This is a genomic window from Streptomyces sp. NPDC055013 (assembly GCF_053608645.1).
Genome location: NZ_JBSGVW010000007.1, coordinates 56719 through 113523 on the forward strand (window position 1 = coordinate 56719; position 56805 = coordinate 113523).

The following is a 56805-nucleotide window of genomic DNA, read 5'->3' on the forward strand; positions in this document are numbered from 1 at the left end:
CGACGGAGCCGGAGCAGTTGCTGAGCGAGACGGTGCCCGCGAAGTTGACGGCCTGGGCCTTGGGGTTCAGGACCTGGTCGAGGCTCTCCGTGGTGGACGTGACGGTGTCCCGGACCAGGGAGGTGACCGCGTCGGTGTCCGCACTCTTACCGAAGGACTCGGCCGAGTTCACGGGAGCCGCAGCCGCGGGTACGGCGCCGGCCCCGGCTATCGCCAGGGCGAGGAGGGCGGCGCCGAGAGGTTTTCTCATGTGGGGGTCCCCTCATACGGAGAAGGTGACCGGAAAATCTCCGGTCACCCATGCGTTTGTCATGCGCATTGTCACGCACGAGGGGGGTGCGGACAAGGAGTTGGTTACCCGTGAGTTCAACCCGTAGGGGATTCCCTATCACGGTGAATGGGTGGTGCGGAGAGGGCGGCGCAGGACGTTCACGGGAGGGCGATGAGATCGCCACACGCGACGGCGACCGGTCGCCCGTCGCCTGCTTCGGGCCCTTGGTGTTGCCCTGTCCACGGCGCCGGTTCCGCCCGAGTCGCCCGGAGCGACGGTGCCCGCCGTGGCGGTCGGGGTGACACCCCGTCCTGGCGGAGGGCGCCGCCGTGGGCTTCTCCTCGGCGTCGGCGGCACCATCGGACGCGGACGGGCTCGCCAAAGTGCCGGGGGTGTCCGTGCGCGAGGGGCGGGCGCGACCGTACGAGCCCGAGCTCGGGGGAGCCGGCGGAGCCGGCCGACTCCGTCGTGCCCGTCGAACCCGTCGCACCGAGGACCACCGAGCCACCGAGACCGCGTCGGCCGCGACCAGGATCCGCGCGCGCGCCTTGCGCAGCGAGCCGCGCCCGGAGCCCGGTGGCGGCGTGACTCTCCCCCGCCCGGGGCGGGCTCCTCGCTCACCGAGGGCAACTCGGCCGTCGCGTCGTACGCGTTCTGCCGGCCGTGCGCGGCCGCGGGCGGTACACGTTCGGCGGCGTCGACGGGGTCCCGTTCTCGTTCGCCGGCGGCCTGTACCTGACCGCGAATTCCAGGGACGTGAGGGGCCGCCGGGACAGCTATCGCCGATAACAGCCCAAACCCCCGCGTCTCACGTGTCGGAAAACACGACCCGGGGGCCGTTACCGGGCCGTAAGCTCCTTGACATGCAGGTGATCCAGTCGACCAAGCTCGCCAACGTCTGTTACGAGATCCGGGGCCCGGTGCTCGAGGAGGCGATGCGGCTCGAGTCGGCGGGGCATCGGATCCTCAAGCTGAACACCGGCAACCCGGCGGCGTTCGGCTTCGAGTGTCCGCCCGAGATCCTGGAGGACATCCTCCGCAACGTGTCGTCGGCCCATGGATACGGCGACGCGAAGGGGCTGCTCGCGGCACGGCGGGCCGTCGTCATGCACAACCAGACCCTCGGCGTCGAGACCGACGTCGAGCACGTCTTCATCGGCAACGGCGTCTCCGAGCTGATCGTCATGGCGATGCAGGGGCTCCTCGACGACGGGGACGAGGTGCTCGTCCCGGCTCCCGACTATCCGCTGTGGACCGCCGCCGTATCACTGTCCGGCGGTACCGCCGTGCACTACCGGTGCGACGAGCAGTCCGACTGGATGCCGGACCTCGCGGACATCGAGCGCAGGGTCACCGACCGGACCAAGGCCATCGTCATCATCAACCCCAACAATCCGACGGGGGCCGTGTACGACGAGGCCATGCTCCGGGGGCTGACGGACATCGCCCGGCGGCACAACCTGCTCGTCTGCTCCGACGAGATCTACGACAAGATCCTCTACGACGACGCCACGCACACCCCCACCGCCGCCGTCGCCCCCGACCTGCTCACCCTCACCTTCAACGGCATGTCGAAGGCGTACCGCGTCGCCGGGTACCGGGTGGGCTGGATGTCGATCTCGGGCCCGCGCGCCCACGCCGACTCCTACATCGAGGGCCTCACCATCCTCGCGAACATGCGGCTGTGCGCGAACATGCCCGGCCAGCACGGGGTCGTGGCCGCGCTCAGCGGGCGGCAGACCATCAACGACCTGGTGCTGCCCGGGGGGCGGCTCAAGGAGCAGATGGATGTCGCGTACGAGCTGCTGACGCAGATCCCCGGCGTGACATGCGTACGGCCGAAGGGGGCGCTGTATCTCTTCCCGCGCCTCGACCCCAAGGTCTTCAAGATCAAGGATGACCGGCAGATGGTCCTGGACCTGCTGCGGAGCGAGAAGATCATGGTCGTCCAGGGCACGGGCTTCAACTGGCCCGAGTCGGATCACTTCCGGGTGGTGACTCTGCCGACGGTCGCGGACCTGCGGGACGCGATGGGACGGATCGGGCGGTTCCTCGACGGGTACGGCCAGCCGTGACCCTGCGTGTGCAGATGGTCCACTTTCGTGAATGACTCAACTTTAGACAGAATCTAAGCTAGGATGGCTTCCTGTCAGAGCACAGGAGGCCATCCCCATGTACGAACCGATCCGCACCAAGTCGGTCCACAGCACGATGGCCGGCATCACCTCCGACTACCCCCACCGGTCGCGCGAGGAGGAGCTGGACATCCAGCTCGCGGGCCATCTCGCGGCGCTGCTCGCCGTCACGGACGAGCTGCGTGCGCAGGCCCCGTCCACCGACCTCGACGAGGCCGCCGAGCGGCTCGCCGAGCAGGTGGCCCGGCTGCGGGACGGACGTGCGCCGGCCCGCGCGGCTGCCTCCGGCGGCGACGCGAGGATCGCGGCACTGCATCACCGGGCGCATGCCCTGGCGGGGCGGGCGCTGGTCGTCGCGGCATCCCGCGCGGACACCGCGGCGGCGATCCTGGCCGCCGAGCGGATGGACGCGCACGCCGCCGCGCAGCCCGAGTCGCAGGAGCTGACCGGCGTCGGCTGACACCCCCCTCGAACGGCCCCGGTCCGCGTGCACCCGCAGCGACGCGCGGACCGGGTGCCACGATTTCCGTACTCTGAAGACATGGAGTACGCGAAGATGCGCGCGATCGCCGAAGAACTCGGAGCCCATGCCGAGCGGCTCGAAGGGACTTGGTCCGTCGAGATCGGCCCGTCCGGCCCGATCCTGGCCATGATGTGCCCCTCGAAGCGTCACGAGGGCACCGTTCGCCGCATCTGCAAGCAGTTGGACGCACAGCTCCTCGCCACACACCCGGGTCACGGCTGCGTCCCCGGCCCCGAGATCGAGCACCCCTCCGTCGGCCGCATGCGCCGACCGGACGCGGTCGTCATCCCCGAGGATGCCCTCGACGAGGAGGGCCTCGCCGTCGACGCGACACAGGTACTCGCGGTCATTGAGATCGTCTCCCCGTCGAACCCCGGCAACGACTACGGCGAGAAGCTCACCGAGTACGCCGCCATGGGCATCACCGACTACCTGATCGTCGACCCGCGCACCGGCACCATCGAGGTCCACTCGGACCCGTGCAAGGAGCGCTACAGCCACAAGGAGCCGTATATCTACGGCGACTCGGTGCCGTTCGGCCCCTGGACGGTGGAGACTTCGGCGTTCCGCCGTTACGGCAAGATGGGCGACGACACGGACTGACCGCAAGCCGCTCCCGTGGCATACCGGGACCGGTAATACACCCCCCGTTCACCCCCCGCGGCGGGGAACGTTGGATTCCGCGAGCACTCTCCCCGGCGTGAGACGAATTGCAGGAATCGTCCTCGCGGTGTTGCTGATCGGTGGCGTGGTGGCCGCCGTCGTCGCGGGCCGCAGTGATGGGGACACGAGCACGGCAACGAAGACCGTGCGCGCGGTGATCGGATCGGAGAAGGCGGAGTTCTTCGCCGATCCCGACGTGGTGCGGGCCCTCGCCGCCAAGGGCTACACCGTGCAGGCCGAGACCTCCGGGTCCTGGGCCATGGAGGGACTCGACCTCGCGGGGTACGACCTCGCGCTGCCGTCGAGCCAGGCGCCGGCCGCCGCACTCGCCACGAAGTACAAGGTGACGGGGACTCTCCCCCGCCCCTTCTACTCGCCCCTCGTCGTCGTGGCGCACAGGAGCGCCGCCGAGGTGCTCGCGGCGAACAAGCTCGCCACCCTGGACACCGCACACCGCGGCACCTTCGACATGGCCGCCTACCTGGACGCCGCCCGCTCCGACCGCACCTGGCAGCAGCTCAAGGGCGCCGGGAAGTACGGGGAGTTGACGGGCACGCTCTACCTTTCCAGCACCGACCCCGAGACCTCCAACTCCGGCGCCCTCTACCTCGCCGCAGCCTCCTACGTCGCGAACGGCGGCAAGGTCGTCGCCTCCGGCGCCGAGGTGGACCGCGCCTCGCCGCTGCTGCACAAGCTGGTCAGTGTGCAGGGCGCCCAGCAGTCCAGCAGCGACGCCGCCTTCCGGGACTTCGTCAGCGGGGCCGGCAATCCGCTCGTCGTCGTCTACGAGTCCCAGGTGGCCTCGATGCTGACGGACGGGCAGCAGCCCGACGACCTGGTCGTCCTCTACCCCGACACCACGGTCAACAGCGACCACACCGTCGTACCGCTCACCGAGAACGGCAAGGCGGTCGCCGAACTCCTCGCCACCGACCCGAAGTTGCGGGCGCTGGAGGTCAGGCACGGGTTCCGCCCGCAGGGCGAGGTCACCGAGTTCGCCTCGGACACGACGTATCTCAAGCAGGAACTGACCGGCGTCCGCCAGGCGCCCGTGCCCACCGCCAAGGTGCTGCACGAGCTGGCGCGACGGGCGCGCGGATAAGGGGGGCACCACCTCATGAACAACAACGACGACACGTTCGTCCTCACTCCGCCCGAGCCCGTGGCCACCGTGCCGCGCGAGAAGGCCGGCGGACTCGTCCCGGTCGACGAGGGCGTCCGTGCGGACATGGCCCAGAAGGCCTCCGCGTACGTGGAGGGGCTCGCGGCGCTCGACGCCCGCTCCCCCGAGTTCGCCGGCAAGGTCGGTGAGATCACCGGCCTCGGCGCCGGCGAGATGCGGACCGCAGCCGCGCAGTCCAACCGCATGCTGGAACGGACCATCCGCAGCCTGCCGGACCAGGGCGGGGACGCCCAATCGCAGGTCGCGGGCTCGCTCGTGGAGCTGCGGCGGGTCGTTCAGGACCTGGACCCGCGGGATCTGCCCGCCGCCAAGGGGCGCAAGTTCCTCTCCCGGCTTCCCGGCGGCAACAAGCTGCGCGACCACGTCGCCAAGTACGCCTCCGCCCAGGGAACCCTCAACAAAATCGTGGGGTCGCTGCGGGGCGGGCAGGACGAGCTCCGCCGCGACAACGCCGCCCTGCAGACCGAGCGGGTGCGACTGTGGGAGACCATGGGCAAGCTCCAGGAGTACGTCGTCCTGGCGGAGGCCCTGGACACGGCCGTCGGGCAGCACATCACCGGTGTGGAGGCACAGGACCCCGCACAGGCGGACAACCTCCGGGCGGACATCCTCTTCCCCGTCCGGCAGAAGCACCAGGACCTGCTCACCCAGCTCGCGGTGTGCGCGCAGGGATACCTCGCCATGGACGTCGTACGGCGCAACAACGAGGAGCTGATCAAGGGCGTCGACCGGGCCGCGACCACGACCGTCTCGGCGCTGCGCATCTCCGTGATGCTGGCCTCCGCCCTCGACAACCAGAAGAAGGTCATCGAGCAGGTCAACGCGCTGCGCGGAACGACCGAGGACCTCATCCGGGGCAACGCCGAGATGCTCGCCACGCAGAGCGGCGAGATCCAGCGCATCGCCGCCGACCCGGCCGTCGGCGCCGAGACCCTGCGCTCGGCCTTCCAGCAGATCTACCGCACCCTCGACGCCATCGACACCTACAAGGTCCAGGCGACCGAGGCGATGGCGACGACGGTGGAGAACCTGACCGCAGAACTGCAGCACGCGAGCGCCTACTTGGACCGCAGTCGCTCGCAGGCCGCGCTGGAGGGTGGCCTCGGATGAGACACCCCCGACACACTCCACGCCCCCGGCGCCTGCTCGCCGTCGCCCTCGCGGCGGTGGCGCTGCTCACGGCGTGCACCTCGGAACAGGGCACCGACGACCCGAACCCGAACGCCCCGCAGCCCGGCACCCTGCGCGTCCTCGCGTCCAGCGAGCTCAGTGACATGACCCCGGTCCTCGACCGGATCGCCGACGACACCGGCGTCAAGGTCCGGCCCACGTACATGGGCACCCTCGACGCCGTCGAGATGCTGGCGACGGGCAAGGTGGACGGGCGGTACGACGCCCTGTGGCTGTCCTCCAACGACTATCTGCGGCTGCGCCCCGACGCGGCGAAGAAGGTCGTGTCTCAGACGCCGGTGATGTCGAGCCCGGTCGCCCTCGGGGTCAGGAGCACGGCCCTCGGCCGGCTCGGCTGGAAGCCGGATGCCGTCACGTGGTCGCAGATCGAGCAGGCCGTCCAGGACGGCAGGCTGACGTACGGCATGACCGACCCGGCCCGCTCCAACTCCGGCTTCGCCACGCTGATCTCCGTCGCCTCGGCCCTCTCCGGCGCCCAGTCCGCGCTCACCGACGCCGACGTCACCAAGGCCACGCCCCGCCTGAAGGAGTTCTTCAAGGGGCAGAAGCTGACGTCGGGGTCGTCGGGCTGGCTGGCGGCGGCGTACGAGCGGCGCGGGAACGTCGACGCGCTGCTCAACTACGAGTCCGTCCTCAAGGGCATCCCGGGCCTGACCGTGATCCGCCCCGAGGACGGCGTCGTCACCGCCGACTACCCGCTCTCCTCGCTCGCGTCCACCGACGCCGCGACCCGCGAGGACGTCCGCCGTGTCACCGAGGCCCTGCGCACCGACGGCATCCAGCGGCTGATCACCGAGCGCACCCACCGCCGCCCGGTCGTCGCCTCCGTCCGGCCGGGGCCCGGCCTGGAGACCGGCAGGCGGCGCGAACTGCCCTTCCCGGGCAGCCGTTCCGTGGCCGACGGACTGCTCGACTCGTACGAGAACGACCTGCGCCGCCCGTCCAGGACGGTCTACGTCCTCGACACCTCGGGCTCGATGGAGGGCGACCGCCTGGAGCAGCTGAAGCAGGCGCTCGCCGACCTCACCGGCGACTTCCGCGAGCGCGAGGAGGTCACGCTGATGCCCTTCGGGTCGGACGTGAAGAGCGTGGCCACGCATGTCGTCGACCCGGCCGACCCGAAGGCCGGGCTCGCCGGGATCCGCGAGGAGACCGACGCGCTGACCGCCGAGGGCGACACGGCGATCTACACCTCGCTGGAGAAGGCGTACGAGCATCTGGGCGCCGGCGGGTCCCAGGACACCTTCACGTCGGTCGTGCTGATGACGGACGGCGAGAACACCACCGGTGCCGAGGCGGCCGACTTCGACGCCTTCTACGCCGGGCTCGACCGCGGCCGACGGGAGACGCCCGTCTTCCCCATCCTCTTCGGCGACTCCGACCGCTCCGAGCTGGAGCACATCGCCGAGCTGACCGGCGGCCGCCTCTTCGACGCCCAGGAGGGCTCGCTGGACGGCGCCTTCGAGGAGATCCGTGGCTACCAGTAAGGCGTTCGCGTACCTGGAGTCCCGCAAGAACATCGCCGGGAGCGGATGCGGGCTGGTCGGCCTGGTGCTGACCTTCACGGGGGTGGCCGGCCCGTACTGGCCCGTCGTCGTCGCCGGTCTCTACGGCGCGGGCGCGCTGATCGCCCCGCCGGAGCGGCCCGCGCTGCCCGACTTCCCGGACCCGTCGGCCCAGCTCGACGAGTTGCGGGGCGACTTCGAGAAGCTGCGCGGCTATCTGACGGACATCGACCTGTCGGTCACGGCAGCCGCCCGGCTGCGTGAACTCACCGAGCTGCTCACCGCGTTGCTCGACCGCGGCTGGGTCGCCGAGCTGCTCACACACGACCCGGAGGGCGTGCACATGCTCTCCCGGATCGTGCGGCGCGACCTCCCCGAGGCCGTCGACAGCTTCGTACGGACACGCTGGTGGACGCGGATGACACCCGGAACCGACTCCCCCGAACTGCATCTGGAGCGCCAGCTCGGCCTGCTGAGGAAGGATGCCGAGCGCCTGGCGGCGGGCCTGCGCGAGGTGGAGGCCCGCCGCCAGGAGACCCACACCCGGTATCTGGAGGACCGGGGCGGGACGCTGTGAACCGGGTGACCCGGCCGGCTACCGCGTGACGAACACCGTCGCCGAGGCGGTGGACGCGCTGTGCAGGTCGTCGCCGGGCCAGCTGACCGTGTAGGTCACGTTGCGCCGGGCGCGCGGGATGTCGTTGATCGTGAAGGTGCCGTCCGCGGCGACGGTCACCGACGACAGGGTGCCGGTGCCGAGCCGGTCGGTCCGCGCGACCTTGAGGACGGCCCGGTCCGGCAGCGCCTTGCCCTGTGCGGTGAAGGCGCCGGTGATCTCGATGCCCGAGCTCATCGACGCCTCCTCGGGCGCGGTGAGCGCGATCGAGGTGGGCGCCTTGCCGACGGACACGGTGGCGGTGACGTCCTCGGCGGGGCGGTGGGTCAGGTCGCCGAGGAAGGAGACCCGGTAGGTGGCGTCGCCGACGAGGCCGGGTTCGTCGAGGACGGTGAAACTGCCGTCCGCCTTGACGGTGAAGGTGCCGAGTTCGTGCGTGCCGTTCGCGTCGGTCCGGGTCGCCTTGACCTTCAGGGGCTCGGCGGGTGCCGGGCCGTCCTGCTCCAGCTTGCCGCGCACGGCGAGTGCCTCGCCGGCGACGGCCTGGGCGGGGCTGTGGGTGAGGCCGCCGGTGAAGCGGGCGTCGTACTGGACGGCCGGGGGCTGGATGATGTGCAGCCAGTACTGGTTGCCGGCCGTGTTCGTGGTGACCGCGAACAGCCGGGAGCCGTCCGCCGACCACTCCATCCCGCGGGGGACGACCTTGTCCCCGTCGAGGCTGCCCTCGAAGGCGAACTCCAGCGGGGCCGTCGAGTCCGCCGGGTCGGCTGGCTGCACCAGCAGGTCGGGGGTCGACCCGGTGGCCGAAGCACCGCGCGCGATGTACTTGCCGTCGCCGCTGAACGCGACCGAGCTGGCGGTGGCGCCGGACGGGAGCGCCGGGTAGCCGGTGGCCGCGTCCGACAGGTCGTCGGCGTTGAGCAGCCGGGTGCCGGCGGTGGCGTCGGCCAGGGCGACCTTGGTGCCGTCGGCGGAGAACGCCAGGTCCTTGAGGTCCAGGGCGCCCTTGCCGTCGGCGTCGGCGAAGCGCCGGGCGGCGCCTCGGACGAGGGAGCCGTTGCCGGTGTCGTACACGGTGACGAACGGGTTGGCGGCCTTCGCGTTGAGCGGCTGGCCCATGAGCATCCGGTCGCCGGCACCGGCCTCCAGCAGCAGGTCGCCGTAGTCGAGCCAGCCGGTGGTCGTGGGCACGCCGTTCACCACGCCCTCCAGGCGGGTCTCGGCGGTGGCGCACTGGGAGGGGCTCGACGAGTTCGGTGTCGTGAAGTAGATCTGGCCGCTGGACTGGGCCAGTTCACGGCCGCAGTGGTCGGTGCCGGCGGAGGCGAGGGTGGTCCGCTGGTAGGTGGTGGTGTCGTAGGCCTCGATCCGGTCGCGCAGACCGGCGTACAGCTTGCTGCCGTCGGCGCTGACCGCCAGGCCGGAGACATGGGCCTGGTTGGTGATGATCGTCGTGAGGCGCTCGCCGTCGAAGTTGTAGACGGCGATGGTGCCGGAGTTGAGGTAGTAGCCGACATTGCTGTCGGCGACGAAGACACGCTGGTGGACGTTGTCGACGGCCAGCGCGGAGTACGACGAGAACGGCAGCTTGACCACGGCGTCCGACGCGGCCGCGTGCGCCGCCGGGGCCGCGGCGACGGTCAGGCCGGCCCCGGCGAGTGCGGCGGCGAGCAGCGTGGCCGCGAGGCGTCTGGGACGGTGTGCAGTATTCAACTGTGCCCCCCACAGGCTGAGTTGAGCGCCCACTGGGATCAGTGACGCTCCTGTGAGGCATATGAAACAGCCGTGAAGATCGTGCGTTCAAGGCGGCACGACCGCAGAACGGGCCCGGTAGGCAAAACGGGCCCGGTAACAGGCGAGGGCCCGTCGTCGCGTTCCTCCCGTCGGGGCGGACGGAGTGTGCGACGACAGGCCCACAGCCCCGCACGCCGTTGTACGGAACCTCGCCGGTCTGTGGTGCTGTCACCGCGGCCGGCCGTGACGATATTGCTGGTCAGGGCACAATCGGAGCCGGCCGCGGCGTCTTTGGGGGCTGGTTCAGCCCAGGCGCTGCACCAGAGCGCGGTACTCGTCCCACAGCTCCTTCGGCGTGTGGTCGCCGAAGGTGTTCAGGTGGTCGGGGACGAGCGCGGCCTCCTCGCGCCAGACCTCCTTGTCGACGGTGAGGAGGAAGTCCAGGTCGGAGTCGGCCAGTTCCAGGCCGTTCGTGTCCAGCGCGCCCTTGGCCGGCAGGATGCCGATGGGGGTCTCGACGCCCTCGGCCTTGCCGTCGAGGCGCTCGACGATCCACTTCAGGACGCGGCTGTTCTCGCCGAAGCCGGGCCAGACGAACTTGCCCTCGTCGTTCTTGCGGAACCAGTTGACGTAGTAGATCTTCGGGAGCTTCGCCTGGTCCTTGCCCTTGGCGACGTCGACCCAGTGACCCATGTAGTCACCCATGTTGTAGCCGCAGAACGGCAGCATCGCGAACGGGTCGCGGCGCAGCTCGCCGACCTTGCCCTCGGCCGCGGCGGTCTTCTCGCTGGCCACGTTGGCGCCGAGGAAGACGCCGTGGTTCCAGTCGAAGGACTCCGTGACCAGGGGGACGGCCGTCGCACGGCGGCCACCGAACAGGATCGCCGAGATCGGCACGCCCTTGGGGTCCTCCCACTCCGGCGCGATGATCGGGCACTGGGAGGCGGGGACGGTGAAGCGGGCGTTGGGGTGGGCGGCCGGCGTCTCGGAGGACGGCGTCCAGTCGTTGCCCTTCCAGTCCGTCAGGTGGGCCGGGGTCTCCTCCGTCATGCCCTCCCACCAGATGTCGTTGTCGTCGGTGAGGGCGACGTTGGTGAAGACGGAGTTGCCCCACAGGGTCTTCATCGCGTTGGCGTTGGTGTGCTCACCGGTGCCGGGCGCGACGCCGAAGAAACCGGCCTCGGGGTTGATCGCGTACAGCCGGCCGTCCTCGCCGAAGCGCATCCAGGCGATGTCGTCGCCGATCGTCTCGACGGTCCAGCCGGAGATGGTGGGCTCCAGCATGGCGAGGTTGGTCTTGCCGCAGGCGCTCGGGAAGGCTGCGGCGACGTACTTGGCCTCGCCCTGCGGCGGGGTGAGCTTGAGGACCAGCATGTGCTCGGCCAGCCAGCCCTCGTCGCGGGCCATCACGGAGGCGATGCGCAGGGCGTAGCACTTCTTGCCGAGCAGGGCGTTGCCGCCGTAGCCGGAGCCGTAGGACCAGATCTCGCGGGCCTCGGGGAAGTGGGAGATGTACTTGGTGCTGTTGCACGGCCAGGGCACGTCCCGCTCGCCCGCCTCCAGCGGTGCGCCGAGCGTGTGCACGGCCTTCACGAAGAAGCCGTCCTCACCGAGTTCGTCGAGGACGGGCTGACCCATGCGGGTCATGGTGCGCATGGAGACCGCTACGTAGGCGGAGTCGGTGATCTCGACGCCGATCGCGGACAGGTCGGAGCCGAGGGGGCCCATGCAGAACGGGACGACGTACATCGTGCGGCCGCGCATCGAGCCGCGGAAGACGCCCTTCTCGCCGGCGAAGATCTCCCGCATCTCGGCGGGGTCCTTCCAGTGGTTCGTCGGGCCTGCGTCCTCCTCCTTCTCGGAGCAGATGAAGGTCCGGTCCTCGACGCGGGCGACGTCGGTCGGGTCGGAGGCCGCGTAGTACGAGTTGGGGCGCTTGATCGGGTCGAGCTTCTTGAAGGTGCCCTTCGCGACGAGCTCCTCGGACAGACGCTCGTACTCGGCCTCGGATCCGTCACACCAGACCACGCTGTCCGGCTGCGTCAGTTCAGCGATCTCGTTCACCCACGAGACCAGCTCCCGGTGGGTGGTGGGGACGACGGGGGGAGCCGCGATGTCGCGCGCCACGGTTGCTCCTAAATGAGGGGTTCTTGTCCTGAATATGCCCTTGTATGCCCCGTGGGGGCCGCGACCCGGATGCTGCGCGGGCTGGATCTGCTGTGGATCTTTCGCGCTCATCCGGTGCCGACCGCACTCATTTGATCATCCGACGCGACTGCGCATATGTCCAGAGGGCGTCACAGGTGAGCGGCGTGAGCATCGCCACTCATCCGGATGTTTTCGATGCGTCACCATGACTTCACCCCGGGTGCGCCCCCGACTGGCACCTCATGAGATGATGGCCACTTCTGGGTGCCCATCTCGCCGCCCTGATACGTAACTTACGGTTCCGTAGGTACGATGCAGGGCATGACTGCGCCCGTCCCCGACGCATCCTCGGACACGCCGGCCGCCGGCGGCGGCTCCGGCGCGCCCTCCCTGCCGCACCAGATCGCGCACCACGCCCAGCAGCTCTCGGACGAGATCAAGCCCAGGCTCCGCGGCTGGCTGCACCTCGGAATGTTCCCGGCGGCGCTCGTCGCGGGTCTGGCGCTCACCGCCCTCGCGGACTCACCCCGGGGCCGTCTCGCCTGCGGGATCTACGCCCTCACGGCCTGCCTGCTGTTCGGCGTGAGCGCGCTGTACCACCGGGGCAACTGGAGCCCGCGCATGGACGGCGTCCTGCGCCGGCTCGATCACGCCAACATCTTCCTGATCATCGCGGGCACGTACACGCCGCTGACGATGCTGCTGCTGCCGGGCGCCAAGGGGCAGTGGCTGCTGTGGGGCATCTGGGGCGCGGCCGCGGCGGGCATCATCTTCCGGGTGTTCTGGGTCGGCGCCCCGCGCTGGCTGTACACGCCCTGCTACATCGCGATGGGCTGGGCGGCCGTCTTCTTCCTGCCGGACTTCATGCGCACCGGCGGCATCGCGGTACTGGTCCTGGTGATCGTCGGCGGCCTCCTCTACAGCGCGGGCGGCGTGATCTACGGCATCAAGCGCCCGAACCCGTCACCGCGCTGGTTCGGCTTCCACGAGGTCTTCCACTCCTTCACGCTGGCGGCGTTCGTCGTGCACTACGTGGGGATCTCACTGGTCGCGTACCAGCACGCGTAGCCCACCGCACCGCCCTTCAGGGCCACGGCTTCCAGGCCGTGGCCCTTTTTCGCGGCCCAAAAATATTGACAGTCGCAGGATATTGACGGTTTTACTCTTTTGAGAGTTACTCTCATTTCATGGCTACTGTCACTACAGATGCTCGCCGCTGGTGGGCGCTCGGCGCCCTCGTCGCGAGCATGCTCACGCTCGGCTTCGACATGACGATCCTCAATGTGGCGCTGCCGACGATGGCCGCCGACCTGGGCGCCACCACGGGCCAGCAGCAATGGATGGCGGACGCGTACGTCGTCGTCTTCGCCGCGCTGATGCTCCCCGCGGGCCTGCTCGGCGACCGGTTCGGGCGGCGGCGGATGCTGATCACCGGGCTCGGGATCTTCCTCGTCGGCTCGCTGGTCGGCTCACTCGCCGGCGACGTCACCGCGGTGATCGCCGCGCGAGCCGTGATGGGCGTCGGCGCGGCCCTGGTCACCCCGCTCTCGCTGTCCGTGCTGCCCACGCTGTTCGGCCCCGAGGAGCGCACCAAGGCCGTCGGCATCACCTCCGCCGCCTCCGCGCTCGGCCTGCCGCTCGGCCCGATCATCGGCGGCTGGCTGCTGAACCACTTCTGGTGGGGCTCGGTCTTCCTGATCAACGTCCCGATGGCCGCGATCGGCATCGCCGCCTGCCTCTTCCTGCTCCCCGAGACGAAGGATCCCGCCTCCCCCAAGGTCGACACCGTCTCGACAGCACTCGCCGCGTCCGGGCTCGGCGCCCTCGTCTACGGCATCATCGAGGCACCCACCCGGGGCTGGGGCGACCCACTGGTGGTGGCCATGCTCGGAGCCGCCGCTCTCCTGATCGCCGCGCTGGTGCTGCGCGAACGCCGGGTCGAGCGCCCCATGCTCGACATGACCCTGCTCGCCCACCGCGGCTTCCTGTTCAACACCGTCGCCGCCACCCTGGTGACGTTCATCCTGACCGGCCTGCTGTTCGTGCTGCCGCCCTACCTCCAGGCCGTCCTCGGCCACGACGCCCTGGGCACCGGCGTGCGCCTGCTGCCGATGATGGGCGGCCTGCTGGTCGCCTCCCGCCTCGCGCCGAAGGTCGTCGCCCGCTTCGGTGCACGGGCCGCGGTGAGCGCGGGCCTGGTGGTACTGGCCTTCGCCGGGCTTCTCGGCAGCCGTACGACGGTGCACTCCGGCTACGGATTCGTCGCGCTGTGGCTCACCGTCACCGGACTCGGCTTCGGCCTCTCGCTCATCCCCGCCATGAACGGCGGCCTGAGCGCCCTGCCCCGCGACCGCGCCGGCAGCGGATCCGGGCTGCTGATGACTTTGCGTCAGGTCGGCGGCGCGATCGGCATCGCGCTGCTCGGCAGCCTGCTCGCGGCCGCCTTCCGGGACCGGCTCGACGTCACCGGGCTGCCCGCGCGGGCCGCCGACACCGCCGCAGAGTCCGTGGTCGCGGCGCACCTCGTCGCCGAGCGGGCCGGCTCGACGGAGCTGGCGGCCTCCGCGAACAGCGCGTACGTCCTCGGCATGGGCGTCGTGCTCCTGGTGTGCGGCGTCGCGGCCCTCGTCTCCGCCCTGCTGGCGGCGGCGTTCCTGCCGGGCACGCCCGATGCGCGTGAGCCCGAGAACCCGGACATGGCCGCCGCGGGGGCCGATGCCCGACAATGAGCCCCATGACCCCCGCGCACTCCTCTCCTCTGACCGACCGTCCCCAGCTGGGGCTTCGTGAGCGGAAGAAGATCAAGACCCGGACGGCGATCCGCGACGCGACGTACGCGCTGATCAAGGAGCAGGGCTACGACGCCACCACGATCGAGCAGATCGCCGAGCGTGCCGAGGTGTCGCCGTCCACGGTCTTCCGCTACTTCCCGACGAAGGAGGACATCGTCCTCACGGACGAGTACGACCCGATCCTGCTGGCCGAACTGCGCAAGCGGCCGGCGGACGAGCCGTGGATGGAGTCCCTGCGGTACGTCATGCGGCTCGCCATCGCCGCCGCGACGCAGGAGGATCCCGAGGCCGTCCGACTGCGCTCCCACCTGCTCGTCCAGGTGCCCGCAGTGCGCTCACGGATGCTGGAGAGCATGTCGGTCACCGGCCGGATGCTCGCGGAGGCCGTCGCCGAGCGCACCGGTCTGCCCCAGGACAGCCTGGAGGCACGGGTCTACACGATGTCCCTCATGGGCGGCCTCGCGGAGATCTCCGTGTACTGGGCGGAGCACGACTTCCAGGACGACCTGCACGACCTCCTCGACCGCACCCTGGACGTCATCGAGCACGGCCTCCCCGCGAAAAACACCTGAGGCGGGGGCCAGGGGCCGTGTCATCCTGGCCGGGTGAACGGTCCCGAGATCCACGTCGAGTTCGCCCCCGAGCTGCGCCTGTTCCTTCCCAACGGACGGCGCCAGGACGGTGCCGCCCAGGTCACCGCGGACGGCGTCTCGACCCTCGGCCATGTCGTGGAGTCCCTCGGCGTCCCGCTGACCGAGGTCGGCACGCTGGTCGCGGACGGCCACGAGGTACCGGTCTCGCACATCCCGGCGGCCGGCCAGTCCGTTGCCGTACGGCCCGTCGAGCGCCCCCAGCGGGTGCCCGGCGCCCCGCTGCGCTTCCTGCTCGACGTCCACCTCGGCACCCTCGCCCGCCGTCTGCGCCTGCTCGGTGTGGACACGGCGTACGAGTCGACGGACATCGGCGACCCGGCGCTGGCCGCGCTGTCGGCCGCCGAGCAGCGGGTCCTGCTCAGCCGGGACCGGGGCCTGCTGCGGCGCCGTGAGCTGTGGGCCGGGGCGTACGTCTACAGCACCCGCCCCGAGGACCAACTCCGCGACATCCTGGACCGGTTCCGCCCCGAACTGCGGCCCTGGACCCGCTGCACCGCCTGCAACGGCCTGCTCAAGAAGGCCACCAAGGAGGAGGTGGCGGACCAGCTGGAGGGCGGCACGCAGCGGTCGTACGACGTCTTCGCGCAGTGCACCGAGTGCAGGCGCGCGTACTGGAAGGGCGCGCACCACGAACAGCTGGTGGCCATCGTGGAGCGCGCCCTCGCCGACTACGCCGGCTAACGCCGGGTCACATCACCCTTTCCGCATGCGATTCCGTCCCTGTTCCTGTCCAGCCGCAGCGGGTCGTCCTTGCCGTTGACCTTGAGGCGGCCGTAGTCGTTCTTCTTCAGCCAGTCGCAGCGGGCCTTCGTCGTCGCCTTCACGGTCGGCGGGAAGTCGGTCGGAACGCAGACGTTGGCGGAGCCGTAGTGCCGGTCGCAGCCGGAGACGGTCGGGCTGACCTTCTGCGAGGTGCGCTTCTTGCCGGGGCCCGTGACCTTGCCCTTGAGGTTGTCGGCGAAGTCGTGGACGTGCGCCGAGGAATCCGTGGCGCTCAGGGCCTGCGGGCCCTGGAGGTGCACCCACTTGGCCACCGACGGCACTCCGTTGGCGTCGACCGCGAAGAGCATGTACCAGCCGGGCGGGGCCAGGTTGGGGTTGCTCGTCACGTTCAGGTCGATGTTGTTGCCGTCGACCGACAGAGGCAGATCCACGAAGCGCTGGTTCGGGTCCGAGGAGTGCGTCACCGCGGCCGGGCGGATCAGCTCGGCCTTGGCGATGGGCCGGTCGACGGTGATCCGCTGGGTGTCGCCGTACGTCCACTCGGTGTCGATGACCGAAGTGATCGTCGGGCGTTCGCCCTTGAGGAGATAGGGCGGGGTGTAGATCGACACGTCGTGGTTCCAGGAGCCGTTGCCCGGGTTGTCGCCGGTGGCCATCACGCGGCCGTCGGGCAGCAGGAACGCCGAGGAGTGGTAGCCGCGCTCCTCCGGGTCGGCCGCCACCGGGTCGAAGGTGTTGGTCGCCGGGTCGTACAGCGACGACTCGTACACCGGGTCGGCCCGGTTGTGCAGCGCGCCGCCGGTCTCCAGGACCTTGCCGTCGGGCAGCAGTACGGCCGAGACGTACATCTTGCCCTGGTTGCCGGTCTGCGGGACCTTGCCGGCCCCGAGGTCGACGGTGCCCTGCGGCAGCGGCGGCCCGGCGACGTAGGACGGGTTGGGCTGCTTGAGGTCGATGACGTCGGTGAGGCGGTTCGCGTCCGGGTTGGAGTCGATGTTGCCGCCGCCGATGGTGAGGACCTTCTGGTCCTGTGCCGGGGGCAGCAGCACGCTCGCGGACTGGTCGCGCTCGTCCTTGCGCTGCAGTCCGGGGACCTGGGTGACCGTGTTGGCGCCGTAGTCGTAGATCGCCGATCCGGTGCCCGGGATGTTGTTGCCGAAGACATGGCTGCCGGAGTAGAAGAGGCGGCCGTCCTGCATCAGGATCATCGACGGGTACAGACCCCAGTACGACCAGGTCTGGTTGACCTTCCAGAGCTCCAGCCACTTCTGCTCGGCGTCCGACCACAGTTCGGCGGTCACCGAACCGGTCGAGTCCTCCTTCAGCCCGCCGAAGGAGATCACGTCACCGTTGCCGAGGATGGTGGCCGACGGGTACCAGTGGCCATCGTTCATGTCGTTGGTCTTGCTGTACGTCTCGCTGACCGGGTCGAAGATGTACGAGTCCTTGTAGCCCTGGTAGCCGATCGTGCCGTCCGCCGACGGATAGCCCTTGTTGCCGCTCATCACGAGCACACGCCCGTCGTCGAGCTGGACGTGACCGGCGCAGAACATGTCCTTCGGCGTCGGGATCTGCTTGTACGTGCCGTTCTGCGGGTCGTAGACCGCGCTGGTGAACGTGCCCGCCTGGAACATCGTCGGGTCGTTGCCGGAGCCCGCGATCAGCAGCACCTTGCCGTTGTTCAGGACGACGGAATGCATGGAGCGGACCGGGTTCTTGGTGGGCAGCACGTCCCAGCGGCCGTCCGCGCACTCCTGGGCCGTCCCCGTGCACACCGGGTCAGGTACCGGTTCGGCGACCTGGTCCATCGTGTAGTCGTCGGTGGTGACGGAGCCGGTGCCGTAGACGGAGACGCCCCAGGCGATCCGGTCGGTGCCGGCGGGCACCTCGGGCGTACGGACCGTCGCCTCGGTCCAACCGGCCGCCATCTCCAGCGTCTTGAGGTCGGTCCAGTACTGCCAGCCCGCCGTCGCGTCGTGCCGGAAGAGAGTGACCGAGGTGTCGGGGGTGGTCGACTTGTACCAGAGCCCCAGGTCGTACTGCTTGCCCGGCGTGACGACCGGCGCGCACTCGGCGGACTCGGTGATCAGCGCTTTGCGGTCGCCCTCGACACGGCGGGTCAGCGACACCTTCATCGCCTTGGAGCCGCTGTGGGCGTCCGTCGTCGTCTCGAAGGTGAAGTCGTTGTCGCCCCAGCCGGACTTCTTCCAGCAGTAGGGCATGTCGTCGGTGCCGGCGGTCTCGAAACCGGGGTTCTTGATGAGGTTGGCGGCGGAAGCGGACTCGGGCGAGGTGAGAAGGAGGCCTCCGGTGAGGCCCATGACGGCCAGCAGGGCCGTTCTCCTCCCGGATCTCTTGCGGCTGGTTCTCATGCGGAACTCCTTGCTGTGCGGCTCCCGCGCCCGGTGCCCTTCCCGCTCCGGCGCGGCAGATAGACCAGCGCTTCGGTACCGACGAAACGCAGGACGAAGGTGATGACCAGGGCCAGCGCGGTGGCCGGCAGCACGGCCAGCCCGAACTGCCCGACGAGCAGCGCGATCAGCGGGATGCGCAGCACCAGGTCGGCGTTGGCGAGCAGCGCGAACCGTGCGGTGCGGTCGGCCCAGTGGCGGTGGACGCGGCGGTCGCGGAACAGCAGCTTCTCGATGAGCAGGAAGTTCCAGGCCACGCCGAACTGGTTGGCGACTATCTCCGCCGGGAGATAGTGCAGGCCCGCCTGGGTCAGCGCCCACAGCGCGGCCAGGTTCGGCACGAAGCCCGTCAGCCCGATCAGCCCGAACACCACCATCCGGGACAGCGGGTCGGCCGTACGCAGCCCGGCGAGGTGGCGCAGGAAACGCCGGCCCTCCGCCGCCGTGGACTTGGACTCCCCCGCGAACCGGTCCTGGAACACGAACGGCACCTCGGTGACCGTGCGCGGGCGGCTGCGGACCGCCAGCTCCAGCAGGATCTTGTAGCCGAGCGGCTTCAGCGCCTCCGCGGTGATGTCGCTGCGTCTGATCGCGAAGAAGCCGCTCATCGGGTCGCTGATGCCGTGCAGCCGGCGCGGGAAGAGGGACTTGGTCAGCCAGGTCGCGCCGCGCGACACGGCCACCCGGTAGCTGCCGGCGAGCCCGGCCCGGCTGCCGCCCTTGATGTACCGGGAGGCGACCACGAGCCCGGCGTTCGCGCGTTCGCCGGTGGCGACCAGGTCCGGGACCAGGGACGGCGGGTGCTGGCAGTCGCCGTCCATGACGACGATCCAGTCCGAGCCGGCCGCCTTCATCCCCTCGACGACCGCGCCGCCGAGCCCGCCGACGGGCTCGTCCCGGTGGATGACGGTGACCGGGAACGGGCAGTCCTGCGCCGCCTCCTTGATGACCTGCGGGGTGTCGTCGCTGGAGTCGTCCACGAAGACGACCTCGCAGGGCAGCCGGGACGGCACCGACTCGGTGATCTGGTGCAGCAACTGCCGGACGTTCGCCGACTCGTTGTAGGTCGGTACGACGATGGTGACGGCGCCCGGCTCGGGCACCTCGGCAGCATCGACCGACGGTTCGCCCAGCTCTCCGGGGGCGGTGTACTCGTGCGTCATCGAACCCCTCCGGATGCTGTCTGGATCTGCCGGATCTCGATCCGGTCCGCACCGGTGCCGAACACGGCGACCGGCTTCGAGTGCTCCATGGCCGCCTTGACGTTGGGCAGATCGACCGCGTCCCGCCGCACCGTCGGCGAGGCGACGACGTAGTCGAGGTCCTTCCAGCCGCGCGGCATCGTCTTCGTCACGGCCGGGTCGAGGTCGGCCTTGTAGAACCAGATGGCACCCAGCCCGGGCTCGTACCCGGCGTGCACCAGGTCCAGCCACAGCGCGTCGTCCACGAGCACCCGGGTGTCCTTCGGGTCCTCCACCTCCGTGGCCAGCCACTTCGAGGCGGCCTGGTAGGGCGCGTTGGCGTCGGCGGTGACGGCGGTGTGGGCGCCGTCGTACCAGCGGGGTACGACATAGGCGCCGGCCGCGATCGCGAGGACGGCCGCGAGGGCGTACCGCCCGCCGGTGACATACCGGTTCTCGGCCTCGGAACGCCGTCGCCGCAGGACGGCGTGGGCCACGGAGGCCGTGCCGCCGGCGAGGACGAGGGCGAGGAACGGCAGCGCCTGGATGACGTACATCGCGGGCAGGTAGCCGGTGGGGCGCATGGCCACCAGGGCGAGGATCACCACCGCGAAGGAGGGACCGGCGAGCGCGCGTGCCGTGACCGACCAGCGCCAGGTGACCAGGAGCAGCAGGCCGCCCGCGAGGCCGCCGACGATGAGGACGCGGTCGTAGTAGAGCCACGACTGCAGGACGCCCCAGGAACCGGAGCCCTGGTCGAGGATGAAGCCCGAACCGGGCCTGGTCATCTGGTACTTGATGCCGTCCCAGAGCGAGACGTGTCCGCTGCCCGGGAACAGCTCGCCCTTCAGCAGGGCGAACAGCGGATACGACAGGCCGATCAGCGCGCAGGCGGTGACGGCGCCGGTCAGGGCGAACTTGCGGGTGTCGCGGTGGCTGTGCCGCCACATGGTGACGAAGACCGCCGGGAGGACGAAGAGCATCGTCTCCTTGGTCAGCACGGCCGTGGCCGCCGCGATCCCCGCGCCGAAGTGGTGCCACAGATGGCGGCTCGGGGAGGCGGCGAGGGCGAACGCGAGGAGCGTCCACATCACCGCGAGGTTGTCGAGGAAGATCTCCCGCTGGAGGACGACCGACAGCGGCGAGAGCCCGAACAGGACCATGCCGAGCCCGGCAGCCCAGCGCGGCAGGGACAGTCGCCGCCCGAGCACGTAGACGAGGACCGCGCTGACCGCGCTGATGACCAGCATCGCGGCACGCATGGTGCCGACGGTCATCGACTCGGGGCTGAGCGCGGCCGGTATCCAGGTCAGCAGGGCGAGCTGGATCCAGCCGAGCGGCGGGTGGTCGTACCAGTACGTGTAGTGGGCGAGGCCGCGGCCCTCCTGGACGGCCCAGGCCTGGGCGAGGTAGGTGCCCTCGTCGTCGCTGAGGGTCGGGTAGTCGGCGATGTTCCAGCCCTGCACGACGAGGATCGCGACGAGGAGCACGCCGCACAGGATCAGGTCGGGACGGGACGAACGCAGTCGCGTCGGCGGGGTTGTTCGACTGGCCGAACGCGTCGTGGGCGCAGGCTGCCGCTGCGCGGGGACCTTGACCGTGGTCACCGCGGGAAGGGTGGAGGTCACGCAGGAACGTCCTCTCGGTTCACGTGCGCGAGATGTGCGCCGACGTGGCTGGTCAACTCCCAGTCGTTGCGGCCGCGTTGCTCACGCCATACGGCGCGGATCGCGGCGCCGGCGAGGAGCACCTGGTAGAAGGGGCCGCCCACGATGAGCTTCAGGTAGTGGACGAAGCGGACCCGAAGCCCGTACTGCTTGCCGAAGTCGTGCAGTCCGACGACCTCGAAGACGAACGTGACGAGCGCGGTCACAGCCGGCAGGAAGGTGATGAACGCGACGCTCACCGGCACGTCGAGGAAGAGCGCGATCGCCACGTTGAGCGGGATGATCAGCCCGGTGAAGGCCTGCAGGAACGGCGTGGTGAGCGTGTAGCGGGCCAGCAACCGCTGCCCGAACGTGGGCAGTTGCTTCCAGTCCTTCTTCCGGTAGACCTGAAGGAAGCCCTGGTTCCAGCGGGTGCGCTGCTTGAGCAGCGACATCAGGCTGCCGGGCGTCTCCTCCTTGGTCACCATGTCGGAGTCGTAGGCGACGACGACCTTCTTGCCGACACTGGACAGCCGTACGCCCAGATCGCAGTCCTCGGCGAGGCAGTTGGAGTCCCAGCCGTCGGCTTCCCGGAGTACGTCCGTCCGTACGAAGACGGTGTTGCCGCCGAGCGGGATGAACCCCTTCTGCGCGTGCAGGTGCAGCCGGGAGCGGAACCAGAAGAAGTACTCCAGGCAGTTGCGAAGGCTGTACCAGCTGGAGTGGAAGTTGATGAGCTGGACCCCGCCCTGGACGACATCCGCCCCGGTCGTGCGGAACGCGTGGTCCACGTGCGCGAGGAGCTCCGGATGGACCTGGTCCTCGGCGTCGAAGACCCCGACGACATCGCCGCGGCAGTGCGGCAGCGCCGTGTTCATGGCCTTCGGTTTGTTCTTCTTCTCGTGGGTGTCGACGACGACACGGACCCGCGGATCACGTCCCGCGGCCCGCTCGGCCACCTCGGTGGTCTCCGGGTCGTCGTGCCCGACGATGACGATGATCTCGAAGTCGGTGTGTGTGGACTCCAGCAGCCGCTGGATGGTGTGGTCCAGCACGGCTTGTTCATGCCGGGCCGGCAACAGCAGCGAGAACGACACGTGCTCGCCGCCGTCCGGTCTGCTGAACCGGGTGGAGGCGAGCACTTCGGGCGTACGCCACGCGTGCATCTGCCACCACAAGGTGAAAGCCGCCATCCAGAACAAGGCCAGCGAGACGACGGCTATGAAGACAGACGTCAGCAACAGATCCCCCCAGATCCCAATGCCCCCTGTCGCAACGGTGAGTTACAACCGTCGCGTCACTGTGGAGACATTAAGGGGGATCTGTGAAGTCCGCAGGCCGTTTTGATGAAGAGCGCATTTCCTCACAACGAGCCCCGAGAGTGAGTAATTCGAACACTGGCTGCGTAAGTGCTCCGATTTGGCTGCCGTTTCAACTGCTCAGCGCGGTACGCAAGCGGTCGGGATCGGTGGTCGGGGCATCGCAGGTGAAGTTGCGGCAGACGTACGCGGCGGGTTCACCCTGCTGCAGCGGCCGGTCAACAAGGAGCGGAAACTCGTCACTCTCCGGAGTGCCCACGGCCACGACCGCGCCCGGGGCCGTGCCCAGGAGTGCCGTACGGTGCAGCGTCCTTGTGCCCTCGTCGTACAGGGACGGGCCGACCACCGCGACTTCACGCGGACCGTCGAGGTTGGCCTCGGCGACGGCCAGCCCCCAGCCGATGAAGCGGGGGACGCGCGGGCCGAGGGCCTTGACGACGCCCAGCGCCTTCACGGCAGCGGCGCGATGCGGCTCCGCACCGGTCTGCGCGGCGTAGCTCAGCAGGGCACCGGCCGCCGCGCTCCAGCCGGACGGGGCGGCGTTGTCGGTGGGGTCCTGGGGTCGGCGGATCAGCTGCTCGGCATCGGCGGCGGTGTCGTAGAGGGCGCCGGACTCCGCGTCGGTGAAGCGCGCGAGCACGTGGTCGAGCAGGAACCCGGCGAAGTCCAGCCAGACGCCCTCGCCGGTGACCGAGGCGAGCGCGAGGAAGCCCTCGGCGACGTCGCCGTAGTCCTCCAGCACACCCGCGTTGGCGCCGGCCTTGCCGTCCTTGCTGGTGCGGGAGAGGCGGGCGTGGTCGTCCAGGTGCAGCCGTACGAGGAGGTCGGCGGCGCCGACGGCGGCCTCCACGAGGTCGGGGCGGTCGAAGTAGGCGCCGGTCTCGGCGAGGGCTGCCACGGCGAGACCGTTCCAGGCGGCGACGATCTTGTCGTCCCGGCCCGGGGCGGGACGCTCGGCCCGCACGGCGAGCAGCCGCTCCTTCACGGAGGCGACCTTCTCGGCGTCGAACACCCCGTCCTGCTGCGGAAGCTGCAGGACGGAGGAACCGTGCTCGAAGGTGCCCTCTTCCGTCACACCGAAGTACCGGACGGCGAGTTCGGCGTCGTCGTCCCCGAGGACGTCGCGCAGCTGCTGCGGCGTCCACACGTAGTACGCGCCCTCGACGTGCTTGCCGGTCCCGTCGTCGCTGTCGGCGTCGAGCGCGGAGGCGAACCCGCCCTCGTTGGTGCGCAGTTCACGCACCATGAAGTCGGCGGTTTCGAGGGCCACCCGGCGGGCGAGCTCGGAGCCGGTGGCGCGCCAGAGGTGGGCGTAGACGCGGCACAGCAGCGCGTTGTCGTACAGCATCTTCTCGAAGTGCGGCACCACCCAGTCCCGGTCGACGGAGTACCGTGCGAAGCCACCGCCGAGTTGGTCGTAGATCCCGCCCCGGGCCATCCGCTCGCAGGTGTCCTGGGCCATCTGCAGCGCGCCGTCGGCCCCCGTCCGCGCGTGGTGCCGCAGCAGGAACTCGACGACCATGGACGGCGGGAACTTGGGCGCGCCCCCGAATCCGCCGCGCTGCGGGTCGTACTCCCGGGTGAGCCCGAGCAGCGCCTGCGCCAGCTCCTGCTCGCCGGGTGCCTCGGTCCCGCCGTAGGAGATCTCCCGCTCGGCGAGATCCCGGGTGATCTTCCCCGCGACATCGGCGACCTCGTCCCGCCGGTCCGCCCAGGCACTGCGCACACCCTCCAGGACCTGCCGGAAGGACGGCATCCCCTGCCGGGGGGCGGGCGGGAAGTAGGTACCGAAGTAGAAGGGCTCGGCGTCGGGCGTGAGGAAGACCGTCATGGGCCAGCCGCCGTGGCCGGTGGCGGCCTGGACGGCCTCCATGTAGACGGCGTCGACGTCGGGGCGTTCTTCGCGGTCTACCTTGATGTTGACGTAGTGGGCATTGAGGTAGTCGGCGGTCTCCTGGTCCTCGAACGACTCGTGAGCCATCACGTGGCACCAGTGACAGCTGCTATAGCCGACGCTGAGCAGCACGGGCACATTCCGCTTCCGCGCCTCCTCGAAGGCCTCGCCGGACCAGGGCCACCAGTCGACGGGGTTGTCGGCGTGCTGAAGGAGGTACGGGGACGTCTCGTGCGCCAGTCGGTTCGGCATGAGGTCCATCCTGCCGCAGTACCCCTTCCGTCATGCGTCAGGCATCCACCAGACGTGACCTCGAGCTTTCCCGTCCCCTGAATAGGTGCGGCCGGCACGCGGAGCGGAACGTTGGCGTCGGTGTCGAGGCTCTCGGTGCACTCGGCGGCTGTAGGGGCGGCGTCGAAGGCGGACCGTATGACTGCACCGGACTGCGCCAATTCATCGACCCCACAGGATGATCGAAGTCCGCTCGCCCCCTCGCCCCGATGCTCGGTGGGCAGCACACTTGACCAAGAACGCCGTTGCCGCCGGAGGGGGACGTGACATGCGGGACGCCCATCGCACCGAGGCCGAGCGGCTGTTGGCTCGGGCCGTGGAGGAGGAGGTGCGGCGCTCGGGCGGGCGCGTCGAGGGGCAGGTGCTGTTGTCGCGGGCGCGTGGGGCGCTGGACGCCATGGCGCAGGTGGCGGCCGAGGAGTACGAGGCGTATACGCGCGCGCTGGACGAGGCGGAGGCCGGCCGGCTGACGTTCGGGCAGCGGTTCGCGCGGGAGGGCGGCGGTACGCCGCTGATGGTGGCCGGCGTGGCCGCGGTCGCGGCCGTGGTGTCCGACCTGGCCCTGGGCACCGGCACGGTGACGGCCGTCGGCGCGGGCGTCACCGTGGGCGTCGTCGGCGCCGCGGCGACGGTCGTGAAGGTGGCCGGCACGCATCTGCCCGCCGCACACCAGCGCGCGGGCGCCGTCGGCCAGCCAGGCGGCCCGGAACAGCTGCGGCTGCAGTGGCTGACGGCGCTGGAGGTACGGGGCATCCGCCCGTACCTCGACCAGCAGCGGGTGCTGAGCGCGTCCACCGGCCCGAAGAAGTCGGTGCCGCGGCTGAAGGGCACGGACAAGAGCGCGGCGGCCCGCGGCCGGAACGTGCTGGAGCAGTCGTTCGGTCAACTCCCCGAGCCGATGGGTCCGTTCGCGGGCCGCCGGCAGGAGATGGCCCGTATCCGGCAGTGGGTGCAGGCGGCGCGGGCGAGTACGGAGACGAAGCCGACGGTGGTCGTCCTGCACGGGGCGCCCGGCAGCGGCCGTACGGCACTGGCGATCCGCGCGGCCCACGATCTGAAGGACCAGTTCCGCGGGGCGTGCGTGGTGGATCTGCGTGGTGACACGACGGAGGAGGCGCCGCTGTCGACGCGAGACGCGCTGCTGCATCTGCTGAACCGTCTGGGCGCGCCACGCGAGCAGCTTCTCTTCCGTGAGCGGTCCTCGGCGGACCAGCAGGTCAAGCGGCTGAGCGAGCTCTACCACCAGCATCTGACCGGCCTCCCGGTCACCGTCGTGCTGGACGACGCCTCGGACCCGGAGCAGGTCCGCACCCTCGTCCCCGAGCGCTCCGACAGTCTGGTCCTGGTCACCGCGCGGGAGGCTCTCGACCTGCCCGCGGATCTCGCGGCGTGGGTGCACCAGCTGCCGGTGGAGTCGTTGGACGCGGCGGGCGCGGAGGAGCTGCTGTCCGCGGCGGCGCAGGATTCCTCGGGCCCCTACGACGCCGAATCCGCCGACCTGGTCCGGCAGTTGTGCGGCGGGCTGCCCCTCGCGCTGCGCATCGCCGGCTCGTCGCTGGGGCCGCGCTCACCGCGCACGCTGGCGACCGATCTGGGCGCGTACGGTCCGGTGGCGCCGATCGAGCGGGTGCTGTGGCTGCGCTACACCGACCAGGCGGAGCCGGCGAGACGGCTGCTGCGCAGGCTGGCGCTGGCGGGCCGGGCATCCCTGGGCGCGGCTGCGGCGGCATCGCTCCTGGCCACGGACGAGGCGGAGGCGACACGCCATCTGGTGGCCCTGTCCGAGTCGGGCCTGATCGACCACGTCCGCGGCAACCGCTACCGCCTGCACGACCTGGTCCGCGACTTCGCCCACGCCCGCCTTCTCGACGAGGAGGAGCCGTCGGAGCGTACGGCGGCGCAGGAGCGGCTGATCGTGAACTACGCCGACCTCGCGGAATCCGTTCTGCGCCTGGTCGACGGCAACATGTCGACCCGCTCGGACCGCTTCAGCCCGCACGGATTCACCTCGCTGGACGACGCGCTGCGCTGGCTGGACGACGAGTCGAGCTTCATCACGGCGGCCCTCAGGCACGCGGAGGACGCGAACCAGGCTGCCGTGCTCAATCTGCTGGGCGCCCTGTGCGACTACTGCCTGCTGCGGGGCGACCTCTACCGCCTCGGCGAGATCAGCGAGTTGGCGCAGGCCGTGGACCAGGGCCTGCTGGTCCGCTCGGTGCAGTGGCGTACGGGTATCGCGGCTCGTCAGCTCGGTGAGCTGGACAAGGCCCGCACGACGCTGACCTCGGTGGTCGACCTCTATATGCAGGCCCACCACGACGCGGGCGCGGCCCGCGCCCTGTGCTCCCTCGGTATCACCCTGCACCACCAGGGCCACCTCACCGAGGCGGCGGCCAAACTCCGCGAGGCCCTGGACCTGCAGTCGGCGCCCCAGCTGGCGACCGACCGTGCCTGGACGATGCACGCGCTGGCGGCGGTCGAACGGGACCGGGGGCGCGTGTCGGAGGCCCTGGACCTGCTCACCGATTCCCTGGTCCTGCACCGCGCCGGCGAGTCGGTGCACGGCGAGGCGTGGGCCCACTTCCAGCTCGGCCAGCTGGGCCTGCGCATGGGCGACGTACCGCGCGCGGAGTCCGAGCTGCGCCAGGCCCTCGATCTGTACGGCCGTACGCGCGACGCCCGTGGGGAGGCCTGGGCGCTGACCCAGCTGGCCCGCGCCCGTCTGGTCGCCGGGGATCCCTCCCAGGCGGTGGACGGACTGCGCCAGGCGGCGGCCCGGCATCGCGACAACGAGGACGCGCGAGGTGACGCGTGGTCCGTCTACTACCTGGGCCAGGCCTTGGAGGAGACGGGCAACCTGGATGTCGCGGTACGCGAGCTGGAGCGCTCCCGCACGATGTTCTCGCGCATGCAGGACGTCTACGGTCTCGCCTGCGCGCGGCACCATTCGGCCCGTGTGACCCGGGACCAGCGGGCCGCCCAGACCGGCTCGCTGAAGAACTCCGGCTTCGCCCGCCAGCTCCTGGTGGACGCCCGTGCCAACTTCCAGCGCATCGGGGTCGCCCACGGGGAGGCGTGGACCTGCCTGGAGCTGGCGGTGGTGGATGCCGGGAACACCCGTACGCAGCAGGCGCTGGCCCTGTGCGACGACGCGGTGGGCCTGTTCGCCTCGTACGGCGACCGGCGGGGCGAGGACTGGGCCCGTTTCCTGCGCTGCACGCTCCTGCCGTATGCGGCTCCGGGCGGTGTGGAGGTCGGCGCGGCGGTGGCGCAGGAGGAACTGGCCCGGCTGACCCGCGCCGGCCATCCCCTCCGGGACGCGAAGCTGGACGGCTACCTGGAGGCGTACCGGCTCCTGCTGGAGCGGGGCGTGGACCTGGAGGCGGGATGGCAGGCATGGCGGCTCGGCATGGTGCCGAACCGCCATGCCCGGGAGGTCATGGGGGTGGCGGTCGCAGCCCGGCAGTGACGCGGATGCCGCGGGTCCGCCGGCCCGGCGGCAGGGCCCTCAGGAGCCGGGCCCGCCGGCCCTGAAAGGCGTCAGCCCTGCCGCGGCTTGGCCGGGCCGGTGGCCTCGGCGTCCTCGGCGGAGCCCTCCGTCTTCGCGGCCGGGGACTCCGCGAAGTCGACCTTGCTCATGTGGCGGTTCATCGACTTCATCAGGGCCCACACCGCCAGTGCCATCACCGCGAAGACGATGAAGCCGAGGACGCCGGGGGTCACCTTGTCCTCGTCCACCTCCTTGGCGAGGGTGGCGAGCTGTGTCATTGCCAGGCTTGCGCTTGCGCTCATGTCAGGCATTGTCGCGGATGCCCGCAAAGAGGTCGTCCTCGGGGAGGGAGGTATCGACGAGGGACTTCGCCAGCTCGTACTCCTCGGTCGGCCAGACCTCCCTCTGGAGCTCCAGCGGGATCCGGAACCAGCCGCCGTCGGGGTCGATCTGGGTGGCGTGCGCGATCAGGGCCTTGTCGCGGATCTCATAGAAGTCGCCGCACGGGACGTGCGTGGTGAGCGTGCGCTGCTTCATGCCGAACTCGTCCCAGCGCTTGAGCCAGTCGCCGTAGGGGGACTCCAGGCCGCGGTCGAGCATGGCCTGGTGCAGCGCCTCGGTGCGGGGACGGTTGAAGCCCTGGTTGTAGTAGAGCTTCTGCGGCTGGTACGCCGGGCCGTACTCGCCCTCCGGGTACTTCTCGGTGTCCGCCGCGCCCTCGAAGGCCACCATCGAGATCTTGTGGGTCATGATGTGGTCGGGGTGCGGGTAGCCGCCGTTCTCGTCGTAGGTGGTGATCACCTGGGGACGGAAGGAGCGGATCTGCTTCACCAGCTCACCGGCCGCCTTGTCGACGTCCTCGAGGGCGAAGCAGCCGTCGGGGAGCGGGGGCAGCGGGTCGCCCTCGGGCAGACCGGAGTCGACGAAACCGAGCCATTCCTGCTTGACCCCGAGGATCTCGCGGGCCTCGTCCATCTCCTTCTTGCGTACCTCGTGGATGTGCTCCTCGATGTACTTGTCGCCCTGGAGCTTCGGATTGAGGATGGAGCCGCGCTCCCCGCCCGTGCAGGTCACGACCAGCACGTCCACCCCCTCGGACACGTACTTCGCCATGGTGGCCGCGCCCTTGCTCGACTCGTCGTCGGGGTGGGCGTGCACGGCCATCAGTCGCAACTGGTCAGTCAAGACTCAATCCTCATAAGTCGGCGCCCCGGGGTGAACCGGTGCGATCGGCGGCTTCTATAGTGACCGAATCGGGGGGCGGATAATTCCGGGGTACGGCCCTGAGAACCCCTTTCGGGACATCCGTCCCGCCCCGGCCGAGAGGACGATCATGAGTACGGCGAGCACGCGGCGGCCCGAGAGCCGCTACGGCCGCTCCTCGGACGAGCGCGCCGACCGCACGCTCAAGGTCGTCGGCGCCGCCCTCGGGGCGGTACTGCTGGCGGTGATCGGCTACTTCGGCTATCACCACGTCGGCCAGAACAAGATCAGCGCCGAGGTGATCGAGTTCGACGCCGGGAAGAACGGTGTGAAGGTGCATCTGGAGGTCCGCAAGGACGCCGGCGCCTCCGGCTACTGCACGCTGCGTTCCCAGGCGGAGAGTGGCGCCGAGGTGGGCCGGGCCGACTTCCGCTTCGACGGCGACGCGACCCGGATCGACAAGGTCGTCACGCTCCGTACGACGTCCCCGGGAACGACGGCCGAGCTGCTCGGCTGCCACGCTGACTGACCGGGCAGTCCGGAACCGACCGACCCTGGCCGACACCGACCGGCTTTGTCCGGAATACGTGTGCGCTGACCTGCGTTGACGTGATTCTGATGGCTTATGTCCTCCCCCTTCGGCCGTTGAATTGTTAGGCTCGTGGTTTCGCCCATCCATGAAGGAACATCCTTCTGGGTAGGGCGATGCTTTGTATTCCCAGTACCTACGAGGAGCACCTGTGACCCAGACCAGCGAGAACGTCACCTGGCTGACCCAGGAGGCGTACAACCAGCTCAAGGCCGAGCTGGAGCACCTGTCTGGTCCTGCGCGCACGGAGATCGCCGCCAAGATCGCGGCCGCGCGCGAGGAGGGCGACCTGCGCGAGAACGGCGGGTACCACGCGGCCAAGGAGGAGCAGGGCAAGCAGGAGCTCCGTGTGCGCCAGCTGACCCAGCTCCTGGAGAACGCCAAGGTCGGCGAGGCGCCGGCGTCGGCGGACGGTGCGGTGGCGCCCGGCATGGTCGTCACGATCGCCTTCGACGGTGACGAGGACGACACGATGACCTTCCTGCTCGCCTCGCGCGAGTACGCGAGCTCGGACATCGAGACGTACTCCCCGCAGTCCCCGCTGGGCTCCGGCGTGATCGGCCACAAGGTCGGCGAGGACGCGGACTACGAACTGCCGAACGGCAAGACCGCTTCGGTGAAGATCCTGAAGGCCGAGCCCTACAGCGGCTGACCCGGGCCGTGCGGCGGTTGCCGCGGCCGGCATCCCCTTTTACGAGCCCCCGGCGCCCTCCGGCGCCGGGGGCTTCGTCATGCCGTCGCCGAGCGGTACTTCCGAACCGCCAGGGTGCGGAAGACGACGATGATCAGGACCGAGTAGATCGGCGAGGCCCACACCGGGTGCCGCATGGGCCAGGCGTCCGACGGTGAGACCAGGTGAAGGCGTACCCGAGCAGGAGCAGCAGTCCGAAGCCCCCAGCACCCGCACGGCGTTGGTGCGGCGCCTGAATCAAGTGAACCTGAGGGGGACGTTGCGCTCTCCGTGCCGGGGGCTGGTTGCCCGGTGATGGGTCGAGCGGATGAGGACGGACATCAGAACAGCCAGGTCTGCCGCGCCGGCGGCGTCGTCCGCGTAGCGCGTGGTCTGCAAGGGGCCGGTCTGATCCAGTCGCACTCCCTCCAGCTCCAGGACGTAGGCGAGGGTGAGCATGGCCAGGCGGGCGTTGCCGTCCGGGAAGGGGTGAAAGAAGGCCACGTCCAGGTAGGCCCTGGCCGCGCGGGACGCCAGGGGGACTCGCAGGTCGGCGCTGTCGCGCAGGCAGCGCTCAAAGTCCCGTCGGGTGTGCGGCGTAAGTGCGTAGCGCTCCCGGCCGCCCTTGGCGAAGGCATCGCCTTGCCGGAACTGAACCTCAGGCATGCCAAGGACAAGCCGCTGCCATTCAGTCAGGAGTACGCAGGTGAGGGGGCGCCTACGGGAAGCATCCGCGCGCGACTGAGCCAGCGCCGCGCGCAATCGGTGGCCTCGTGCAGGGTCCGAGGAACGGCCTCCCGCACCGCACCAGGTGGTGAAGCCGTCCGCGGACGCCTTGACCGGGGCCGGCGTCTCACCGACCGCGGACGTCCAGTCGATCTGGTTCCTGACCTGGACCCACGCAGCCAAGGCGTCAGCGGTCACGGTGAGGCTGCTCTCCGGTCAGGCCTACGGCGAGATCCTCCCCCACCGCGTCGACCAGGATCCGCGACGGCTCCGTCCAGCTCTTGAACCGTCCGCCGATCGCCGTGTCGACCGCCTCCTTCGCGCCTTCCGGCTCCACGCCCGTGGAGGAGAGAAACCACGTCAGCACCGTGCGACAGAGCCCGTACCAGCCGCATTCGGCATCCGTGCGATCCACGACCACCGTCACCAGGCGGGTAGCCGCCCGTTCCAGATGCCAGCTGCGATCCTCGGCATCCGCCCCGGCGGGCGGAGCCAGCTGCTCGAACCGCTCGGCCAGCTCCTCCAGCCAGTCGCGCCACTCCAGCAGCGAGGCGACCACGTTGGCGGCCGTCGCTGCGGGCTCGCCCACGGAATGAGAGGTGCAGCACCAGCTGGTGACGACGCCGCCACCCCCGCCCTCGCCGACCGCCCAATGCCATCCGCAGGCCCATCGGCCGTATCTGGCTGCCAGAAGCGTCGTGACCTCGGTGGTGAAGCGATGTCTCTCTCCCCATTCCGCATCGGCAGGAGGCACCATCGAGGCGATCACTGTGGCGATCTGAGATGCCTCCTGTTCGTCCCAGTCGAAGGCAATGCGGTCGGGATCGACGGCAGACCACGGCAACCAGGCCGGAGCGAGCTCGTCATTGATGGCCGTGGTGTTCCTCCAGAACCGGTCAGGGCAGGACAACTGAGCGATCGTGCCAAAGGACTGCAGCCTTGTCACACCAGTTTCCGGCGCCGCCGATCTACTACCGCTGAATGACCCAGGCACATTCGGGAGGCCCCTCCATTTTGGAGGGGCCTCCCTGCTGTTCGCTCTCTCTGCTCAGAGCTGTATGCCAGCCGCAGCCAAGTCGACCTTTACGAACGAAGCCTGGAAGCTGTCAGCCCGTCGCCCGGCGATACTTCCGGACCGCGAGCGTGCGGAAGGCCAGGATGATCAGGACCGACCAGATCAGCGAAGCCCACACGGGGTGTTGCATAGGCCAGGCATCGGGCGTCTTGAAGCCCGGGGGAAGGTTGCCGAACAGCTCGCGACACGCCTGCACGGTGGCGCTGAACGGGTTCCACTCCGCGATGTGCCGCAGGAACGTGGGCATCTGGTTCGCGTCCACGAAGGCATTCGAGATGAAGGTCAGCGGAAACAGCCAGATCAGACCGCCCGAGGTCGCTGCTTCAGGAGTGCGGACGGACAGTCCGATGAGGGCCCCGATCCACGAGAACGCGTAACCGAGAAGCAGGAGCAGCCCGAAGCCGGCGAGTACCTTGCCGAAGTTCTCGTGCGTGCGCCAGCCGACGATCACGGCGACGACCGCCAGGACGACGAGGGTGAGCGCGGTCTGCACCAGGTCGGCGAAGGTGCGCCCGGTCAGCACCGCACCACGTGCCATCGGCAGGGAGCGGAAGCGGTCGATGAGCCCCTTGTGCATGTCGTCGGCGATGCCCGCACCTGCGCCCGCCGTAGCGAACGTGACCGTTTGGGCGAAGATGCCGGCCATCAAGAATTCACGGTAGGCCTGGGTGGAGTTGGACGATCCAACCTGAATCGAACCACCGAACACGTAGGTGAACAGCACTACGAACATGATTGGCTGGATCAGCCCAAAAATAATCATCTCGGGAATCCGGCCCATACGGATCAAATTCCTACGTGCGATGACCGCGGAGTCGTTGATGGCGCTCACTTCACCTGCTCCTTCACGACGTGGCTCCGCCGGTCTCGGATGCCTGGCGAGACGGATCCTGGCCGATACGTGCGAACAAGATTCGGGATCCGGGACATCCGGATCGGATTGCGTTTCGCGACGACGACCGAGTCCCGCACGGACTGGCTGACCGGGTTGGTCGCCGGTGCGACTCGCACGGCGTCGAGAGCACTCATTTGGCGGCCTCCTTGCCGTTCTCCTCGTCCTTCGCCTCGGCCAGGTGTCCTGTCAGGGACAGGAAGACGTCGTCGAGGGTCGGGCGGCGCAGCCCGATGTCGTCGATCTCGATGCCCCGGGTGTCGAGCTCACGGATGACCTCGGCGAGGAGCTTGGCGCCTCCGGTCACGGGGACGGTGAGCTTGCGCATGTGGTCCTCGACCGTCGTGTCGCCCTTGCCGAAGCCGCGCAGCACCTCGGATGCGGCCTGGATCTCGTCGCGCTCGTGCACCACCAGTTCGACGCGCTCGCCGCCGGTGCGGGCCTTGAGCTGGTCGGAGGTGCCGGTGGCGATGACATGGCCGTGGTCGACGACCGCGATCTCGTGCGCGAGGTGGTCGGCCTCTTCGAGGTACTGGGTGGTCAGCAGCAGTGTCGTACCGCCCGAGACCAGGCGCTTTATGACCTCCCACAGCATCTGGCGGTTGCGTGGGTCGAGGCCGGTCGTCGGCTCGTCCATGAACATCACGGGCGGCGAGACCACCAGGGCGGCCGCCAGGTCGAGACGGCGCCGCATGCCGCCGGAGTAGGTCTTCGTGGGACGGTCGGCGGCGTCGGCGAGGTCGAACTGCTCCAGCAGCTCGCCCGCGCGGGCCTTCGCCGCCTTGGCCCTCATCTGGTAGAGCTGGCCGACCATCTGCAGGTTCTCGCGGCCGGTGAGGTACTCGTCCACCGCAGCGAACTGTCCGGACAGCCCGATGGAACGGCGCACGGCGTCGGGGTTCTTGAGGACGTCGATGCCCGCGACGACCGCCGAGCCGCTGTCGGGGCGCAGCAGGGTCGTCAGACAGCGGACGGCCGTCGTCTTGCCCGCGCCGTTCGGCCCGAGCAGGCCCAGGACCGTGCCCTCGGGAACATCGAGGTCGACGCCGTCCAGAGCCCTTACGTCACCGAAGGTCTTCACCAGGCCTTCGGCATAGATGGCGCCTGGCATATGAATCTCCACGTCTTCGGGGAAACTTCGGAAAGCCTAGGTTTTGGCACTGTTCGTTCCGCGCCATGACTCGGCGCTGTGGCGTACATACGAGACACACCATAACGCGATGTATCGCGTCTCTCAATGGGATTACCCGAACGAGTGACAAAGTGACTCCGACCTGCGCTTTCGCCCGCCGGGGCCTCGGCCGACGACCGCTCGCGTCTCAGCCGATGACCGTGTAGCCCGCCTCGCGCAGGGCTTGGCCGACCTCGGCGCAGTGCGTGCGGCCCTTCGTCTCCAGGTGCAGCTCGACCTCCGCCTCCGTGAGCCCGAGCCGTGGGTCGGTCCGTACGTGACTCACATCGAGGACGTTAGCGTCCACCACTGACAACACACCCAAAAGCGTGGCGAGCGCGCCCGGCCGGTCCGTCAGCCGCAGCCGTACGGCGAGGTAGCGGCCCTGCGCGGCCATGCCGTGCCGCAGGACCCGCTGCAGCAGCACCGGGTCGACGTTGCCTCCGGACAGCACCGCGACGACCGGGCCCTCGAAGGCGCCGGGGTCGCTCAGCAGCGCCGCGACGGGGCTCGCGCCGGCCGGCTCGACGACCAGCTTGGCCCGCTCCAGGCACAGCAGCAGGCCGGTGGCCAGCTCGTCCTCGCTGACCGTGCGGACCTCGTCCACCAGGTCGCCGATGATGCGGAACGGCACGTCACCGGGCCTGCCGACCCTGATCCCGTCCGCCATCGTCACCGGGTTGTCGACCGCGACCGGGTGCCCGGCCGCCAGCGAGGGCGGGTACGCCGCCGCGCCGGCCGCCTGCACGCCCACGATCCGCACGTCGGGGCGCAGCGACTTCACCGCCATCGCGATACCCGCCGCGAGCCCGCCCCCGCCGATGCCGACGACGATCGTCCGCACCTCCGGGCACTGCTCGAGGATCTCCAGGCCGACCGTGCCCTGGCCCGCGATGATGTCGGGGTGGTCGAAGGGATGGATGAACACCGCGCCCGTCTCGGCGGCGTACTCCTGCGCCGCGGCGAGCGTCTCGTCGACCACCTGGCCGTGCAGGCGCACCTCGGCGCCGTAGTCCTGGGTGGCGCTGATCTTGGGCAGCGGGGCGCCCTTCGGCATGAACACCGTCGAGCGCACGCCGAGCAGCGACGACGCGAGGGCGACGCCCTGCGCGTGGTTGCCGGCGCTCGCGGCCACGACCCCCGCCGCCCGCTCCTCCGGGAGCAGCCCGGCGATCCGGACGTAGCCGCCGCGCAGCTTGAACGATCCCGTCCGCTGGAGGTTCTCGCATTTGAGGTGCACCGGCGCGCCCACCAGCTGGGACAGGTGCCTGCTGCCCTCCATCGCCGTCACGCGCGCCACGCCGGACAGCATCTTCTGGGCCCCGCGCACGTCGTCGAGTGTGACGGGAGGCAAGGAGTCAGCCGTGCTGTAGCTCATGACCCAAGTCTCGCAGTTCACAGGCGCAAGGCCCTGGTGTGACCAAGCACCGAGATGGGTTTGCGCAGCGCCGGTACACCCCGCGTCCGGGCCGCGTACCCTGTCCCCCAACCCAGCACCCCCTTCATGAAGTGAGCCTCCGGCCATGCCCACAACACCTGAAATGTCGATGGACATGACGACCGTCGCTGACAGCGGTCTCCTCGACACGCTGCAGCACGAGGTGGCGGTGTTCGCCCGTCGTGCCGAACAGACCCGGCTCGGTGGGGTCGGACAGGTGCGCAACTCCATGGACCGCGCCGCATACCTGCTGCTCAACCGCCTCGACAAGGAGGGCCCCATGGGCGTCAAGGCGCTCGCCGCGAGCATGGGGATCGACTCGTCGACGGTGACCCGGCAGGTGGCGCCGCTCGTCGACACCGGGCTCGTCAAGCGCACCTCGCACCCCGAGGACGGGCGCGCGGTGGTGCTCCAGCTGTCCCCGCGCGGGCAGTCGCGGCTGGAGGAAGTGCGTTCGTCCCGGCGTCAGTTGATGGCCGAACTGACACAGGACTGGGCCCCGGAGGAGCGTGAGGCGTTCTGCACGCTCCTCACTCGCTTCAACACCGCGCTCTCCTCGCGGATGGCGGCGCAGGGAATCTCGGGCACGGACACGCCCACGGCCTCCTGAGCGCCGATTCGGCACCGCTGGGACGCCCGTCGCCGTGCGGAATCCGCCCCCCGCACGCGCGCGTACTCGTGTGATCCGCTCCCGGCTCTTGACCCTGGGCCGTCACTGGCCTCATATGAAACCGGGTCCTCCTCGTGCGCGGCCGAAACGCGTCACGCGCGGGGGCCGGGGTCCGGTTCCTCAGGGTCGGTCAGGCGGGAGGGGCGGTGGGTCGACGGCGAGTGGTCCAGGACGCCCGCCGGGACCGCGAGTTCGCGGCGTTCGTCGCGGGCGCGGCAGGGCGGCTGCTGCATGCCGCCACGCTGCTCACCGCTGAGCCGCCGGGCGACAACCCGCGCGCGCGGCGGCTGCTGACGCTGTCCCTGGCGCACACGTACGCGTGCTGGGACCGACTGCACGGCGAGGACCCGTACGACCGCGCCCGCCAGTACCTGGCCACGCGCTTCTCCCGGGCCGTATGGCACCGGTACGGCCCTCTCGGCACCCTCGGCCGGCCCCGCCCGCACCCCGACGGCCCGCTCGCCCGGCTCTCCCCGCGGGAACGCCTGATCGTGGTCCTGCGGTTGTACGAGGGGGTCGCCGAGGAGCAGGCGGCGGCCCTGCTCGGGCTGCCCAGGGAGCGCGTCCACGCGATCTGCGACCGGGCGACGGCGACCCTGCTGCATCCTCCGCGCGAGCCCGCGCGGGCCGTGCCGGTCCCGAAGGTGGTGTCGCCATGAACCGCGCCGAACGGGAAGCGGCCGTACGACGGATCATGGAGCGCACGCCGCCGCCGGTGCCGCCGGAGCTGTACGCGGAGGCCGTGCGGCGCGGCGGCCGCATGCTGCGTCGCAGGAAGGCCGCCGTGTTGCTGATGTGGCTGGTGCTGTTCGCCGCGACGATGGCGTTCGTGGTGTGGGCGCTGACGGCCCACCCTTGGGTGGAGCCGCCGTCGGAGACGACTCCACCGCTGACGGGCTGGTGACCCCTTCTCCGGTCCCGTGCCCTTTCCTGCCGTCCTGGGCTAGCCGAGCGCCTGCTGGAGGTCCTCCAGGAGGTCCTCCACGTTCTCGATGCCCACAGAGAGGCGGACGAGGTCGGCGGGGACCTCGAGGGCGGAGCCGGCCACCGACGCGTGGGTCATGCGGCCGGGGTGCTCGATGAGGGACTCGACGCCGCCCAGGGACTCGCCGAGCGTGAACACCTTGGCGCGGTTGCAGACCTCGACGGCCGCCTCCTCGCCACCGGTGACCCGGAAGGAGACCATGCCGCCGAACGCCTTCATCTGCTTGGCGGCGACCTCGTGACCGGGGTGCTCGGGCAGGCCCGGGTACAGAACGCTCGTCACGCGCGCGTGCCGGGTCAGCATGTCGGTGATCTTCATGGCGTTCTCGCTGTGCCGGTCCATGCGCACCGACAGCGTCTTGGTGCCGCGCAGCACCAGCCAGGAGTCGAAGGGCCCGGCGACCGCGCCCATCGCGTTCTGGTGGAAGGCCAGTTCGTCGCCCAGGTCCGAGTCGCTGACGATCAGCGCACCGCCGACGACGTCCGAGTGACCGCCCATGTACTTGGTGAGGGAGTGCACCACGACGTCCGCGCCGAGGGACAGCGGCTGCTGCAGATACGGCGTGGCGAAGGTGTTGTCGACGACGAGCTTCGCGCCGGAGTCCCGGGCGATCTGGGCGACGGCCGCGATGTCGGTGATGCCGAGCAGCGGGTTGGAGGGGGTCTCCACCCACACGATCTTGGTCTTCGGGGTGATGGCGGCCCGGACGGCGGACGGATCGCTGGTGTCGGCGACCGACCACTCCACGCCCCATCGCGCGACGACCTTCGCGAACAGCCGGAACGTGCCGCCGTACGCGTCATTGGGGATGACCACGTGGTCGCCGGGGCTGAGCAGCGTACGCAACAGGCAGTCCTCGGCCGCCAGTCCGGACGCGAACGCGAGGCCGCGGCGGCCGCCCTCCAGGGCCGCGAGGTTCTCCTCCAGGGCGGTCCTCGTCGGATTGGCGCTACGGCTGTACTCGTAGCCGCCGCGCAGGCCGCCGACGCCGTCCTGCTTGTAGGTCGAGACCTGGTAGATCGGCGGGACGACCGCGCCGGTGAGGGGATCGGCGGTGTTGCCCGCATGGATCGCGAGGGTCTCGAAGTGCTGACTGATGTGCCTGTCGCTCATGGGCACCGAGCGTAATGCGCGAACGCGGCGGATGCCGTACGACGGGGGTTCCGGCCCGGCCCGGCCCGCTCGGCCCGCTCACCACGGACCCGTTTTCCACAGGCCCCGGCACGCCACGGAACTCGTTTTCCACAGGCTGCCCGACCTCGTTCGCCAATTGTCGGCGGCGTCTGGAACGCTGGAGGCATGGAAATTCTCTGGGTCCTGATCGCGCTGGTCATGATCGGCTTTGTGGTCGTGCCGTTCATGAGGCGCAGGCGGGGCATGATCGAGCAGGTCCACCCCGGCCACCCGGACGCCGCGGACCCGGCGAATTACGGCTTCGTACGGCAGGAGGAGCTGGACGTCCGCATGCCCGGCCCCGACCAGGACCTGCTTGACGTCCTGGACCTGGTGCAGCGCACGCAGGACTACAAGGCGGCGTCCCAGCTCCTCGCGGGCACCGAGGCGGAGGGCGAGCAGCGCTGGCAGCGCGTGCAGGCCTTCGCCGGCGCCGCGTCGCTGGAGCTGCAGCAGCGGCCGGGCGGCGTGAGTGAGTCGCCGGGCGGGCAGTGGCTGCGGGTGTGGCGCACCGAGCAGCCCAAGGACGCCGGCGGGGCGGCCGTGCACGCGGAGTTCCTGGTGCAGCAGGCGTGGCGCACGGCGACGCCGGGCACGGACGAGTTCCGGATCATCATGGAGGAGGCGAAGTCGGCGTGCGGAGAGGCGGCGCTGCTCGCCCCCGGTGACCCGATTCCGTACATCGTCGAGCTGTCGGTCGCGCGAGGACTCGCCTACTCGCGGCCGGAGTTCGAGCAGCTCTGGCTGAAGATCCTGGACCGCGCCCCGTCCCACATGGGCGCGCACCTGGCGGCCTTGCACTACTGGTGCGAGAAGTGGCACGGCTCGCGGAAGCTGGCGTACGAGTTCGCGGAAGCGGCGGCGGCCCGCGCACCCCAGGGTTCCCTCCTCGCCGCCATGCCGCTGTTCGCGGTCTTCGAGCACCTGCCCGAGGTGAACCTGGTCAGCGGCTTCTACCAGAGCGAGGTCGTGACGAAGGCGATCCACGGCGCGTTGTACGCGGTGCACGCGGCCCGCCCCGACGACCCGATGCTGGCGCACGTACGCCACCTGCTGATGTTCTTCCTGGTCCGCGGCGAGCGTTGGGCCGAGGCCATGGACCAGCTGATACACGTCGACGGCCACATCGGCGCCCTCCCCTGGACCCTGTCGCCCGACCCGGCCGCCGAGTTCGCGGTCTACCGGGCGCTGGCCGTGGCGGGCTACGAGGCCAACGGCGGCAGCCCGGCGACCCTGCCGCACTGAGCCGCGCACCCACCCCCAAAGAATCCTCATTGCCGCACTGACCTGCGGTAGGGCATACTCCGCTTCCCCCCACAACACTTCGTCATGTCCATTTCTCGTGGGGGGAATTGCCCAACATGGGGGCAACTCTGCGTGCCGTGCGCGCGCTCATCCTGCTCGCCGGGTTCTATCTGCTCGGTTTCGTCATGCTCGGCGCGCTCGTCGCCGTCGACTGGGCCGTCGCGGAGGGCGGGGTAGGGAGCGTCACCGCCAAGGTGTGGATCGTCAGCGCGCTGCTGGCGATCCCCATCGTGCAGGGCATGTTCGCGCTGCGCACGCCCAAGGACGAACCGCTGCCCGGCCTGCCCGTGACCGAGCAGCAGGAGCCGGCGCTCTGGACGGCCGTACGCACCCTGGCCGAGGAGACCGGGACCCGCGTGCCGGACGAGATCGTTCTGACCCCGGACGTGAACGCGGCCGTCGCCGAGGACGCGACGTTCCTCGGCCTCAAGCCCGGCCGGCGCCGTATGTATATCGGACTGCCGCTGATGGCGGGGCTGAGCGAACCGCAGCTGCGGGCCGTGCTGGCCCATGAGTTCGGGCACTACACGAACCACGACACCCGCCTCTCCGCGATCACCCTGCGCGGCCGCCTCCAGGTGATGCGCACCGTCGCCAGCCTGCACGAGCGTTCCCGTAACAAGGTCGCCAAGGAGGAGTCCAAGCAGGAGAGGAAGAACGCCAAGCGGCTCGCCAAGGGAAAGAATTCGGGCGCGGTCGACGCCGGGACGGCGGGCCTGAGTTACCGCCTCGCCGCCAAGCCGTTCCTCTGGTACGGCACCTTCTACCTGCGCGCCTCCCAGGGCGTGGGCCGGCGCCAAGAGCTCGCCGCCGACCTGGCCGCCGCGCGTATCGCCGGCCGCGACGCCACCGCGTCCGCGCTGCGCGAGATCCCCGTCCTGGACTCCGCCCACGGCTTCTACATGCAGTCGTACGCGACCCTCGGCGCCGGCGCCGGACTGCTGCCGCCGCCCGGCGAGATCTTCGGCGGGCTGCGCCATCTGCTGGCCGGGCGCGCCGACGAGCTGGCCGAGATGCGGCGGGCCCTGCCCGAGGAGGAGCAGTCGCCGTACGACTCCCACCCGCCGATCGCCGAGCGCATCGCCCGCGTCGAGCAGCTCCCCGACGACGGCCGCGCCCTGACCGGAGCCCGCCCCGCGCTCTCCCTGCTCACCGACCCGGCCCACGCCTTCACCGCACTGGAGCGGGCCGCCCTCACCCCCGAGGCCCATCAGCTGCGCCGCACCGCCGACTGGACCCAGCTGGTCAACGAGTCGATGCTCTGGCACGCCGACCAGGACGCCGAGCCGCTGCGCGCGGCGGTCACCGAGATCCACGGCGGTGACGGCTCCCTGGCCTCCTTCCTGGACGCCGTCGACGCGGGCCGGCTGTGGCAGATGGCCGACCGTCTGCCCAAGTCGCAGGAGGCGCAGGCCGCCACGGGCCGCGCGGCACGCGAGTTCACGCGCCCGCAGGTGCGCGCCCGCCTGTCCCGCATGGTCGTCGCCGAGTTCGTCCGCGCCGGCCGGGCCCACTGGGAGCTGTCCTGGTCGGACTCGGCACGGCTGCGGCTGCCGGACGGTTACGAGGAGGCGCTGAAGCAGGCGCTGGACGCGGTGGTGGAGGACGTACCGGACACGCGGGAACTGCGGCAGTTGCTGGCGCGGAAGCACTGACCGACACCGGGGGCGGAGCGACGCCGGCTTCGCGGCCGGCACATGTCCGAGGCCCGGCATCGAGCACACGCCGCACCCCCCGTCCTCCCTCCCCGTCCCCCTTCTCTCCCATCCCCCTTCTCCTCCCCCGTTCGCCGCTCAAGCCCCTCACCGCTCAAGGACGTGGACACCCATGAGTCACATACTCCCGATCGTCGTGATCCTGCTCGCGATCTACTCCTGGTACCGCGTGCAGAAGAAGTCCGCCCCGAGCGGAGGCGGCGCATCCGTGCGCAACCGGGATCTGTCCAAGGCCGCCGCCCGGCTGGGCTTCCTGCCCGGCGAGCGGCTGGACACCGACCGGGCCTACGCCCCCGACCCGCGGATCGCGGCCGCACGGGAAGCCGTAAGGGCCGGGGACTGGAAGGCCGGCGCGCAGTTCCTTGCCGGGGCCGGGCGGGACTGGCAGGAGCGGGACCGGCGCTCGAGTGTGCTGGCCGACGAGGCCGTCAAGGACGACTCCTGGCTGCTGGCCTGGCGCACGGAGCGGCCGGAGGACTCCGACGCGGCCCTGGTGTACGCGGAGTCACTGATCTACCTCGCCTGGGAGGTCCGCGGCTCGGCGACCGCCGAGCACACCACACAGGAGCAGTTCGCGGGCTTCCGCCGCATCCTGGACCAGGCCCGTGCGGCGTGTGCGCGGGCGCAGGCGCTGGCCGGGGACGACCCGTGCCCGTTCATCGTGGAGATCCCGCTGGCGAAGGGCCTCGGGTACCCGCACGAGAGGTTCGAGGAGATCTGGGCCGAGATCGTCAAGCGCGACCCGCACCACCTGGCCGCGCACACCTCCGCCCTCCAGTACTGGTGCGCGAAGTGGCGCGGCTCGCACGAGCTGGCGGAGGGCTTCGCCCGGTCCGCGGCGGAGAAGGGCGCGCCGGGGCAGTTGCTGACCCTGCTGCCGCTGGAGGCGTACTTCGAGTACGAGATCCAGGACTCCGATCTGGAGCAGGACGAGTTCTACAAGCGCCCTGAGATCGTCGCGGCGGTCGACGCCGCCCTGGTCGACGTGGCGGCCGCGGCTGCCGCGAACCCTGAGGACTGGCGGATCCCGCAGGTCCGCCACCTGCTGGCCAGCCTGCTGTTCTGGCAGGACCGGTACGAGGCGGCGGCGGAGCAGTTCCGACTGATCGACGGGTACATCAACGCCGTGCCGTGGTCGTACCGCGGCGGCCGGGACGCGATGATCAAGGCGTATGTGCAGCAACGGGACTTCAGCGCCGCGCAGGTGGTGAAGGCGCGGGGCGGAATCTGAGCCCCTGGCCGTACGTTGAGGCGGGTACAGCAGCCGTCGTGCCTTCGGGCTGCGCTGTGCCCGCGAGGAAGGAACCCTCATGCTCTTCGGCCGTACGCCCGTCCTGCCCACTCCCGAGCAGGCACTGCAGGGCCGTCCGGAACCGATTTTCCCGGTCCCCGACCGCCACACGGTCCTCGGCAACCCGCTCCTCGGCCCCTACCCGGAGGGCCTGGAGATCGCCGACTTCGGACTGGGCTGCTTCTGGGGCGCCGAGCGCAAGTTCTGGCAGCTCCCGGCGGGCGTGTGGACGACCCTGGTCGGCTACCAGGGCGGGCACACCGAGAACCCCACCTACGAGGAGGTCTGCTCGGGCCTGACCGGCCACACCGAGGCCGTCCGCGTGGTCTTCGACCCGAGGGTCATCTCGTACGCAACCCTCCTCAAGACCTTCTGGGAGTCCCACGACCCCACGCAGGGCTTCCGCCAGGGCAACGACGTCGGCACCCAGTACCGCTCGGCGCTCCACCCGCACACCCCGGAACAGACGAAGACGGCCGAGGCGTCCCGCGGGTCCTACCAAGAGGTCTTGACCCGCTCCGGCTACGGCACGATCACCACGGAGATACTGCCCGCGGAGGGCCGGGTCTTCTATCCGGCGGAGGGATATCACCAGCAGTACCTGGACAAGAACCCCGCCGGGTACTGCGGCCTGGGTGGCACGGGTGTGTCCTGCCCCATCGGTGTGGCGTCGGCTGAGGGATGAGCAGCGACCTGGACAGAGACTGTCTGTCCGCACTGTGGCAGCGCCAGTTCCCCAAGGGACCTCCGATCGCCCATGAACTGCGCGCTGCCTACAGCGACCGCTGGGTGCGCTTCCACAGCCTCCCGGACTCGAAACGCTACCCGGAGAGCGAAGACGAGTACGCCATCGTCCTCCATCGGTACAACACGGTCCTCGACGGAACCGGACGGACCAGAGCTCCCGCCGCGACGGCGTGAGGTACACCCTGAGGGCACCCGATGGACGACCTTGGTCTACGAGGACGAAGCGGACCCCGCATTTCACAGCTACACGCACCTTCACGCTGACCGCCGGCGCTGGCGACCGGGCATGGTCGACGGCATCCTCCGCGAGGTCGCGGATGACGTACTCAGCGGAGTGATCATCACCGACAGCGGACTCAGCCGCCTCCACCACCCCTACGACGGCGGCGCAGACGTCATCGCGACGAGCCCCGAAGATCGGAACCAACTCCGTGACAGCCACCGTGACTGGCTGCCTCGAAACCCGGCCGGCCTTTGAATCGGAAATCGGGGAGCGACCAGCCGCTCCCCGATTGAGGCATGGCCTTGGAGGATGACTGAGCACGGCGCCGGATGCCGGGCGTACGGGGCCTGTCCTCAGGACCGGCAACGGGGCGAAGTCGTCCGTGCGGCTTTGACCTTGACACAGTGACAAGGCCTTCACTGTTCGCCGAGGAGGTGGTCCCGATGACCATGACGCGGCAGGACACGGAGGCGACACGTGCGCTCCGGGCGCTGGAGGACGGCCGTTCGTCCGTGCGGCTGCGGGCGGCTCTGGCGGTCGGCACGACGCCGGATCCGCGCTTCGTCGACAAGCTCGTCGAGCGATGCAGGGTCGAGCCCGAGTTCTTCGTACGCGACATGCTGACCTGGGCGCTCACCCGCCACCCGGTGTCGCTGACGCTCCCCCGGCTGCTTCGCGAAGTCCGCTCGGAGCGGGCGCAGGCACGGAGCCAGGCGCTGCACACGCTGTCCAAGATCGGGGACCGGCAGGCGTGGCCGGCGATCACGCGGGCGCTTCTGTCCGACGCCGACGACGAGGTGGCGCGGAGCGCCTGGCGGGCCGCTGTCCTGCTCGTGCCGGACGGCGAGGAGTCCGGGCTGGCCGCCGTACTGGCGACACAGCTCGGGCGCGGTGAGCGGGAGACGCAGCAGAGCCTCAGCAGGGCGCTGGTCGCACTGGGGGAGGCCGTTGCGCCGGTGCTGCGCACGGCGGCGACAACTGCTGACCGGCAGGTGCGCACGCACGCGCTCGCCACGGAACGGCTGCTGCACGACCCCGATGCCGGGTTCGAGTTCGCGATCGAGGAGGCGAAGCGCATCGTGGCTCTCGGCGGGTCCGGCCAGGAGGGACGATAGGAAGTGTTGATCGGTGAGGTGGCGCGACGGTCCGGGGTCAGTGCCCGCATGCTCAGGCATTACGAGTCGCTCGGTCTGTTGCGGCCCTCGGGGCGTACGGGCTCCGGCTATCGGGAGTACTCCGGCGACGACATCCGGCGGATCTTCCACATCGAGAGCCTGAGGTCGCTGGGGCTGTCGCTGCGTGAGATCGGACGCGCGCTCGACGATCCCGGCTTCACGCCCTCGGCGCTCGTCGACGACCTCATCCGTCAGACACACGAACGCATCGCGGCCGAGACCGAGCTGCTCACACGGCTCCGCCGGATCGATGCCGCGGAACCCGCCGACTGGGAGGACGTCCTCCAAGTCGTCGCATTCCTCCAGGCGCTGGGGTCGAAGAGCGCCGCCGCCCGCCAGCGCGCGGCCCTCTCCTCGGCCGGCGAGGTTCCGGTGCCGGTGGAAGCCCTGGTCGAGGCGGTACTGCGGGAGTCTGAGCCGAACGTGGCCGGAGCTCTCCGATGGGCGCTGGCGCGTTCGGGGGACGACGGCACGGCGCTGCTGGCGGAGGGACTCGGCTCACCGGTGGCCGCGGTGCGGGAACGAGCTGTCCAGTCGCTCGCCGAGATGCCCGGAGACGAGGCCACCGCCCGGCTGCGGGACGCCCTCGCGAACCCCGATGCGGTGGTCCGCGGCCATGCGGCTCTGGCGCTCGGGACGCGTGGAGTGGCCGAGGCGATCCCGGTGCTGATCGACATGATCGTGGCGGGAAGGAACGACACCGATGCCGCCGACGCACTGAGCATGCTGGCGAGCGACGCCGCGACGGTGGATCCGACCGCCGTGGATCGGATCGCCGTGGATCGGATCGCCATGGATCAGATCTCCGTGGATCAGATCGCCACCGGGCTCGTCGACCGCCTCGCCCACGACACCACCGAAGCGGCCGCACGCGTACGGCTGACGCAGGCGCTGGCGGACATCCCGGGGAGCACGGCTTCGGATGCCCTCGTGGAGCTGTCGCAGGACGGGGACCGTGCCGTTGCGGTGACCGCGACGTACCTTCTCCGGCTACGCGACGCACGGTGACGGACGTACTCATCCGGGCGTGCCGCGGAAACGGCGGAGCCTGTGCCGGTCAGCTCCGCCGTCCGCCGGGCCGACTCGCGGTCAGCCCTCGGCGCGGGCGGGCAGCCGCCATCCCGGGCGCGGGAAGTGGCAGGTGTAGCCCTCCGGGTACCGCTGCAGATAGTCCTGGTGCTCGGGCTCGGCCTCCCAGAAGGGGCCCACCGGCTCGACCTCGGTGACGACCTTGCCGGGCCACAGGCCGGAGGCGTCCACATCCGCGATCGTGTCCTCGGCGATCCGCTTCTGCTCGTCGTCCACGTAGTAGATCGCCGAGCGGTAGCTGAGGCCCATGTCGTTGCCCTGGCGGTTCTTCGTGCTCGGGTCGTGGATCTGGAAGAAGAACTCCAAAAGCGCGCGGTAGTCCGTCTGCGAAGGGTCGTAAAGGATCTCGATCGCCTCCGCGTGCGTGCCGTGGTTACGGTACGTCGCGTTCGGCACGTCGCCCCCGGTGTAGCCCACCCGGGTCGCCGTCACGCCCGGCAGTCGGCGGATCAGCTCCTCCATCCCCCAGAAGCATCCGCCCGCCAGCACGGCCCTCTGCGTCTGCGCAGCCATCGTGGCCCTCCAATATCGGTCCGCTCGGTCACTCGGGCTGCTCTGCTCGCACACACCGGCATCCCATGCCCACCTCCCTCAACGCATGAGGGGGCCAGGCGATTCCGAGTCCGATTCGGAGTCCGGATTCCGAGTCCACCGGCCTCCGTCAGCCGCTTTCACCCCTCCCCTCCGACCCGGCAGTCCCGTCCGCGGTCGTCGCGGGCTTCGTGTAGAGGACCTCCCGCGCCTGCTCCGCGGCGCGTGCCGTGCTTTCGGAGACGAAGTCGAGGAAGCGGGCGATGTTGTCGAGGCGGGTGGCGGCCGGGGTGCCAGGGCCGAGGACGCCGACGCCCTGCCGTGCCGTCACGACGACCTGGGCGATGGCGCGGGCGCTGGCCATCAGCGATTCGTACCAGACGTCGTCGTCGACGACGTAGCGCTCGCGGCGGCGGTCGTCGCGTTCCCGGCGGACGAAGCCCTGGCTGTCGAGGAACGTGATCGCCTTGGAGATGGACGCCGGGCTGACCTGAAGGCGCTGCACGAGTTCGGACGCGGTGAGGCTGCCCGCATCGGTGATGGTGAGGCAGGCCATCACCCTCGACATCATCTTGGGCATGCCCGACTGCATGAAGACGGTCGTGAGCAGCTCCTCGTACTCGTGTACGGCCTCGGCGTCGCGTCCGTGGGCCTGCGGGGGTGCCTCCGATCCCCGGGGGGCGGCCTGCCTGCGCCGGTGGGCGCGGCGTTCGGTGGCGCGGTGGGCGAGGTCGGAGCGGTAGGCGGTCGGGCCGCCGTTGCGCATCACCTCGCGCGTGACCGTCGAGGTCGGACGGTCGAGGCGTCTGGCGATCTCCGCGTAGGCGAGGCCGTCGGCCAGTCCCAGCGCGATCTGCTGGCGTTCCTGCTGGGTGAGTCTGCCTCCGGGCACCACGTTCTCCTTCGCACTTTCTGGTGCCGCCCAGCATAGCGTTCACCTCCATTCCATTGCAACGAGCGAGCTAGTGTTGTTGCATTAAGCTGAAGACCGTTGCAACGAAATTGCATGCTTGACCTGCATTAATGACATCAATGCGCAACGACTTGATTGCGTGATCCTTGAATGCAACGTAGCTTTTCCCTCATCGGAAACAGCGAGTCAAGGAGAGCACGATGCAGAAGTTCGACACCCCCGCCCCCGTCTCCGCCGTCCTCGACATCCCCGCCGGACGCATCCGCCTCATCGCCGCCGACCGGGCCGACACCACCGTCGAGGTCCTGCCCGCGGACCCCTCCAAGAGCCGCGACGTGCAGGCGGCGGAGCAGACCGAGGTCGCCTACGGCGACGGCGTCCTGCGCATCCAGGTCCCGGCGGCGACGAACCGGATCCTCGGCGCCTCCGGGTCGATCGAGGTGACGGTCCAACTGCCCGTCGGCTCCCGCGTCGAGGCGAAGGCGGCCGCCGCCGAACTCCGCGGCGTCGGACGGCTCGGCGACGTCGCCTTCGAAGGCGCACAGGGCACGGTCAAGCTCGACGAGACCGCCGGCGCACGCCTCACCCTGCAGGCCGGCGACATCACGGTCGGCCTCCTCACCGGACCGGCGGAGATCAGCACCCTGAAGGGCGACCTCCACATCACCGAAGCCGTGCGCGGCACCGTCACGCTGCGCACCGAGCACGGCGCGATCTCGGTCGGCGCCGCCCGCGGGGTCTCCGCCTCCCTGGACGCCGGCACCACGTACGGCCGGATCCACAACACGCTCAAGAACGCCGAGGGCGCCGCCGCCGACCTGAACATCCACGCGACCACCGCCTACGGCGACGTCACCGCCCGAAGCCTCTGAACCGCCCGAAGCCTCTGAACCGTCCGCAGCCTGTAGAAGGAGCACACCTCATGACCAACGTGGCCATCGCGGCGAACGGGCTGCGCAAGTCCTACGGGGACAAACTGGTCCTCGACGGCATCGACGTGGCCGTCCCGGAAGGAACGGTCTTCTCCCTGCTCGGTCCGAACGGGGCCGGCAAGACCACCGCCGTGAAGATCCTGTCCACCCTCATCACCGCCGACGGCGGACAGGCCCGGGTCGCGGGTCACGACCTCGCCGCCGACCCGCAGGCCGTACGGGCCGCGATCGGCGTCACCGGGCAGTTCTCCGCCGTCGACGGCCTGATCACCGGCGAGGAGAACATGCTCCTCATGGCGGACCTGCACCACCTGTCCAAACGCGAAGGACGGCACGTCGCCGCCGAGTTGCTGGAACGCTTCGACCTCACCGAGGCCGCGAAGAAGCCCGCCTCCACCTACTCCGGCGGCATGAAGCGGCGCCTGGACATCGCCATGACCCTGGTCGGCAACCCGCGGATCATCTTCCTCGACGAGCCGACCACCGGCCTCGACCCGCGCTCCCGGCACAACATGTGGCAGATCATCCGCGAACTCGTCTCCGGCGGCGTCACCGTCTTCCTCACCACGCAGTACCTGGAGGAGGCCGACGAACTCGCCGACCGTATCGCCGTGCTCAACAACGGGAAGATCGCCGCCGAGGGCACCGCCGAAGAGCTCAAGCGGCTCATCCCCGGCGGACACATCCGGCTCCGCTTCACCGACCCGGCCACCTACCAGCACGCCGCCACCGCACTGCGGGAAGCCACCCGGAACGACGACGCCCTCGCCCTGCAGATCCCCAGCGACGGCAGCCAGCGCGAGCTGCGCTCCATCCTCGACTGGCTCGACGCCGCCGGCATCGAAGCCGACGAACTCACCGTCCACACCCCCGACCTCGACGACGTCTTCTTCGCCCTGACCAGCGGCACCGCCATCCCCAACCAGCCGACCCAGCCGAACCAGCCGAACCAGTCCAAGGAGAACGTCCGATGAGCTCCCTCTCCCTCGCCGTACGCGACTCCACCACCATGCTGCGCCGCAACCTCCTGCACGCGAGGCGCTACCCCTCCCTCACCCTGAACCTGCTGCTCACCCCGATCATGCTCCTGCTGCTCTTCGTCTACATCTTCGGCGACACCATGAGCGCGGGCATCGGCGGCGGCGGCGCGGACCGCTCGAAGTACATCGCCTACATCGTTCCCGGCCTGCTGCTGATGACCATCGGCAGCACCACCATCGGCACCGCCGTATCCGTCGCCACCGACATGACCGAGGGCATCATCGCCCGCTTCCGCACCATGGCCATCCACCGCGGATCGGTCCTCATCGGACACGTCATCGGCAGCGTGCTGCAGTCGATCACCAGCGTGGTCCTCGTCGGCGCCGTCGGTGTGGCCATCGGCTTCCGCTCCACCGACGCCACCGTCCTGGAGTGGCTCGCCGCGTTCGGACTGCTGGTGCTCTTCGCCACGGCACTCACCTGGATCGCGGTCGGCATGGGCCTGTCCAGCCCGAACGCCGAGGCCGCCAGCAACCAGGCGATGCCCCTGATCCTGCTGCCCCTCCTGTCCAGCGCCTTCGTGCCCATCGACGCCATGCCGGGCTGGTTCCAGCCGGTCGCCGAGTACCAGCCCTTCACCCCGGCCATCGAAACCCTGCGCGGACTGCTCCTCGGCAGCGAGATCGGACACAACGGATGGCTGGCCGTGGCCTGGTGCCTGGGCCTCGCGGTGCTCGGCTACTTCTGGTCGACCTCGAAGTTCAACGACGACCCGAAGTAACTGCCATGACAACGCGGGCCACCCCCGCGACTCGCTTCATCAGAGGGCGGCGACCGCACAGGTCACCGCCCTCCAGGGGCTGCAATGGCCAGGACGCGGTCGCGCAGTACGGGGAGTTCGGAGCGGATTCGGGCGACCTGGGTCATGTCGCAGTCCACCGTCAGCGTCTCCTGCGCGGTGCCGGCCTCGCCCAGCACGGTCCCCCACGGGTCGACGGCCATGCTGTGTCCGCCCTGCCGCATGCCGCCGTGCTCACCGGTCGCGCAGCAGGCCAGGAGGAAGACCTGCTCCTCCAGGGCCCTCGTGCGGGTGAGGAGATGCCAATGGCTGAGACGAGCCGCCGGCCATGCGGCGGGCACCACGATCAGCTCCGCGCCCGCGTCGAGCAGCCCCCGGAAGAGTTCGGGGAAGCGCAGGTCGTAGCAGATGGCGAGGCCGATCACGCCGAAGTCGGTGGGGACGGTGACGATGTCGTCGCCACCGCCCATCAGGGTCGCCTCGCCGGTGTCGAAGCCGTACCGGTGGATCTTGCGATAGCGACCCCGCAGGTCGCCGGAGCGGTCGAAGAGGAGAGCGGTGTTGTACAGCGTCCCGTCCCCGTCCCGCTCGACGATAGATCCGGCGTGGAGCCACGTGCCGGCCTGGCGTGCGGCGGCGGACATGGCCTCGGCAGTGGGGCCGTCGGCCGCTTCGGCATCACGCTCCCAACCGTCGTACGACCACGCGCCGGCCGTCCACAACTCGGGCAGGACCACCAGATCGTCGCCCCTCCGCTCGCGGACCAGCGAAGCTGCCCTCCGGCGGCGCTCGTCGGCGGAATCCGACGAGTCCACGGAGAGCTGTATCAGCGAGGCACGCATGGCTGTCACCTCCGTGACCTTCCTCCTTCTACGAGCGTAGGGCGGCAACCGGTCTCCCGCGCGATTGTCGGACCCTGCTGCTTTCATGGAGGGCATGACCAACACAAGCGTCGTCGTGGAGCGACATATCGCCGCAGGTCAGGGCCCTGTGTGGGAGGCCGTGACCGACCTTCGGGGTATGGAGCGCATGCTCACCGGGGTGACGAAGGTCGAGGTGCTCACGGACGGCGCCTTCGGCGTCGGTACGCGGTGGCGCGAGACCCGGAAGATGTTCGGGAAGGAGGCCACCGAGGAGATGTGGGTGACCGCCTGCGAGCCGCCCGAGCGGTATGTCGTGGAGGCCGAGTCGCACGGAACCCACTACGTCTCGGAGTGGGTGCTTCTCGCGGACGGGCCGTCGGCGACGACCGTCCGCATGACGTTCTCGGGCGAGCCCGTCGCGGGCTCCGGTGGCTTCGCGGGACTGCTCGCGAAGATTCTCGGCGGCGTGGGGGCGCGGGCGGTGCGCAAGGCCATCGCGAAGGACCTGGACGATGTCGCGTCGGCGGTCGAGGGCCGAAAGCCGTAGACGCAGACGTCCGGGCTGGGCGTCGTCCGACCGGTCCCGCCCCTCCCGTCCTCCCTTCCCCCTACGGCGCCGGCGTACCCGCCTTCGTCGCGTCCGCGCCCCAGCTCGCCAGCAGCCTCAGCGCCTCCGCCGACGGTGACCCCGGCTCCGCGTGGTACGTGATCAGGACCTGTTCCGTGCCGTCGGACAGACGGAACGACTCGAAGTTCAGGGTCAGTTCGCCCACCAGGGGGTGCCGCAGGCGCTTGACGCCGTAGCTCTTCTCCTTGACGTCGTGGTTGGCCCACAACCGCCGGAACTCCTCGCTCTTGAGGGAGAGTTCACCGATCAGCGCCGACAGTCGCGGGTCGTCGGAGTGGCAGCCGGCGTCCATGCGCAGGAAGGCGACCATGTCGGACGCCTTCTGGTCCCACTCCACGAACAGATCGCGGTACTCCGGCTTCAGGAACACCAGCCGCGCCCAGTTCCGCTCCTGCACCGGCAGCTCCGACCAGTCGCCGAAGACCGCCGCCGCCATCCGGTTCCAGGCGAGGATGTCCGAGCGGCGGCCCGAGACGTACGCGGGGACGCCGTCGATCGAGTCCAGCAGCTGCCGCAGTGCCGGCCGCACCTGCTGCGTCCGCGCGGCCGGCTTCTTCTTGTGCTGCTTCGGCTTCGCGAGATGCGTGAGGTGGGAGTGCTCGGCGTCGCTCAGGCGCAGGGCACGGGCGATGGCGTCCAGGACCTCCGCGGAGACGTTGCGCCCGTTGCCCTGCTCCAGGCGCGTGTAGTACGCCACGGACACCCCGGCCAGCTGTGCCAGCTCCTCGCGCCGCAGCCCCGGCACCCTGCGGTGCCGCCCGAAATCCGGCAGCCCGACGTCCTCCGGCTTCAGCCGGGCGCGCCGGGTGCGCAGAAACTCGCTGAGCTCGGCGCGCGGGTCCAGGCCTGCGCCGGTGTCGGCGGCTCCCCTCATCGATTCGGGCTTTTCGTCCATGCCTCAAGTATTCCCGGTCGTACGCACACCAGCCTGTCCCCGTCAGTGGTAGGACCCGCGGACATACGAACAACCGGGGTCTGGGTACTTTCCACGCCCTCCACCAGGCTGAATGGCGTGCCCGGACGGAAGCAGAACCAGACCAGAAGGCAGCCGGGCGCAGAACCCCGCTAGGAGAACCCGGCATGACCACCGTTGCCGCATACGCAGCACCCGCCGCCAAGGCTCCGCTGGAGCGCACCACCATCGAGCGCCGCGAGGCCGGCGAGTTCGACGTCCAGATCGACATCAAGTTCGCCGGTATCTGCCACTCCGACATCCACCAGGCCCGTGAGGGCTGGGGCGAGGCGATCTTCCCGATGGTGCCCGGTCACGAGATCGCGGGCATCGTCTCCGAGGTCGGCTCCGGGGTCACCAAGTACCAGGTCGGCGACCGTGTGGGCGTCGGCTGCCTGGTCGACTCCTGCCGTGAGTGCGATAACTGCAAGGCCGGCCTGGAGCAGTACTGCACCGGCGGCAACGTCGGCACGTACAACGCGGTCGGCAAGGACGGCGAGCCCACCTACGGCGGCTACTCGCAGAAGGTCGTCGTCGACGAGAACTTCGTCGTCCGCATCCCCGACGGCCTCTCCCTGGACGTCGCCGCGCCGCTCCTGTGCGCCGGCATCACCACGTACTCCCCGCTCAGGCACTGGAACGCCGGCCCCGGCAAGAAGGTCGCGATCCTCGGCATGGGCGGCCTCGGCCACATGGGCGTGAAGATCGCGCACGCGCTCGGCGCCGAGGTGACGGTCCTGTCGCAGTCCCTGCGCAAGAAGGACGACGGGCTGAAGCTGGGCGCGCACCACTACTACGCCACCAGCGACCCGAAGACCTTCGAGGAACTGCGCGGCTCCTTCGACCTGATCCTGTCCACGGTCTCGGCTCCGCTGAACCTGGACCGGTTCCTGTCCCTCCTCAGGACCGACGGCGCGTTCGTGAACGTCGGCGCGCCCGAGGAGCCCGTCGCCCTCAACCTCTTCTCGGTGATCGGCGGCCGCAAGACCCTCGCCGGCTCCGGCATCGGCGGCATCCGGGAGACCCAGGAGATGCTGGACTTCTGCGCCGAGCACGGACTGGGCGCCGAGATCGAGCTGATCGCCGCCTCCGAGATCAACGAGGCGTACGAGCGGGTGCTGAACAGCGACGTGCGGTACCGCTTCGTGATCGACACGGCGACGATCTGACACGGCCGCGCTGACGCGCCCCGAGGGCCCCGGAGCCGCACCGCTCCGGGGCCCTCCCCCGACCCGCCCGTGGACGGCGGAAGGCCGAGTACCGAAGGAGTAGCCCGGCCCCCTCCTCAGGACCGATGTGCCGAACGGCAGCCCTGCCTAGCGTGAAAACAGGAGCCCGTCCGAACCGTGCACACGAGGAGGCAGCCCCCGATGACCGTCCAGCTCAACCACACCATCGTCGCCGCGCACGACAAGAAGGCCTCGGCCCGGTTTCTCGCCGACATCCTGGGCCTGGAGGTGAGCCCGCAGTACGGCCCCTTCATCCCGGTCGAGATCCCCAACGGTGTGACCCTGGACTACCTGGACTCACCCGGCACCATCACGACGCAGCACTACGCGTTCCTGGTGTCGGAAGACGACTTCGACACCATCTTCGGCCGGATCCGGGAGGCCGGCCTGCCCTTCTGGGCCGACCCCCACCACCGCCGCCCCGGCGAGATCAACCACAACGACGGCGGCCGCGGCACGTACTTCGAGGACCCGAACGGCCACAACCTGGAGATCCTGACGAGGCCGTACGGCAGCGGCGGCTGAGGCCCCGCGCTGCGCATCACCCCTGATACGGCGGCATGACCCCCCAGTGCCACTTCGGCACCGGCTGTTCCGCCGGCGGCACCGCGTCCGGGCCCGAGAAGTACACCGCCAGTCGGGTCCCCCACTCCACGTACGCCAGGAACGCCGAGCGGAACTCCGCGTCCGTCGGCAGGCCGGCCTCGTCGGCGGCGTCCTGGATGAGGTTGACCCAGCGGCGGCGCTGGGGCTCGGTGATGCCGCGGCCCATGTGTTTGGCGACCATGTGGCCGTGGCCGCCCTGGGTCTCGGAGTAGGCGGGCGGGCCGCCGAAGACCTCGCCGAGCCACAGGGCCACGTGTTCCGCGTGAGCCGGGTCGAGGTCGGCGAACAGCGGGGCCAGGAGGTCGTCCTTGAGGACCTTGTCGTAGAAGGCCGAGGTCAGACGGGCGAATGCCTCGGCGCCGCCCGCCCAGGCGTACAGCGTCGGCACCGACGCGCCCGCGCCCCGCACCGTCGTCGGCTTGTAGTGGCGCATCTCCTGGATGTGCGGGATGTAAGGGCGGATCTCGGCGAGGAAGTCGGCGAACAGCTCCGACTCGCGGAAGCCCTCCATGTGGTCCTGGGTCGACGTCCAGGTGATCCGCAGGATGAAGTGCTCGAAGTCGTCCTCGCAGCGGGCGAGTTCGTAGTCCACGCAGTGCGGGGACGCGGCCAGCTGGGTCGCGGCGCGGGTGTAGGCGGCCAGGAACTCGGCCGACCTCTGCTCGGGGATGCGGTACCGGATGTATTCCACCGTGTGAGCCGTCATGGCCTCACGGAAACACGAACCGCCCGCCGGAAGCTGCACTTCCGGCGGGCGGTTCGCTATCGGCTCAGCCGACTAATCGAGGCTCACTTGGCGTAGTACGCGTTGTAGATCGAGATCGTCGCCTTGTTGCCCTTCTTGTCGGCGACCTTGGCGTGGAAGGAGACGGCTTTGCCCTTCGCCGGGTTCTTCACGGTGATCTTGCCGTTCTTGACGTCGAGCTTCTTCCAGGTCTGGCCGTAGTCGTACGACACGTACACGTGCAGCGACTTGAGGTTGCTGCCCGCGGCCGCGCCCGCGACGGTGACCGGGAACGTCACCTTCTTGTCGGCCTCGACCCGGCTGTCCAGGCCCGTCTTGGCGCCGAAGCGGACCGTGGAGGCCGGGAGCGTGACCCGGTCGGCGGTCGACTTCTTGGAGCGGAAGGTCCAGCTCGCGTCGATCCGCGTGGAGGCGGCCGCGACCTTGACGCTCCGCTTGACCGAGGTCGTCAGCTTGTACTCGGCGTCGGCGGCCGGAACCTTGAAGGCCTGCTCGCCGAACAGCGGATCGTCGTTGGAGGCGAGCTTGGTGCCGTTGCGGTACAGGTTCGTGGTCACCGCCGTGAAGTCCGACGAGCCGGCGTGCTTGCTCGCGTCCGCGAACAGCGGCAGGAAGCCGTACAGGTCGTTGCCCTCACGGAACAGGCCGAAGTCCTTGTTGACGTGCGGGCCGAAGACCGCCGTGTTGAAGGTCTTCGTGTAGCTCTGGCCCGCCTTGAAGGTCTGCGGAGTGCCCAGCGTGTAGAACGCGTCGACGACCGGGAAGCCGTCCGCGTCCTTGCCTGCGTACTGCTGGAAGTCCCACGTCCACTGGACCTTGTCCGACGTGGACAGGTACAGCGTGCGCGAGCCCGGCAGCTTCTGCTCGATGGGCGCGCCGAACACGACGTCCTCGGGGAAGACCCCCAGGGGCATCAGCGAGCCGCTCTTGCCCGGAGCCGAGGCACCCAGGTCGTTCTTCACCTTGGCGAGCTCGCCCGCCTTGAAGTGGCGGACCTTGTCGCCCTGGATCTTCTTGATCTTGGCGGTGGTGGCCACGTCGTACTCGGCGGTGTCCCCCTTGGTCCACTGCCCGTTCCAGGTCTGGGTCAGGCCGCTCGGGATCTCCGGGCCGAGGTGCG

The 56805-nt window shown here is 69.9% G+C and carries 53 protein-coding genes and 1 pseudogene (2 of these 54 cut by a window edge); 31 read left to right on the forward strand and 23 right to left on the reverse strand.

Features of this window, described 5'->3' with window-relative positions; translation table 11 throughout:
- A protein-coding gene (locus ACWGDB_RS11460) for a S1 family peptidase (RefSeq protein WP_453822226.1) crosses the window boundary here: on the reverse strand, positions 1–250 show its beginning. The gene continues 680 nt to the left of window position 1, outside the view; 250 of the gene's 930 nt are visible here — the first part of the coding sequence; the start codon lies at positions 248–250; its stop codon lies beyond the left edge, outside the window.
- 884 nt (positions 251–1134) lie between these two features.
- Between ACWGDB_RS11460 and ACWGDB_RS11465 the strand changes: the two genes are divergently transcribed.
- The 7 genes from ACWGDB_RS11465 to ACWGDB_RS11495 all read left to right on the forward strand — a co-directional run bounded on the left by ACWGDB_RS11465 (position 1135) and on the right by ACWGDB_RS11495 (position 8048).
- Positions 1135–2346, forward strand: coding sequence for a pyridoxal phosphate-dependent aminotransferase (locus ACWGDB_RS11465; RefSeq protein ID WP_453822227.1), 1212 nt, complete (start codon positions 1135–1137; stop codon positions 2344–2346).
- 97 nt (positions 2347–2443) lie between these two features.
- Positions 2444–2866 (forward strand): SCO4983 family protein, encoded by a 423-nt coding sequence (locus ACWGDB_RS11470; protein ID WP_453822228.1) that lies wholly within the window; start codon positions 2444–2446, stop codon positions 2864–2866.
- A gap of 81 nt (positions 2867–2947) precedes the next feature.
- Entirely contained in the window at positions 2948–3532 is a 585-nt protein-coding gene (locus ACWGDB_RS11475) for a Uma2 family endonuclease (RefSeq protein WP_453822229.1), read from the forward strand.
- Positions 3533–3629: 97 nt separating this feature from the next.
- The gene (locus ACWGDB_RS11480) at positions 3630–4694 is read left to right on the forward strand and encodes a hypothetical protein (protein ID WP_453822230.1); all 1065 of its coding nucleotides are present in this window, start codon (positions 3630–3632) and stop codon (positions 4692–4694) included.
- A 15-nt stretch (positions 4695–4709) separates the two neighbouring features.
- Positions 4710–5885, forward strand: coding sequence for a toxic anion resistance protein (locus ACWGDB_RS11485; protein WP_453822231.1), 1176 nt, complete (start codon positions 4710–4712; stop codon positions 5883–5885).
- Complete coding sequence (locus tag ACWGDB_RS11490; protein WP_453822232.1) at positions 5882–7453, forward strand: substrate-binding and vWA domain-containing protein; 1572 nt, start codon at positions 5882–5884, stop codon at positions 7451–7453. Before ACWGDB_RS11485 ends, ACWGDB_RS11490 begins: the two co-directional genes overlap by 4 nt.
- Positions 7440–8048 (forward strand): hypothetical protein, encoded by a 609-nt coding sequence (locus ACWGDB_RS11495; protein ID WP_453822233.1) that lies wholly within the window; start codon positions 7440–7442, stop codon positions 8046–8048. The genes ACWGDB_RS11490 and ACWGDB_RS11495 overlap by 14 nt, the downstream gene beginning before the upstream one ends.
- An 18-nt stretch (positions 8049–8066) precedes the next feature.
- Here the strand turns inward: ACWGDB_RS11495 and ACWGDB_RS11500 are convergent, their stop codons facing one another.
- Both ACWGDB_RS11500 and ACWGDB_RS11505 read right to left on the reverse strand, forming a co-directional pair.
- Positions 8067–9800 (reverse strand): Ig-like domain repeat protein, encoded by a 1734-nt coding sequence (locus tag ACWGDB_RS11500; RefSeq protein WP_453822234.1) that lies wholly within the window; start codon positions 9798–9800, stop codon positions 8067–8069.
- 324 nt (positions 9801–10124) lie between these two features.
- Positions 10125–11948, reverse strand: a complete 1824-nt coding sequence (locus tag ACWGDB_RS11505; protein WP_453822235.1) for a phosphoenolpyruvate carboxykinase (GTP) — start codon at positions 11946–11948, stop codon at positions 10125–10127.
- Positions 11949–12290: 342 nt separating this feature from the next.
- Here ACWGDB_RS11505 and trhA point away from each other — a divergent pair, with 342 nt between their 5' ends.
- The 4 genes from trhA (at position 12291) to ACWGDB_RS11525 (ending at position 16095) form a co-directional block, all read left to right on the forward strand.
- On the forward strand, positions 12291–13037 hold the full coding sequence (gene trhA, locus ACWGDB_RS11510) for a PAQR family membrane homeostasis protein TrhA (RefSeq protein ID WP_453822236.1): 747 nt from the start codon (positions 12291–12293) through the stop codon (positions 13035–13037).
- Between the two features lie 119 nt (positions 13038–13156).
- Entirely contained in the window at positions 13157–14698 is a 1542-nt protein-coding gene (locus ACWGDB_RS11515; RefSeq protein ID WP_453822237.1) for a DHA2 family efflux MFS transporter permease subunit, read from the forward strand.
- A 5-nt stretch (positions 14699–14703) separates the two neighbouring features.
- The gene (locus ACWGDB_RS11520) at positions 14704–15333 is read left to right on the forward strand and encodes a TetR/AcrR family transcriptional regulator (protein WP_453822238.1); all 630 of its coding nucleotides are present in this window, start codon (positions 14704–14706) and stop codon (positions 15331–15333) included.
- Positions 15334–15366: 33 nt separating this feature from the next.
- Positions 15367–16095: a Mut7-C RNAse domain-containing protein gene (locus ACWGDB_RS11525; RefSeq protein WP_453822239.1), complete on the forward strand. Its 729-nt coding sequence runs from the start codon at positions 15367–15369 to the stop codon at positions 16093–16095.
- Here the strand turns inward: ACWGDB_RS11525 and ACWGDB_RS11530 are convergent.
- From ACWGDB_RS11530 to ACWGDB_RS11550, 5 genes are all read right to left on the reverse strand, one after another.
- Positions 16092–18509 (reverse strand): galactose oxidase-like domain-containing protein, encoded by a 2418-nt coding sequence (locus ACWGDB_RS11530; protein ID WP_453822240.1) that lies wholly within the window; start codon positions 18507–18509, stop codon positions 16092–16094. The genes ACWGDB_RS11525 and ACWGDB_RS11530 overlap by 4 nt on opposite strands.
- Complete coding sequence (locus ACWGDB_RS11535) at positions 18506–19711, reverse strand: glycosyltransferase (RefSeq protein ID WP_453822241.1); 1206 nt, start codon at positions 19709–19711, stop codon at positions 18506–18508. The genes ACWGDB_RS11530 and ACWGDB_RS11535 overlap by 4 nt, the downstream gene beginning before the upstream one ends.
- Positions 19708–21357, reverse strand: a complete 1650-nt coding sequence (locus ACWGDB_RS11540; protein WP_453822242.1) for an ArnT family glycosyltransferase — start codon at positions 21355–21357, stop codon at positions 19708–19710. The genes ACWGDB_RS11535 and ACWGDB_RS11540 overlap by 4 nt, the downstream gene beginning before the upstream one ends.
- Positions 21354–22616: a glycosyltransferase gene (locus tag ACWGDB_RS11545; RefSeq protein ID WP_383603588.1), complete on the reverse strand. Its 1263-nt coding sequence runs from the start codon at positions 22614–22616 to the stop codon at positions 21354–21356. The genes ACWGDB_RS11540 and ACWGDB_RS11545 overlap by 4 nt, the downstream gene beginning before the upstream one ends.
- A 190-nt stretch (positions 22617–22806) precedes the next feature.
- Entirely contained in the window at positions 22807–24840 is a 2034-nt protein-coding gene (locus tag ACWGDB_RS11550; protein WP_453822243.1) for a thioredoxin domain-containing protein, read from the reverse strand.
- 307 nt (positions 24841–25147) lie between these two features.
- Here ACWGDB_RS11550 and ACWGDB_RS11555 point away from each other — a divergent pair, with 307 nt between their 5' ends.
- Positions 25148–28348, forward strand: a complete 3201-nt coding sequence (locus ACWGDB_RS11555; RefSeq protein ID WP_453822244.1) for a tetratricopeptide repeat protein — start codon at positions 25148–25150, stop codon at positions 28346–28348.
- Positions 28349–28419: 71 nt separating this feature from the next.
- Here the strand turns inward: ACWGDB_RS11555 and ACWGDB_RS11560 are convergent, their stop codons facing one another.
- Both ACWGDB_RS11560 and mca read right to left on the reverse strand, forming a co-directional pair.
- The gene (locus ACWGDB_RS11560) at positions 28420–28680 is read right to left on the reverse strand and encodes a hypothetical protein (protein WP_328879634.1); all 261 of its coding nucleotides are present in this window, start codon (positions 28678–28680) and stop codon (positions 28420–28422) included.
- Positions 28673–29533, reverse strand: coding sequence for a mycothiol conjugate amidase Mca (mca, locus tag ACWGDB_RS11565; RefSeq protein WP_453822397.1), 861 nt, complete (start codon positions 29531–29533; stop codon positions 28673–28675). The genes ACWGDB_RS11560 and mca overlap by 8 nt, the downstream gene beginning before the upstream one ends.
- A 169-nt stretch (positions 29534–29702) precedes the next feature.
- Between mca and ACWGDB_RS11570 the strand changes: the two genes are divergently transcribed.
- Positions 29703–30101 (forward strand): DUF4307 domain-containing protein, encoded by a 399-nt coding sequence (locus ACWGDB_RS11570; protein WP_453822245.1) that lies wholly within the window; start codon positions 29703–29705, stop codon positions 30099–30101.
- Positions 30102–30312: 211 nt separating this feature from the next.
- Entirely contained in the window at positions 30313–30813 is a 501-nt protein-coding gene (greA, locus tag ACWGDB_RS11575) for a transcription elongation factor GreA (RefSeq protein ID WP_383603603.1), read from the forward strand.
- 77 nt (positions 30814–30890) lie between these two features.
- Here greA and ACWGDB_RS11580 read toward each other — a convergent pair.
- The 6 genes and pseudogenes from ACWGDB_RS11580 to ilvA form a co-directional block, all read right to left on the reverse strand.
- Positions 30891–31010 (reverse strand): annotated as a pseudogene (locus ACWGDB_RS11580) (ABC transporter permease); the annotation flags it as partial.
- 79 nt (positions 31011–31089) lie between these two features.
- Positions 31090–31497 carry a Fic family protein gene (locus tag ACWGDB_RS11585; RefSeq protein WP_453822246.1) on the reverse strand — a complete coding sequence of 136 codons (408 nt, stop codon included), beginning with the start codon at positions 31495–31497 and terminating at the stop codon, positions 31090–31092.
- Between the two features lie 247 nt (positions 31498–31744).
- Complete coding sequence (locus ACWGDB_RS11590; protein ID WP_453822247.1) at positions 31745–32503, reverse strand: hypothetical protein; 759 nt, start codon at positions 32501–32503, stop codon at positions 31745–31747.
- Between the two features lie 160 nt (positions 32504–32663).
- Positions 32664–33464 carry an ABC transporter permease gene (locus ACWGDB_RS11595; protein ID WP_453822248.1) on the reverse strand — a complete coding sequence of 267 codons (801 nt, stop codon included), beginning with the start codon at positions 33462–33464 and terminating at the stop codon, positions 32664–32666.
- 193 nt (positions 33465–33657) lie between these two features.
- The gene (locus ACWGDB_RS11600) at positions 33658–34635 is read right to left on the reverse strand and encodes an ATP-binding cassette domain-containing protein (protein WP_453822249.1); all 978 of its coding nucleotides are present in this window, start codon (positions 34633–34635) and stop codon (positions 33658–33660) included.
- Between the two features lie 208 nt (positions 34636–34843).
- Entirely contained in the window at positions 34844–36073 is a 1230-nt protein-coding gene (gene ilvA / locus ACWGDB_RS11605) for a threonine ammonia-lyase (protein WP_453822250.1), read from the reverse strand.
- A 163-nt stretch (positions 36074–36236) separates the two neighbouring features.
- On the opposite strand from ilvA, the gene ACWGDB_RS11610 reads away from it, so the two are divergent.
- The 3 genes from ACWGDB_RS11610 to ACWGDB_RS11620 all read left to right on the forward strand — a co-directional run bounded on the left by ACWGDB_RS11610 (position 36237) and on the right by ACWGDB_RS11620 (position 37707).
- Positions 36237–36743 (forward strand): MarR family winged helix-turn-helix transcriptional regulator, encoded by a 507-nt coding sequence (locus tag ACWGDB_RS11610; protein WP_369276311.1) that lies wholly within the window; start codon positions 36237–36239, stop codon positions 36741–36743.
- Between the two features lie 206 nt (positions 36744–36949).
- Entirely contained in the window at positions 36950–37462 is a 513-nt protein-coding gene (locus ACWGDB_RS11615) for a sigma factor-like helix-turn-helix DNA-binding protein (RefSeq protein ID WP_453822251.1), read from the forward strand.
- Positions 37459–37707, forward strand: a complete 249-nt coding sequence (locus tag ACWGDB_RS11620) for a hypothetical protein (RefSeq protein ID WP_453822252.1) — start codon at positions 37459–37461, stop codon at positions 37705–37707. The genes ACWGDB_RS11615 and ACWGDB_RS11620 overlap by 4 nt, the downstream gene beginning before the upstream one ends.
- Before the next feature lie 39 nt (positions 37708–37746).
- Here ACWGDB_RS11620 and ACWGDB_RS11625 read toward each other — a convergent pair whose 3' ends face one another.
- Positions 37747–38901 (reverse strand): cystathionine gamma-synthase, encoded by a 1155-nt coding sequence (locus tag ACWGDB_RS11625; RefSeq protein ID WP_453822253.1) that lies wholly within the window; start codon positions 38899–38901, stop codon positions 37747–37749.
- Positions 38902–39087: 186 nt separating this feature from the next.
- Here ACWGDB_RS11625 and ACWGDB_RS11630 point away from each other — a divergent pair, with 186 nt between their 5' ends.
- The 8 genes from ACWGDB_RS11630 (at position 39088) to ACWGDB_RS11665 (ending at position 46425) form a co-directional block, all read left to right on the forward strand.
- On the forward strand, positions 39088–40206 hold the full coding sequence (locus ACWGDB_RS11630) for a hypothetical protein (protein ID WP_453822254.1): 1119 nt from the start codon (positions 39088–39090) through the stop codon (positions 40204–40206).
- Positions 40207–40343: 137 nt separating this feature from the next.
- Positions 40344–41921: a M48 family metalloprotease gene (locus ACWGDB_RS11635; RefSeq protein WP_453822255.1), complete on the forward strand. Its 1578-nt coding sequence runs from the start codon at positions 40344–40346 to the stop codon at positions 41919–41921.
- A gap of 172 nt (positions 41922–42093) precedes the next feature.
- Positions 42094–43212 (forward strand): hypothetical protein, encoded by a 1119-nt coding sequence (locus ACWGDB_RS11640; protein WP_453822256.1) that lies wholly within the window; start codon positions 42094–42096, stop codon positions 43210–43212.
- Positions 43213–43291: 79 nt separating this feature from the next.
- Complete coding sequence (gene msrA, locus ACWGDB_RS11645) at positions 43292–43957, forward strand: peptide-methionine (S)-S-oxide reductase MsrA (RefSeq protein ID WP_453822257.1); 666 nt, start codon at positions 43292–43294, stop codon at positions 43955–43957.
- A complete protein-coding gene (locus ACWGDB_RS11650) occupies positions 43954–44193 on the forward strand; it encodes a DUF3885 domain-containing protein (protein WP_453822258.1) in 240 nt (79 codons plus the stop codon). Before msrA (ACWGDB_RS11645) ends, ACWGDB_RS11650 begins: the two co-directional genes overlap by 4 nt.
- Before the next feature lie 31 nt (positions 44194–44224).
- Positions 44225–44497: a DUF3885 domain-containing protein gene (locus ACWGDB_RS11655; RefSeq protein WP_453822259.1), complete on the forward strand. Its 273-nt coding sequence runs from the start codon at positions 44225–44227 to the stop codon at positions 44495–44497.
- Positions 44498–44685: 188 nt separating this feature from the next.
- Positions 44686–45357 (forward strand): HEAT repeat domain-containing protein, encoded by a 672-nt coding sequence (locus tag ACWGDB_RS11660; RefSeq protein WP_453822260.1) that lies wholly within the window; start codon positions 44686–44688, stop codon positions 45355–45357.
- A gap of 3 nt (positions 45358–45360) precedes the next feature.
- Positions 45361–46425: a MerR family transcriptional regulator gene (locus ACWGDB_RS11665; protein WP_453822261.1), complete on the forward strand. Its 1065-nt coding sequence runs from the start codon at positions 45361–45363 to the stop codon at positions 46423–46425.
- A gap of 81 nt (positions 46426–46506) precedes the next feature.
- Here the strand turns inward: ACWGDB_RS11665 and msrA (ACWGDB_RS11670) are convergent, their stop codons facing one another.
- Both msrA (ACWGDB_RS11670) and ACWGDB_RS11675 read right to left on the reverse strand, forming a co-directional pair.
- Positions 46507–47019, reverse strand: a complete 513-nt coding sequence (gene msrA / locus ACWGDB_RS11670) for a peptide-methionine (S)-S-oxide reductase MsrA (RefSeq protein WP_383603643.1) — start codon at positions 47017–47019, stop codon at positions 46507–46509.
- Positions 47020–47167: 148 nt separating this feature from the next.
- Positions 47168–47929, reverse strand: coding sequence for a helix-turn-helix domain-containing protein (locus ACWGDB_RS11675; protein WP_453822262.1), 762 nt, complete (start codon positions 47927–47929; stop codon positions 47168–47170).
- Positions 47930–48150: 221 nt separating this feature from the next.
- Between ACWGDB_RS11675 and ACWGDB_RS11680 the strand changes: the two genes are divergently transcribed.
- From ACWGDB_RS11680 to ACWGDB_RS11690, 3 genes are read left to right on the forward strand one after another with little or no spacing between them, the layout of a single operon-like run.
- The gene (locus ACWGDB_RS11680; protein ID WP_453822263.1) at positions 48151–48822 is read left to right on the forward strand and encodes a DUF4097 family beta strand repeat-containing protein; all 672 of its coding nucleotides are present in this window, start codon (positions 48151–48153) and stop codon (positions 48820–48822) included.
- 50 nt (positions 48823–48872) lie between these two features.
- Complete coding sequence (locus ACWGDB_RS11685) at positions 48873–49856, forward strand: ATP-binding cassette domain-containing protein (RefSeq protein ID WP_453822264.1); 984 nt, start codon at positions 48873–48875, stop codon at positions 49854–49856.
- The gene (locus ACWGDB_RS11690; protein WP_453822265.1) at positions 49853–50644 is read left to right on the forward strand and encodes an ABC transporter permease; all 792 of its coding nucleotides are present in this window, start codon (positions 49853–49855) and stop codon (positions 50642–50644) included. The genes ACWGDB_RS11685 and ACWGDB_RS11690 overlap by 4 nt, the downstream gene beginning before the upstream one ends.
- A gap of 62 nt (positions 50645–50706) precedes the next feature.
- Here the strand turns inward: ACWGDB_RS11690 and ACWGDB_RS11695 are convergent, their stop codons facing one another.
- Positions 50707–51504: a carbon-nitrogen family hydrolase gene (locus ACWGDB_RS11695; RefSeq protein WP_453822266.1), complete on the reverse strand. Its 798-nt coding sequence runs from the start codon at positions 51502–51504 to the stop codon at positions 50707–50709.
- Between the two features lie 94 nt (positions 51505–51598).
- Here ACWGDB_RS11695 and ACWGDB_RS11700 point away from each other — a divergent pair, with 94 nt between their 5' ends.
- On the forward strand, positions 51599–52072 hold the full coding sequence (locus ACWGDB_RS11700) for an SRPBCC family protein (RefSeq protein ID WP_453822267.1): 474 nt from the start codon (positions 51599–51601) through the stop codon (positions 52070–52072).
- 61 nt (positions 52073–52133) lie between these two features.
- On the opposite strand, the gene ACWGDB_RS11705 is transcribed toward ACWGDB_RS11700, so the two are convergent.
- Entirely contained in the window at positions 52134–53048 is a 915-nt protein-coding gene (locus ACWGDB_RS11705; protein ID WP_453822268.1) for a helix-turn-helix domain-containing protein, read from the reverse strand.
- Positions 53049–53233: 185 nt separating this feature from the next.
- On the opposite strand from ACWGDB_RS11705, the gene ACWGDB_RS11710 reads away from it, so the two are divergent.
- A complete protein-coding gene (locus tag ACWGDB_RS11710) occupies positions 53234–54274 on the forward strand; it encodes an NAD(P)-dependent alcohol dehydrogenase (protein WP_453822269.1) in 1041 nt (346 codons plus the stop codon).
- 201 nt (positions 54275–54475) lie between these two features.
- Positions 54476–54859, forward strand: coding sequence for a VOC family protein (locus tag ACWGDB_RS11715; protein ID WP_389452380.1), 384 nt, complete (start codon positions 54476–54478; stop codon positions 54857–54859).
- Between the two features lie 16 nt (positions 54860–54875).
- On the opposite strand, the gene ACWGDB_RS11720 is transcribed toward ACWGDB_RS11715, so the two are convergent.
- Positions 54876–55646 carry a globin domain-containing protein gene (locus ACWGDB_RS11720; protein ID WP_453822270.1) on the reverse strand — a complete coding sequence of 257 codons (771 nt, stop codon included), beginning with the start codon at positions 55644–55646 and terminating at the stop codon, positions 54876–54878.
- Positions 55647–55729: 83 nt separating this feature from the next.
- Positions 55730–56805 carry the final stretch of a S8 family peptidase gene (locus ACWGDB_RS11725; protein WP_453822398.1) on the reverse strand. The gene runs 2164 nt beyond the window's last position, so 1076 of the gene's 3240 nt are visible here — the last part of the coding sequence; its start codon lies off the right edge, out of view; the stop codon is at positions 55730–55732.

Coding starts and splice junctions, on each gene's coding strand:
- ACWGDB_RS11530 (WP_453822240.1), bottom strand. CDS start 18,509: ATGAGAACCAGCCGCAAGAGATCCGGGAGGAGAACGGCCCTGCTGGCC.
- ACWGDB_RS11570 (WP_453822245.1), top strand. CDS start 29,703: ATGAGTACGGCGAGCACGCGGCGGCCCGAGAGCCGCTACGGCCGCTCC.
- ACWGDB_RS11630 (WP_453822254.1), top strand. CDS start 39,088: ATGGAAATTCTCTGGGTCCTGATCGCGCTGGTCATGATCGGCTTTGTG.
- ACWGDB_RS11690 (WP_453822265.1), top strand. CDS start 49,853: ATGAGCTCCCTCTCCCTCGCCGTACGCGACTCCACCACCATGCTGCGC.
- ACWGDB_RS11535 (WP_453822241.1), bottom strand. CDS start 19,711: ATGACGCACGAGTACACCGCCCCCGGAGAGCTGGGCGAACCGTCGGTC.
- ACWGDB_RS11620 (WP_453822252.1), top strand. CDS start 37,459: ATGAACCGCGCCGAACGGGAAGCGGCCGTACGACGGATCATGGAGCGC.
- ACWGDB_RS11610 (WP_369276311.1), top strand. CDS start 36,237: ATGTCGATGGACATGACGACCGTCGCTGACAGCGGTCTCCTCGACACG.
- trhA (WP_453822236.1), top strand. CDS start 12,291: ATGACTGCGCCCGTCCCCGACGCATCCTCGGACACGCCGGCCGCCGGC.
- ACWGDB_RS11465 (WP_453822227.1), top strand. CDS start 1,135: ATGCAGGTGATCCAGTCGACCAAGCTCGCCAACGTCTGTTACGAGATC.
- ACWGDB_RS11685 (WP_453822264.1), top strand. CDS start 48,873: ATGACCAACGTGGCCATCGCGGCGAACGGGCTGCGCAAGTCCTACGGG.
- ACWGDB_RS11600 (WP_453822249.1), bottom strand. CDS start 34,635: ATGCCAGGCGCCATCTATGCCGAAGGCCTGGTGAAGACCTTCGGTGAC.
- ACWGDB_RS11475 (WP_453822229.1), top strand. CDS start 2,948: ATGGAGTACGCGAAGATGCGCGCGATCGCCGAAGAACTCGGAGCCCAT.
- ACWGDB_RS11470 (WP_453822228.1), top strand. CDS start 2,444: ATGTACGAACCGATCCGCACCAAGTCGGTCCACAGCACGATGGCCGGC.
- ACWGDB_RS11715 (WP_389452380.1), top strand. CDS start 54,476: ATGACCGTCCAGCTCAACCACACCATCGTCGCCGCGCACGACAAGAAG.
- ACWGDB_RS11585 (WP_453822246.1), bottom strand. CDS start 31,497: ATGCCTGAGGTTCAGTTCCGGCAAGGCGATGCCTTCGCCAAGGGCGGC.
- ACWGDB_RS11520 (WP_453822238.1), top strand. CDS start 14,704: ATGACCCCCGCGCACTCCTCTCCTCTGACCGACCGTCCCCAGCTGGGG.
- ACWGDB_RS11650 (WP_453822258.1), top strand. CDS start 43,954: ATGAGCAGCGACCTGGACAGAGACTGTCTGTCCGCACTGTGGCAGCGC.
- ACWGDB_RS11710 (WP_453822269.1), top strand. CDS start 53,234: ATGACCACCGTTGCCGCATACGCAGCACCCGCCGCCAAGGCTCCGCTG.
- ACWGDB_RS11515 (WP_453822237.1), top strand. CDS start 13,157: ATGGCTACTGTCACTACAGATGCTCGCCGCTGGTGGGCGCTCGGCGCC.
- ACWGDB_RS11555 (WP_453822244.1), top strand. CDS start 25,148: ATGCGGGACGCCCATCGCACCGAGGCCGAGCGGCTGTTGGCTCGGGCC.
- ACWGDB_RS11720 (WP_453822270.1), bottom strand. CDS start 55,646: ATGACGGCTCACACGGTGGAATACATCCGGTACCGCATCCCCGAGCAG.
- ACWGDB_RS11700 (WP_453822267.1), top strand. CDS start 51,599: ATGACCAACACAAGCGTCGTCGTGGAGCGACATATCGCCGCAGGTCAG.
- ACWGDB_RS11705 (WP_453822268.1), bottom strand. CDS start 53,048: ATGGACGAAAAGCCCGAATCGATGAGGGGAGCCGCCGACACCGGCGCA.
- ACWGDB_RS11550 (WP_453822243.1), bottom strand. CDS start 24,840: ATGCCGAACCGACTGGCGCACGAGACGTCCCCGTACCTCCTTCAGCAC.
- ACWGDB_RS11560 (WP_328879634.1), bottom strand. CDS start 28,680: ATGCCTGACATGAGCGCAAGCGCAAGCCTGGCAATGACACAGCTCGCC.
- msrA (WP_383603643.1), bottom strand. CDS start 47,019: ATGGCTGCGCAGACGCAGAGGGCCGTGCTGGCGGGCGGATGCTTCTGG.
- ACWGDB_RS11485 (WP_453822231.1), top strand. CDS start 4,710: ATGAACAACAACGACGACACGTTCGTCCTCACTCCGCCCGAGCCCGTG.
- ACWGDB_RS11625 (WP_453822253.1), bottom strand. CDS start 38,901: ATGAGCGACAGGCACATCAGTCAGCACTTCGAGACCCTCGCGATCCAT.
- ACWGDB_RS11640 (WP_453822256.1), top strand. CDS start 42,094: ATGAGTCACATACTCCCGATCGTCGTGATCCTGCTCGCGATCTACTCC.
- ACWGDB_RS11660 (WP_453822260.1), top strand. CDS start 44,686: ATGACCATGACGCGGCAGGACACGGAGGCGACACGTGCGCTCCGGGCG.
- mca (WP_453822397.1), bottom strand. CDS start 29,533: ATGGCCGTGCACGCCCACCCCGACGACGAGTCGAGCAAGGGCGCGGCC.
- ACWGDB_RS11695 (WP_453822266.1), bottom strand. CDS start 51,504: ATGCGTGCCTCGCTGATACAGCTCTCCGTGGACTCGTCGGATTCCGCC.
- msrA (WP_453822257.1), top strand. CDS start 43,292: ATGCTCTTCGGCCGTACGCCCGTCCTGCCCACTCCCGAGCAGGCACTG.
- ACWGDB_RS11490 (WP_453822232.1), top strand. CDS start 5,882: ATGAGACACCCCCGACACACTCCACGCCCCCGGCGCCTGCTCGCCGTC.
- ACWGDB_RS11680 (WP_453822263.1), top strand. CDS start 48,151: ATGCAGAAGTTCGACACCCCCGCCCCCGTCTCCGCCGTCCTCGACATC.
- ilvA (WP_453822250.1), bottom strand. CDS start 36,073: ATGAGCTACAGCACGGCTGACTCCTTGCCTCCCGTCACACTCGACGAC.